The following is a 56559-nucleotide window of genomic DNA, read 5'->3' on the forward strand; positions in this document are numbered from 1 at the left end:
CGTTGTCGTGGACGCAATACCAGTGAGGGACCAGGAATTCTGGATCGACACACCACCGCCGGAGAGAGATTCCGAACTGGGCATTGGCCTAAGGGTAGCATGGCAAACGCCAATACACAGGGAAGCCGTAAGAAAAGCCCTAGAATCGGTGATGCAATGAACAGGGTCAAACTGAGGTTCGCGAACCTGGAGGTTAACTTCGTTGATAGGGAGCAAGCCATCAAGTGGATCGAGTACTGGGCGAGCAGGGGCATGGCACTTCCACACGTGATCTATGGGCCAGAGGGATGCGGCAAATCAGCATGGCTAAGGCAGGGAGCCGAACTACTCAGGGAATTAGGCTTCGACGTAATCTACGTGAATCCAATCGAGTCAGCATTCACGGTAGAACTAGGGATTGAGGACCTAAGAAACAAACTAATGAACCTAATACGCGAAGCCACCTCACAGACCACCTGGGGCAGGGTGATTTGGTCCATCATAGACATAGCCAGGTCACTAATTGAAGCCGGGACACGTAAGCTCGCGATTATCGTCGATGACGCATTCCAAGTAATCGGCATTGATAAAGCCGCAATATACGTGAAGGGACTACTCGGAATACTCGAACACCCACCCGCCAGTTACGACAAAATAATAGCCATCGCAGCCACAAGCGAGGGAGTCAGCCTAGGCGAGATCGGCAGACACTCATGGTCAGACACAGCGCCAATATGGAACATGAGCAAGGAGGGGTTCAGGCAACTCTACGAGCAATTACCAGAGCTCAAGCCAGACTTCGAAGAGATTTGGAGGCTGACTGGTGGGAACCCGAGGATGCTCGAGAGGCTCTACGAGAGTGGGTGGATGGTTGATAAAGTCATTAATGATCTCGTTAGGGAAAAGATGATAACGCCGAACTTCACCAGGAAGTGGTCGAACCACCTCAGGGAGGCTATTGAGGACCCAGACTACCTATGGTACAACGCACCGGAGGAATTGACCAATGAACTCATTGAGAAGAACCTCATAATATACTTCCTACCTGAGAGGGACCAAAGGTTTTGGGTCGACCAACCACCGCCAGAACAAGACCCAGAACTCGGAATAGGAAAACACGTCGCATGGCAAACACCAATCCACAGGGAAGCCATAAAAAGAGCACTGAAGGAAGAAAACTAACACAAATCACTCCTCCTAATCAACCAACCCTGCAAATACATGGCATTGAACCCTCCTAAAGCAAATCTTAATAGTATCAGTATCTTTGAACTTCTATTAGGGCTCACCGGTCAGGTTGAGGCATATACCTGAAATTATGTCTTTATCTACTAATATCCTCATAAAATAGTCTAATAAGTTAGCTAAATCAATAAATTGCTTCACGGCATCCTTTGCGATTGATTTAATATCTCCATATTATTCACGGCTTATGATTGCTAATACTTCTCGGAGTTGAAGACAAAGTCTCATGGTAAGGGTTTATATATTAGTTAGTAGCATATGTAGAGATTTATTTCATAGGATATTACCCTTCTATTTCAGGGTAAAAATTATTTGTTTATCGGCATTAACTCTCTTAGCATAAGGGCTTCGTGTTTTGCATAGCCTTATCAATTTGGCTTAGCTGGTAGGGGAGATACTACATTATTACGTTCTGAGGAGGAACGCTTAAAGTTCTAGGTAATTCTTTATATTGTGGGATATTACACGCCAATTGTACGTTGTCTCGATGTCCATCCTCGCGTTAATATCCAGCTTGTTCCTTAACTCCTTATCATTTATTAATTCAAGCATTGCCTGTGCCATTGCATTTATATCATCCAAGTTCACCATATACGCATTATACATATGCCTAAGCACGCCCAGTGCCCCTGGCGTTCTCTCCGCTATTATTGCCCCCCCACTAGCCATGTACTGAAACATCGTTGACCTCTCGGCAAGATAAACAGATGGAAATTTAGTAGCAGTCAATACCTTAATGTCCAATGCATGTAGCAATGATAGTCTAAGTGGGTCGTTGAACCTTGTCTGGTTAACATACACGTAGTTCTTAATACCGTACCTCCTAACTATCGGTATTATTGACCTCGATGTTTGAAGAACAAGAACTGCATCGCCCTTAACCTCTCTTTCTACTAATTTAAATGCACGTACTATCTTCTCCACGCCTATCCTCTCCTCACCATTTACATACCACATGCCACCACTATAACCAATGAGTATTTTCCCCTCGACATCCTTATATCTCTCGAAGAATATAGTAGTTGGCACCTTCATAGGGTCGAATTGATTTAAATCAATGCCGAAGGGTACGTACCTCACGTTGTTAATCCCGATCCTTTTGAGCAGTATGGCGATTGCCTTTGACCATGCCCATACTTGCTCTGCTTTTCTTAATACGTAGTAATCCAACGCATTCATACGTAGTCCCTGTGGACTACAACTCCATAGGTCCATTAAGTCAATGATTACCCTCTTACCAGCCCTTATGGCTGCGAGCGCACCCATCGTATTCAGTATTATTACGGTCCTTTCACTTATTTTTCTAAAGAATGGCATATATAGGGATTCTATTAGTAAGGCCGTTAATGAATCCACCCCATTTATTTGCGGACAATCATGAATCCTCGGTAACGCATAAATCATGTTTTTACTATTGATAGCACTAGCTCTGATTTTATTCAGTAAATGATCAATGATTGCTCTCGAATTATAAATCTTCAGTAAACTTCCTAATGCACGCTTAATAAATAACGGTCTTGGATACATATTTAAATCATAGCCCGTTATGTAGGCTGCTATTGCTTCATTACTTCTCATGGTCTTTTATCTTAGGCTTTATTTAAGGCCCTTTATTATTTTTTACCATCTTAACCTTAGTATGATCATTCTTCGAAACTAAAGTTTTTGATAGTTAATTTCGCATATTAGTTTCACCTAATGCACACATTATTGTCCCATGTCTTTTAAGCCCAACCTTCACTGCGATTTCATTATGCGCATAAGCCCTGCACTTGAAGCCCAATGCCTCAATGGTTTAATCAGTTGATCCGCCGTGTAATTCCTAAGGTACCCACTATACTCTATACCTTTAGGATGTAAGTATAAGTTTTCATTTTCTACTTATTGAAATTGGCTATTATGTAGCTTGAATATTCATTGATACGTTGGAGCTTTTTATGGGTTTCATGGCTATGCTGTAGCCTAGGTTCTTGAGCCTTGTCACTATTGGTTCTGACCCCTTGTGGTATTCAATGATTATTTGCCAAAGGCCCTCAGGGTCTCAGGCTCTGCTGAGTTAATCACCTCATACTCACAACCCTCACAATCCATCTTGAGGATACCGTTTGATACTCCATATTCCTTAACGAGCGTCCTTAGTGTAATGGTTCTAATCCTAACTGACTCGCTGGACTTGTGGGTCATTGGTCTGAAGAGGACGTAATCACGGATCTCTTGGGTTGGTGCATATGTGAATCCATCAGTGTCTGATACCGCCGCATTTAGTAATACGACTTTGTCCTCAAGCCCGTTGATTCTTACATTCATTAACGCCTTCTCGTAGAGTGATGGGTATGGTTCGAGGGCAATAACCCTCTCAGCACCCCTTAAAGCGAACAGTACCGCCGTGTCCCCAATCCCAGCACCAACATCAACAACCACACGGCCACTAACATCAACATCATCATAAGCACCACCAAGGAAATTCTCAAAAAGAATATCGTAAATGAACGAAATCGGGCTAGTAAGCCTGATGCTTTTATTCGAATATGAAAACTCTATAAAACTGGGAGGAATAACCGCTAAAGGAATATCCCTGTACCTAAGGTTAATGCGTGAATCAAGACAATGAACATCATTAATATTCCCATCATAATAACTATTAACTATGAATGAGTAGAGGTCAGGACTAAGCCCATGCACCAAGCCACCACACCTAACCATGACAAGACCACTGGCCAAACCATGCTTAATAAGCAAATACCTAACAGCAGCACCAAACCAATTCCCAAACAAACGCCTCGTAGATAATACTGCACGAAGAGACATTGGCTTAGTTAGACTTAATTAATTAAAAATATTTTCTGTCGACATATCCTTCCTGATTTAATAATGCATGTAGAATACCCAACCCTAATGACTTTAGGAGTTCCTAAAACCATCGTGGAATAGAACAATTAGACCCCAATACAGTAATTGGCCTAAGTAAATATGTGAGTGTATCTTTCTTTCTTTAAATAATATCGTTGAGTTTCTAGCAATATAGTAATACCTCCATGGTGGCTCATAGCTTACAGTCCTTCTTAGCAGCGGTATGTAAATTTCATTTCCTATTTTATGATCAATCAACTTACAGTTTAATTCAAGCGTTAGAAAACCCATTTTCTTAACCCTGAAGTATAGATCGAAATCTGCTTGGTCAAGGAAGAAGTCGGACCTACAGCATGTTCTTAATGCAATATCATGTCTAATTAAACTACCTGAAAATGCAATAGTGCGTGCATCATAAACCCTACAATCACCCCTCACTGATCCTAACCTTATTATGCCCACCTTATCCCTAATTTCTTTCGGTATTTTCTCGAGGATTTTTAGTGTAGTTCTTACGGCATTTCTCATTATGATTGTGTCGTCGTCTAGGAGTAGGAGCCAGTCTGGGTTATGCTTCTCGACTGCATAGTGAACACCCTTCATTAGTGCATAGGCTACTCCGCTATTGAATAGAAGCCTAATAACACTACAGTTAGGGACTTGACCGCACAACTTCATGATCTCATTAATGTTCCGCGATGCATTATCAACAATGACAACACCATCAACCTCACCAACAAGTGAATCAAGGACAAGCCCAAACCTAACCAAGTCCGGATCATGAGTAACAACCACAGCAACAACACTAGGCATAGTCCAAAATGCATTGATAAGAAGTCACAATTTTAAAATTGTCCTTATTAAGAAATCACGGTTTCGTTTAATAATTATATTAATGGATCATGGATAACACGAAATTTTTTATGAAAAATCAATAATTTGTATTAACGTTAGTAAAACTTATTTTTATTAAGGCGTTGCTGCATTGTATGGTTAGGGCTTCGGTTGTTTGGTTGAACTACAACAGCATGAAGTTCATCAACATTGCCTTAAAAAGCCTTGAGTCGTTCTTGAACCTCGACTTTGTCGATTATGAGTTGATTGTTGTTGATAATGCGTCGAGTGATGGTAGTTTCGAGGTGATTAAGAAATACGTCGAGGAGCATGGGAGGGGCGTTAGAGTCAAGGTAATCAGGAATGATAGGAACCTAGGCTACGCAGGAGGAATGAACACTGACTGAGAGCCAAAGACCTAGACGCCAATTATGTAGCCCTCACATTACAATAACTAATAAAACATTAAAAATTCTGTTTGATCCACGAAACTATTATACAGGGAACAATTCGGAATCGTTGTAAGTCTTGGTAAGTAATTGTTATTCATTACTAAGCGAATATGGTCTATTGTTTTTCCATCTAAAAATAATGCATTAATTTATTTACGGCCACTGTCTCGCTGTTACTTTAAGGTGTTTGGTTAGTAGCAATGTTTTTGAACTACAGGAATGGCTAACCATTAAGCAAACCTAAACTTACCTTAATCTTAATGGCGTATTACGTAATCTTAACACTTTCGACACCCCCTACTCACCACATAGGCACCCACATTACCAACCAAACCACGCCTAACCAAAGACCTCAAAAGCACCATGAACTTCGTATCATAAACAATAGCCGTCAAGGGCTTCCTCGCCTTAATTGCGAAGATGATTGCGTGATGCCTCATGGCAATGACACGATCAAAGTAATTAAATAGGCAGAGAACCTGCAATGGGCTCAATTCCTCAGTGATAATCCTCAACTCAGGGACGCGGGACTTGAGTAACCAGGCGATTATGATGTCGTCATCGAAGAATTTATCGGCGAAGCTACCAAAACCGAAGGGGATGAAGACGACCTTGGAGAGCCCGCCCTCAACCATGTACCTACGTATCAAACCAGCCATAAAATCAACAACAAACCCATTAGTCACACCATCAAGAGTCCTCAAATTAACACCAAGAACATCACCAACAACCAAGCCAAACCTCACAGCTCTACATTAGGTATGATGCGGAAACTAAGCCCTACCTCTGTAAATTAGCCATCCTTGTAGGTATATTACGTCGAATCTCTTTAGTGCGAAGCTCCTCAGTGTCTCCTACGGTGTCTCGACCAACAGCTCACCGACGAGGTTGGGACTTATGTTTAGGATTATTTCCTCACCGGTTAAGTCCTTGAATACCTTTACCAACTCATGCCGCGTTGGGGTTTCATTCCTTGTCACTAACATAATGTACGGCTGGAGCTACTTTATCACGCTTAACAAGCCAGTTAAAAACTAAATAATAGTCATTACTTAAGTCATGGACATTTAACTTAAAAAGTAACCCTCTTACCAATGCATTTAACGTATGAGGGTTCTCGTTGGTGTTCCTACGTTTAATAATTCGAGGTTTGGATATACTATTAGGCAGACTCTTGAGCCTTGGCTAACCAGTCGTTTAGGGATTTTCGTGTGATGATTGTTTATAAGCCGAGTCCTGGTGATAGGACTCTCGATGTTGTTGATGAATTCAGAGACAAGCTCGACATTGAGGTTAAGATCCAAAATGAGGGCTTCTTCGAGGAGGCTATGAACATGATATTCGAGGCATCCAGGGACTACGACATAACACTAACCACAGACGACGACGCAATACCAACAACGTCATGGATCCAAGAACACACAAACATGCACAAACAACATGAAAAAATAGGAATATTTCGAGGAATGATAAACAACGTATTCATAGATGAACGTCATTTACATATTATTTTACATATTACTATGCATATAATTGGTTATTACAAACCGCTCCTACCAGAACTCAGAAACTATGTAATTTTTATAAATGACTCAGGATTATTGGCATATAATAGTGGTCTCATTAAGGCGATTGCGAAGAGTAATGCAACAATGTACTATAATGTTGCTCGTGGTGTTAATATGAGTTTTAAATCGAGATTTATCGATGACTTTAAATTACCGGGTGCAACAATACGTGGCCTTCACAATGAACAGCTATTACTACTTCATTACCTTAATAATCATAAGTTCCACACGGCATGGTTTAAGGGTGGTGATGTTGTGCACATTGATCGTGAATCTATCTCAAGATCCAAGAATCTTAAATCACGATTTATGATCGACGTTGAGACTATGCTATTACCATACATGATTACTCAATACGGAGTCAAAATCAACCTCAACAAGTTAAAGAGGTACCATGAACTTATAAAAATATATTCAAGATTTAGAAAAACAATAGTGATAAGGGCATATGAGTCAGGATTAAGGCTCGCGATAGAGGCTATTGAGAACAATTACGAACCAAGGGAAGTAAGGAATAAACTAATTGAATTAAACAAAGAAGTAAATATAATAATATAGATGGTGAACCATTTTAATCTTGATGGTTTAATAATTAGCAGCCTTTAAAAATAGCCATATTTAACTAGCAACGCCTTAAATTAACGCAACAAGCAACTAAGCTAAATTTACTTCGTTGTAGTTATTTGGTTAAGTACTACGCATTTAAAGTATACCCCTGATATTCCTGTTGGGTTTAGGCCACGTATTTCAATGGAAAGCGCCGGTGTCGTTAAATTGAATTGTAATGGAACACCTATCCATTCATTGGGTTTAGGGAACATGCTGCAACTTACCGTTTTAGTAGTAAGTATCTGTGTTCCATAGTTGTTTGCTACATCAAGCGTTAATAACGTTCCATTACATGGCCTAGTGATCATTAGATACACCGTAGCCTTATATGAACCTGGCATAAGTATTAAATACGGACCAAACCAGAAGACGGGGCCGCTAGCATTAGGTGGCCAGTAATAGACTATTTCTCCATGCATGTCCTCAATACGTACAGGAGAGCCTGATATTAAGTAGAATGATGTTGCTGGTAATGTCATGTTTATGGGGACCTTTAGTATGGGTGGACCTGTATAGTTCTTCATAAATAGGTAAATGCCATCTATGTCAACTAATAGTCCATAGTTCTGGGTTAGGGCCTTAATCATGCCTTGTTGCGAGCCCCATATATCTCCGTTTGCCGTTATTAGTATGTATGTAACGTTTAATTTCTCCGTAAATGCACTATATGGAGCGTAATATGGTATTACATAGGCGTTGATATCGTTAGCGTAGTGAGGGAATAAGTTATTTATTGTCAATATACTTACGTTATTGGGTATTAAGTTTCTGATAATGTTTAGGTAATTTATAGCTCTTGAGTGAATACTAAAGATAAAGGTCCATAGATTTGAATTTACGAATGGACTTAATAAATTGAATAATGCAAAATACGATATGCTTATTATGAATGATGCCACTACAATACGTTTTTTTATGCTTAATCTTTGTAATGCCCATGATGTATGCTATGAATATTTGCGGCACAAAATACGTTGCATATTGATAGGGTATCTCGTAATAAGCCGAATAATTTGATAGTGATGAGAAAATAATGTATGGTAGAGCAGGGAGTGACCATATGGGCTCGAGTACCGATGCAAATAATGGTAATAAGTTTACCATGAAGTAACTGACCTTTATTTTATAATTTACTGCTAAAAAGTTAATCACAGCATAAACATGTTTCCTAATATAACCGAGTAAGCCCATAATAGGACCTTTATAGCCGGCGATTGCTGATGGAATATAAGTAACGCTTGACTTTGCTGGGTTAAATATACCGGTTATTTTTGGTGTTATCGTCAAGAAAATTAAAATCACTAAAATGTAAAGTATGGTATATGATACCTTGTATTTTATCGTTATCTCCTTATTCTTAATAATGCTGTATATTATAGGTATCAATAATGCTAAGGCTATTATTTGTGTGAATTCAATTATCATTAAAAATAATGCTAAAAATATAAGCGATTGTGTATATCTTTTCTGTATAAAATAGTATATGAGTAGAAAATATATTAATGGTATGAAAGCCTCTACGTGAAAATCGAAATATATTAAGCCACTTAGTCCTGGTGCCAATAAATATATTAATGCTACCATGAACGATACAAATCTATCTTTTGTTAAATTTATTGTAATGAAGTAAAGAGGTATTGTCGCTCCATATACTAGTACTGCCTGTATCGCTAGTAGTGTTAAGGCGTGCGGGCTCAAGTAATAAATTGGTACTAAGGTAAATAAAATTGGTGAGAAGTGGGTGCCTAAGAAGCTACCGCTAGGATTTATGTAAAGTTCAACAGTATAATATAGGGGTTTATGGTAATAGGCTGTGGTGTATAGGGCTTGCATGAAGATTCCTAGATCCCATGCTGTGGAATTGTACGTTAAATGTTTAATGTAAGACAATGTTGCTGACAATACTATGAATATGGCAGTTATTATCATTGTAGTTAGCAGAAAATGATCGTTCTTTGTCATCGTTATAATTTTTATTAATGCCCTTAGTAGGATAATGAGTAATCCTGATAAGTACAGTATTGATGATACGTACATTACCGAGTAATAAATAGAGCTTGTGAGAATGTTAATATAGCTTAAAATCCATAGTATATAGTATTGAATCATTAATAGCACTGAGATCCGAATTGCCCATTGCGAGTTTAATTCCTTAATAATGGGATTAATAACGCCCATTCTTTGCATTCAATTTATATGATGATTTTAAGCATTATGACCACGTACTATATTCATTAATTATTCGTTCTTTTAGTTTTTCTTGACTTTTGGTCTATGTCTTTCTTGCTTTTTAAGTATTTTTCTCCGTCGATTGATTTTCCAGGTATTTATTGCGTTGTGTAGTGTGGGCTTAGTATGTGCTCGGTCTTTGGTGTTATGCCCATTTTTGGTAGTAGCTTCCTGCTAGGTTCATTGTGTACCTCGAGTTGTAGACCATGAACGAGCCATCATACATCCTGTACAGCCTCGACAATACCAGAATAGGGTTTGGTTTTTCACGTTGCCGTGCTCGTCGATTATGAAGTCTATGAAGGATAGTCCGTGCATTATCACTGGGCCTTTGTTGTATGGTATGTAGTTTGGGTGGTTGTTTATGATTAGGTCGCAGTCCTCCACGTATTTGCCGATTGACTTCCTGAGTCTCACGTGGTTTATGTAGTTTGTGAGTAGTGAGTGTGGGTCGTAGGATGCCTTGAAGCCCACGTTGATGCGTCTCATTGGGTACTTCGGCTTAACTTTCACGTTTCCGACGACCACGAACTCAACGGAGTGACCGAGCTCCGTGAGTGCCTCGGCCATTTGCATGGCGTAGACCTGCCCGCCACCGAGTCTGGTGAATTCCTCGAGTATGCAGACCCTCATTACTGGTTTCCCTGGTTTGCTTCGGTTAATAAGTGTTGGGCTGTTCAGCTGCCCATTTTGTGGTTCATTGCATGCCTAACTCGGTCTTTAAAGCCTTGAGGGTGTTCTCGAGTTCGTCGTTCCACCTAATTCTTGGTTTTAGTTCCTCAACCTTCCTTGCTAATTCCTTTAGTAGTTCTGTCACGGCTATTGCCGCTTCCTCCCTATTCCTGTACTTACTCACGGCCAAGTCAGGGTCAGGGCCGTTATATTGGTAGTCATGTAGTTCTAGGGCTGTGCTTGTGGCGAAGTATATCCCTGAGTATCCGATGTCGTTAAGCATTTTGGATAGTGCCTTCATCTTGCTCGTCGGGATTCTGGGCACGGCTCTATCTGCGAGCCATCTCCTCTCTTCATCCGTTTTAGCTAATTGAACTAACCTATCAAGCTCAAGCCTAAGTAATGCGGCGAGCAGGGCTCTCCATGCCTGGAAGGCCTTACCGGCGGCGTTACGGACAAGGCCATTCCTTAAGAATTTAACTGTGAGGTATGCCTCGACTAAGGACTCAAGCAACCTAGCGCCAATGTAATCCTCCGTAGTAGGCTTAGGCAGGGGCCTCTCAAGGACCTCCGCATCCACGGTATAGCATTTGATTTATTCCTTAAATACATAATGTCACGCGGCAACACAGCCACCCAATTATGGTATGCCCATCCATTGGATAGGGTTATCCAGTCTTGTGCAACTCCTCCCTCAGCACTTTTAGTGCATTCTCGAGTTCATCACCCCATTTAATCTTTGGTTTTAACTCCTCGATCCTCCTGACTAACTCATTAATCAGTAATTTAATGTCTACTGCTGCCTCCTCCCTATCCCTATATTTGCTCACTGCCATGTCTGGGTCTGGGCCGTTGCGTTGGTAGTCATGGAGATTGAGCGCCGTATCTGTTGCGGGGGAGATTCCTGAGTACCCAATTTCCTCAAGCATTTGTGAGAGCCTGACCATCCTCGTGATTGGCACCCTTGGTACTGCCTTGCTCATGAGCCACTTCCTCTCCTCCTCACTCCTCACGACCTGCAGTAACTTATCAAACTCAAGCCTAAGCAGGGCGGTAAGCAATGCACGCCATGCTTGAAACGCCTTACCCGCGGCATTCCTAACCAGGCCCCTATCCAGGAACTCAATGGCCAATTGCGCCTCGACCAAAGTCTCAAGAAGCTTGGCGTTCACGTAATCCTCACTCGTTGGCTTGGGCAATGGTTTTTCAATTATTTCTGTACCCACAGTTTTAATGTGTGTTATTTCCCTTAAAAATACTTATTGTATCGTTACTGAGCAGGGGGACCTACCTGAGCACTTGGTTAGGTGCATCTTCGTGGTTTAGGGGTTAACGCCATCACTTTTGTTGTTGCCTTAGCTTTGGGTATATGAATACGGCCCTGGCTACCATTGCGTAGTACCTTAGTTTCCATGCGTATTCCAGGAGTTCCTTCCTGTTTGTTTCCATGCCCTCCTTCTCGATTAGGTCCGCTATTTGGAATAACTCCTCGATATCGGCCATCGTGTAGTCGTTTGGGTCCTTGTCGAGGAGCTGCTTAAGTCTCTCGTAGACCTTCCACGTGTAGTACTTCGTCCTTGGAATGGGCATTAAGGCCCTAACCAAGCCCCTAAGCGTCATAGCCTCGGTCTGCGTCAGCATGTTCTTACTCTCAAACGTGGCTATTAGGACGTCTGAGAATTGAACAAAGGCATTCTCAAGCCTTGCGAGCCTACCCTCAATACCGTCAACTCTCTCCTCCAACTTGCCGAGCCTATTCTCGAGCCTACTAATTCTGTTTTCAAGCTCACTAACCCTTTCCTCTAGCTTACTAAGTCTGTCCTCGATAGAATTAAATCTATTCTCCAACTCCGTAAACCTGAATTCGATCTCTGCGAACCTTCTACCTAGCCAATAGGCTAGGCTAGCCACTGAAGCGACCACGCTAATCACGGTGGTGATTATTGATACAATATCAACCAATGCCTACACCAGGTTAGAGGTGATTCTGGGAGGATTTATACCTAACGCCACCGCCATTGTAGTCTCTTTACCTGATGCGCGTGGTGATATTCCATGATTATTCGTATTCATGATTGAAAACCCTTAAAAGGTAGGCATTATGGCTTGTTGATTTAATGAGGATTTTGGTTTCTGGTGGTGCTGGTTTTATTGGGAGTAATTTTGTTTGGTATTTGCTTGGTTTGGGTCATGAGGTTCTTGTGTATGATGCGTTCACCTATGCTGGTCGTCTTGAGAATTTGCCGAGTACTGTGAGGATTGTTAGGGGCGATATAGTTGATAGGGATGGGTTGATTAGTGTTGTTAGGGATTTCCAGCCTGATGTTGTGGTTAACTTTGCCGCTGAGACTCACGTTGATAGGAGTATTAGGGATCCTGAACCCTTCATCAGGACTAATGTTTATGGTATCTTCACGCTCCTTGAGGTTACCAGGAGGTTTGATCTACGACTCATACACGTATCCACTGACGAGGTTTATGGTGATTTAGAAGGTAAGGAGCCTGCTAGTGAGGATGCCCCGCTTCGCCCGAGTAATCCGTACTCAGCCACTAAGGCTTCTGGTGATATGCTGATAATGGCTTACTGGAGGACTTACGGTATAAAAGCCTCCATAGTTAGGCCGTCGAATAACTACGGGCCAAGGCAACACCCGGAGAAGTTAATACCTAAGACGATAATTAGGGCTGTCAATAACCTGCCGGTTATTGTTCATGGTGATGGTTCTCAAAGGAGGGATTGGCTTTACGTGGAGGATACGTGCAGGGCCATATGGCTTGTCGCTGAGAGGGGTAGGCCCGGTGAGATCTATAACATACCTGGCTTTAATGAGAGGAGTGTGTTGGAGGTTGTTGAGAAGGTGCTGGAGCTCTTAAATAAGCCCAAGAGCCTAATACGCTTCGTAGGTGATAGGCCGGGTCAGGATAGGAGGTATTTAATGAGGGGTGATAGGATTTTGTCGCTTGGTTGGAGACCGATGGTTAATTGGGAGGATGGGTTGAGGATGACTATTAAGTGGTACCTGGAGAATGAGTGGTGGTGGAGACCGCTCATAAGTGATGAATACTTCGTTAAGGATACGCCTTGGCAATGACCTAGGCGCTTTCTATTGTATTTCCCTCACCAATCACAAGCCTTACTACCCCGCTTGAGAGCTTGACCACGGACTTAGGCCCAATTATGCTGTCAACGAGCCTAGCCCTACCAAGGTCCAGCGATGCCTCGCTCAGTACGAGTGACCTGCTTATACCGCCATTTATTACCACGCCTGACTCAATATCCACGTAGTGCTCGATCACTGTGTCCTTACCAATCACCGAGCCCCTACCAATGTAGGCTGGCCCGTGTACCCTGCCCTCGACAACAGCCCCGCGCTCTATCACGACCCTCCCATTTACCTCGCCCCTGACCTCACCCTCGATTCTTGGCTTGACTTCGTCGAGCATTAGGTAGAGTAGGTCGAGTATGTCCTGGGGTGTTCCCATGTCCTTCCACCAACTATTGGTCACTGAGTAGCCCACCTTCTTGCCGTTGTCTATGAACCACTGGATCAAGTCGGTTATCTCGTACTCACCCCTCGCCGACGGCTTAATCGTACTAAAGGCCCTCTCCACATCTTTCGAGTCCCTGAACATGTATATGCCGGTCATGACGAGGCTGTTGGGTGGTGGTTCCCTGGGCTTCTCGATTAGTTTCACTATCCTGCCGTCCTGGATTATGGCGTTGCCGAATCTGGTTGGGTCTTTATGTCTTGTTAGGACAACGTAAACGTCGTAATCGCCCTCCCTGAACTCGCGAATAAACCTGCCCAAGCCCTCGCCGAAGTAGTTATCGCCTAGGTGGACTATTAATTCTCCGTCTGCGCCATCCTCAATCGCCCTGTGTATCGCATGCGCAATGCCAAGTCTCTCCCTCTGCTCTGAATACCTAATGCTCACGCCAAGCTTGAGCCATCACCGAGCAACTGCCTGAATAGGAAGCCTAGGTGTCCGACGACCACGTAGATGTTGTTAATGCCGTTGCTCATTAGTCCCTCTATTATTCTTGTGACCAGGGGGTTTCCCATTATTGGTATTAGGGGCTTGGGCAGTGTGTATGTTAATGGCCTGAGCCTGGTGCCTTCGCCTGCCACGAGTATAATGCCGTTTATGTTCATCATGATCTTATTGGAAAATGGTTTTAAAGTATTTCATGGGGTTAGGTAATGTTGTTGATTATCCATAATACTTAAAATACGGTGGGTGATCATTCCGTGAATGGTTAAGGAGAATGCTGTTGTTGCTGTTGTGTTGAATTACTTGCCAACCGCGGTTAACTACGTATTGGCCGTTGCCTACATAATCGTTCTTACCAGGTACATACCACTGACTCAGTACGGATACTACAACGCGCTCTTCGCAATCATAAACTCAATTGGTGCCTTAATACCGATACCAGGTGTTACGAACGCCATTGCCAGGGAGGGGGCGATTGAGTATGCCAGGGGTGGTGATGCCAAGCCCTACTTTGCTGCCATGGTCTTTATGTCCCTGGTCATGGCGGTGATCTACGGCCTAATCATCGCATTGGCAACACCGATATACCTAAGCAATGGCATACCGGGTTGGCTCCTTGGCACTGTGTACATCTACATTGGCGCCGTATTCGCTCAGTCAGTGGCTGGTGCCCTCGGCCTATATCTGTGGTTGTTGGGTAGGGTTGCGTCTCAGGGCATGGGTTCAACGCTTAACATGCTCGTGATGAGGGTGTTCCAGGTCTTGCTCATTGTTGTTATGCGTAATGTCTATGCCCTGGCCCTCTCGGTACTCCTTGGCTCCCTGGCGCAGTTACTGTATTACCTAGGTATTGTTAGGGGTTTTGCGGATCCTCGGGCTGGGATTGACGTTGTTAGGGGTAGGGCTAGGTACCTACTTGAGTTTGGTTTTCAGTCATGGATACTTGGTTACATGGGTACGTTAAGTTTCAATTTACTTACTTACCTTGTCTACATATACCTTGGGCCTGGGTATACCGGCATCTATGGATTAGCCACCGCGATAGCGAGCGCGGTTACTGCGTTGGGCCCCGCGGTCTCCACAGTGATGAATAGTAGGATATCCCAGGGACTGGGTTCTGGGATTGACGTGGGTAGGACGTTCCGTGATTACGCAATACCATCCTTCATAGCTGCTGCGCTACTTGCCCAGTTAATAGTCCTTGCATTGCCAACCCTACCAATTATTGGCATAATCAACGGTGAGTATGTCGGGGTCATACCCTACGCCTCAGTACTCCTCGCTACACGCCACTCGCCGTGATAGTGAGCATCTACACGTCATACTACTGGGTCATTGGTAGGGGTTGGCACGCATTAATTGCAAACATCGCAGGGTTGGGCCTTGGTGTGCTGGCTTACATGATCTTTCACCAACTCGGCATATACATGGCAATAACCAGTAACTACCTAATCTATGCATTTGCATTACTGATTTATTGGCTTAACGAGAGGTGGAGTGTTAGAAGTATGAATGTCCTAGCCATCGGCTTATCCCTAGCCCTAACCATAATCTCCTCCTGCGCCCAACCAATCCAGGACCCACCAATCACCTGGCCACTAACGCAGTTGATCACCATAACTGCATTATTGATCATCCTCTACGTAATCAAGCCACTACCCAAATCCCTAGTTAATCAGGTACCGGGGTTCACGAAACGATTGATCGCACCCTTCACCAGGGTAGACGGCTAAGCAGTATTATTCCTAATAGAAAGGCAGCAAATGCTTACTGAGATCCTCCCTCAATTTGCAATAAGCTTTTATTTAAGTCCCGTGGAATTACTAATGATAATGTCTCTTCGTGATGAGTTCCTGAGGCTGTTGAAGGAGGATGAGGTTTTTAGGTATGCGGTGTTGGGTATTACTGATGTTCAAGCCGGCATTAGGCAATTGACCGATGCACTGGATAAGGTGCTAGAGGTCGTTAGGGGCTTGGCCGAGGCTGAGGCAAGGCATATGGATCTCACCGGGCAGGTATTCGAAATCACGAAGCAATTAGCCGAGGGGCAGAGGCAGGTTCTTGAGGTTGTTAAGGGCTTGGCTGAGGGTCAGGCTAGGCTTATGGATGCCGTTAGGCAGTTGGCCGAGAACCAGGTTAAGTTAATGGAGGGACAGGCGAGGCTAATGGACGCAATCAAGGAGTTAGCCGAGGGCCAGAGGGAGTTGGCTGAGAACCAGAGGGAGTTAATGAACATGACAAGGCAAGTCCTCGAAACAGTACAGAAACTCGCAGAAATCGAGGAGAGGCACTTGAAAATTACCGAGGAGTTGATGAAGGAGGTTGGAGCTCTTAGGAGGGATGTTAATGATATAAAGAGGACCTTGGATAAAATAATAATCTCAATTGAAGATGAAGCTAATGACGTTGTTCAGTACCTCCTTAAGCAGAGGGGCATTACCATCGATACTAAGCCGACACACTTTAATACGAGGTACGAATTCGATATTTATGGAACGAACGGGCAGGTGACCGTTGTTGGTGAGGCGAAGGTAAGGATTAGTGCGGACTTGGTTAGGAGGATTGCCGGTAGGATTGATAGGGTAATGAGGAAGTTACCCGATAGGTTTCCAGGTAGGGTTATCAAGGTCATATACTGCTTAAGGACGTTACCAGGGGCTGTGGAGGAGGCCAATAGGTTGGGCATATGGCTCATAGAATCAGGTAGGGAGAAAAGCCCATTCCCTACTTAATGAACTCGGATAATTTCTTCGGCACCTCCATGCCCCATTTCTCGAAGGCGTCCTTGATGCTTATTACCCTGCAGTCGCTTGTTCCATAAGTGGGGCTTAGCTTCTCGACACCGCGGCAGTAGTCTGGGTGTAGCCTTGGCAGGTTTTCCCAAACCCACCTTGCGTGATGGGGAACTTATCGACTAGGGTATCGAACATTAGCCATGCAATGAGCCTAATCTCGTGGAAGGCGCCGAGCCCAGTCCTGAGTGGGATGAAGTTTAGGAAGAATTCCCTGGCATTCATCTGGCCCATATCCTACTAGCCATGGCGTTCGGCAGCAAGTACCTGGCGTCCTCCGGTGCGAATCCCTCCCTAGCCCTCACGTATGTCTGGGACGCACTATCCAGGTAGTTAGACCATTGGCTTGCCAGGGCTGGCGGTAGTACGTAACGCAGCTGCCCCTTGGTGTAGTCCACGTAGCGCTGGCTCTCCTGCCAGTAACTCGCCACCCTATGCCTAATGACCTCATGCGTGAACGCCCTGGAACCCTCAATAAGCCAGCTAGCGCCCATGAACTCAAGCACGCTGTGGTGCCCGTCCCTGAGGAAGCTGGTTATCCTCCTAACCACGAGCTCCGGCTTCTCCCTAACCCTCCTCATGGCATCCTCAATTGCGTATGCCCTGTATACCACGTCTGTCATTGCCGCTATTAACTCCTCACTGCCCCAGGTAAGCACTAACTCAACCCTTGGCCTAATTATGTTAACCACACTTACTTTTACCTCCTGCACACTTATAAGCTGGTACTTAATTAAAGGTCAAAAGATGTAAATTAAGAGGTATATTAGGAAGTATTACTGTTGTTGGTAGAGCCAGCAGGCCACGAGTCTGTTACTGGTATTAATTAATTGAGGCTCCTTCTCCCTGCAAATGGGCATTACGTATGGGCATCTTGGGTGGAACCTACAGCCTGGTGGTGGGTTGACTAGGCTTGGCACCTCGCCGGTTGGTGGTTCAAGCTCCTTTCTACCTATTGTTGGTACGGACTTCATTAACAACTGCGTGTATGGGTGCATTGGCTTCTTAAACACCTCATCAACGTCGCCAGCCTCCACGACCTTGCCCGCGTACATTATGGCGACCCTATCCGATATGTAGTACGCCACCGCAATATTATGCGTTATGAATAGGTAGGTAAGTTTCAACTGCTCCTTAAGATCCATCAATAAATTAAGCACCTGGGCCTGCAGTGAGGCGTCCAGAGCTGAGGTCGGCTCATCAAGTACTATGAACCTGGGCCTCTTGATTATAGCCCTGGCAATGGCAACCCTCTGAACCTGCCCGCCACTCAATTCCCTAGGCCTCTTATTACCATGCTCCCTGTAGTTAAGCCCGACCATTTCCATGGCCTCCCTAACCTTATCCTCATCAAAGTGCCCCAGTGGTTCGGAGATTATTTCCTTAACGGTGAGCCTCGGGTTGAGTGAGCTGTATGGGTTTTGGAATACCATGGCTACCTGCTGCCTAACCCAGGGTATCTTATCCTCAGTAACCTTCTCACCCATGAAGTAGTACTCACCACCGTCAGGCTTCTCCAGGGTGACGAGCAATTTACCAAGCGTGGTCTTGCCCGAACCACTCTCGCCGATAAGCCCCAGGGTCTCGCCCTCCTCAATCTCAATACTGACGCTATCCACAGCCCTAACCCAGGCCGGCTTCTTACCAAACAACCTATCCAGTAAACCAATCTTGTAGGCTAGGTAGTACTTCCTTAGGTTTACGGTCTTAACTATTGGGGGCATGCCCATCACCCACCGTAGAGCCAACACCTAACTATCCTATTATTAACCCTTGTCAACTTGGGCTCCTGAACCTTGCAGATATCCTTAACGTATGGGCACCTCGGGTGGAACTTACAGCCACTTGGTAGGTCTAGGAATGATGGTGGGTTGCCAGGTATTGACTGCAGCTTCACCTTCCCGCTAACGAACTTGGATAAATCTGGCACTCCGGCTATTAGTCCTTGGGTGTATGGGTGCATGGGCTCCCTAATCACCGACTCTATGTCGCCATCTTCCATTATACGCCCTGCATATAGTACGACTAACCTAGTCGATATTACGTATGCGAGACTTATGTCATGCGTTATGAAGAGTATTGCCGTCTCCATCTCCTTACTCAACTGCTTAAATAGGTTGATTACCTGGGCCTGTATCGTGACGTCTAGGGCTGACGTCGGCTCATCAGCAATTAGTATCTTAGGCTTCAATATCAGCGACATTGCAAGTACAACCCTCTGGATTTGGCCACCGGAGAGTTGGTGTGGGTACCTGAGCATTATTATTTCTGGGTCTGGGAACCTCAGGTCCTTAAGGGCCTGTATTGCCATTTCATAAGCCCTATCCTCACTATACCTCTCCCCACCCCTCTCCATCCTAATCCTGGCGGCCTCCATGAGCTGATAACCAATGGTCTTGACAGGGTTTAGGCTTGTGAACGGGTTCTGCAGAACCATGAACACGGTGGTCCCCCTGTACTTCTCCATCTCCTTCTCACTAAGCTCAAGCAGGTTGACACCATCTACCATTATCTTACCCGAAACGAAGGCATTGCCTGGCAATACCCTGGCTATTGCCTGCCCAAGCGTCGACTTGCCTGAACCACTCTCACCGACTATGCCACTATCTCGCCCCTATCAATGTCGAGGTTTATATCATCCAATACATGTAGGTCTCCCATCACCGTCTTATAACCAACGTACAAATCTCTAATTGATAGGAGGACCATACCCACCACCTCAGTACACCGCCCTACCACCTATTATATCCTGCAACCTATCACCGAGCAATACGAAGCCGAGCGCGATTATTAATATCACCACACTTGGAAACACAGCCCACCACCAATACTTCGGGAATCCCCAGCTAACGCCGTCAGACGCCATCTCACCAAGTATTGGCAACCCTGGCTGTAGGCCGACGCCTATGAAGTTCAGTATTGCCGCGGCAAGTATCACATTGCCAAAGTCAAGCATTGCATAGGCTATTATTGGGTCAATCGTGTTAATGAATAGGTACTTAAAGAATAGCTTAAGCGGTGATACACCGTAGAGCTGGGCCGCGGCTATATAATCCATGGACTTAACCCTGAGGGTCTCAGCCCTAAAGAGCCTTGCGTATATCGGCCACCAAACAATTATGAAGGAGTAAATCATGCCCATGAAACTAGCCTTAAGCAGTACCGAAACCACTATGGCAAGTATTATGGCAGGAACCGAGAGGAATGCGTCGGTAATCCTCATGAGTATCTCATCCCACCAACCACCCAGGTAACCAGCACTAATGCCCAGCGCCGCCCCAATAAGTATTGCTGAGAGTACTACGAGGAATGCTGGGTAAGCGGCGCTGTAGGGTATTGAGTATAGTATCCTTGATAGTATGTCCTGACCCATGTAATTAGTACCCATTAAGTGAGCCCATGAAGCGGTTGAAAGGCGCCGGCGAGGTTTTGGGCGAATGGGTTATACGGCAGTAATAGCCAGCCAAGCCTCGGATCCCTTAGGTACGTGGCTAGTAACTCCAGTACTCCCTGAACTATTGACCAGATGATGAAGGCTGCAACGATGATGAGGCCCAGTAAGCCCGCTGGATCCCTGGATATTAACTTGACCCAGTACCAAACCGTGGCAGCGAATCCACCTGCAGCCCTCCTCTCTGTTACCTGCTCCGTCATGCTATCCTCACCCTCGGGTCAAGTATTCCATAGAGTATGTCCGCAATGAAGTTGGCAATAATCACAGATATTCCGACAAATAATGTTATGTCATAAACCATCAATGGGTCAACGCTTGTTATTGCCACTGTGGTTATGTAGCCCATACCGTGGTAATCAAATACATCCTCAGCAACATAAGCCCCAGTCCAGGACAATGCGAAGGTGAGGACCATTAATGTGACCAGTGGTATTAGGGCGTTTCTCAGGCCAACCCTATAAACCACAACCCTCCTCGAGAGCCCCTTAACATAGGCAAGCCTTACGTAATCGCTCTCGAGCACGTCAAGCATGGTGTTCCTGGCCATCCTCGTATAAACACCGAAGCTATAGAGGACCACGGCGAACATGGGGAGTATCATGTGAATGACGTAACTCTCCGCGTAAGCCCAATCATGCTCAATTAACGCATCAATCAATGGCCAACCAGTTACTGGCTTTGGCCTGGGCAGTAGTGGGTTTACGTAACCACTCGTTGGTAGGTGGGTCCAGGGGCCAAGCCATATGGCGAATATTAGCAGTAGGAGTAGGGCTATGAAGTATGGCGGTGAGGACCAGGTAAATATGTAGAAGGCTCTAATTATGTAATCAGCCCACTTATTCCTATTCGCCGATGCAATGGCTCCTAGGTAGGTCCCGAGGAGCACGGTTATTATTACTGCAGGTATCATGAAGGTCAGCGTTATTGGTAGGTAATGCATTATTATGTAGGCCTCGGGCTCCTTATATATTGGGTCATAACCAAGATTACCACTAAAGACGCCTATTAAGTAGTTGATGAATTGAACATAAAGCGGGGCATCAAGGTGGTACTCCTTGACAATCGTCTCAAGCTGAGCCATTGTTGGGTGCGGACCTGCATAAAGCCTGGCCAGTGCCAGTGGCGTTCCATAAATTGCGTGAACCAGAACAAACATTAGCAGGAGTAGGAGTAGTAATGTTATTATGGCATTAATTAACCTCCTTACCACGAATATTGCAAAATCACGACCAGCCATATAATCATCAAGATAATCGTTACTTTAAAAAGCTTACCCACAGGTACATAGTCCTAAAAATACCTAGAATTATATATTGACTAAAATAATTTATAAAAATAATAAAATATTTTTTTTAAATAAGTTAGAAATTATTTATACCTATGAACTTACCTGAACTGCCTTTGTTCCGTTACTGTATGTTATGACCGTTATCGTTATTGGCTTGTAATACATTGTGTTGTAATAGTACTGTCCATGTAACTATTACACCCTTTACATAGGGCTGTACTAGGAAGTATGGCACTGGGTCGGGTATCCACACGTACGGTGCCTGGTTATAGACTATCTCGTACACCTGCTTTGCTATTTGTATTTGTTCGGTTAGGTTTGTTGTGAATGCTGCCTCGTAAAGTAGGTTTGCGACGGTCGGATTGTTGTACCAGGCATAGTCACCAGTTGGTAACTCACCAGTCAGTATTGATATTGCTATCTGCATTATTGGGTCTGGCCAATCAGCGCACCAACCAACTTCGTAAATTAGCCTACCACTGATTGATGGCGAAGTCCAACTATCGAATTCTGAAGATGTCACGTAGCTGATGGCAGTCGGTATACCAATCTGGCTTAAGTCCTGGGACACTATCTCGAGCTGCTCCTCTAACTGCGGCGTCACTGGCGGTATGACATAGATCGGTATTGACGGTAGCTTCTGTCCATTTGGATTACCTATTACGGTGCCGTTTGGCAGTACCGTGTAGAAGTCACCCTCCCACCCGGACTCGTTGAGGTACTCAATGGCTAGGTTCGGGTTGTAGCTATAGAATGATAAGTTATCTGGATTGTATAGTGCTGGGTTGAGTGGTGTGAATGGGCCTAGGTATAGCTTGGCTAATGTCACGTTTAGTAGTGGTGAGTAGTAGGTGTATAGTAGGGCTGTGTAGTTAATTGCATGTTCAATGGCTAGTCTAAAGTCTGTTATGTTCGTGGGCCACCTCTGGGTGTTCATTGAGAACATCATTATGCACTCAGGAGTTAAGTCCCAGCTAATGTGCACAATACTTGTTGGTGGTAAGTACTGGTTATATGGCGACCAGGCACTATAGACCTGGCTTAGGAATGGTGAGCTTACGTAGGATAGTTGGGCTTGATTCTCAGCGAATAGTTCGACCCTATTGGTGTGTGATTCTGATATCTTCAGGTCTATGATCTTTATGTGACCGGGTTGGTCAAGCACGGGTAGTGAACCCGGTGGGTAATTATTGCCCCAGTAGTTCGGGTTAAGCGTTAGGACAATCTCAGTGAATTCGCCTGGTGTTCCTGTGACACTCTGTATCTCATAAGGACCAGTACCAGGCAACCCATACTGGCATAGGTAGCTGTTCGGTGAGTTGACCTGAACACCGCCGTGTGCGTCTACGTAGGCTGGTGGTACCATCGCGCCCCACCATGATGCAATGTCAAGTAGGAAGTACATGTATGGATGTATCAAGTTAATCTCAACCTCATACGGCCCCAATACCACTACGGCTTGGTTTGGGTATTCCATGAGTTTTACTATTGATTGGTTGTGTACGTTGAAGTTGCTTAGTACGTTGGCTAGGGCATTGGCGCACTCCTCCTCATAACCAGTCAGGTTAGTCTGCGGATTCGGAAACTGAAGACCAAAAATCTGCTCCATAGCACGACAAACACCCCAGGGAGTGGCATAACCCGTTTCGCTATAGACGCTCTCATGGAATAGTAATGAACCATAATTGCTCACTCCGGGTCCCTGGCCCATGATTATTGTTCTGTAGAGGCTGAACCAGACTACGGTTGCGTTGAATGGCTCACCATCAGTGAAGTATACGCCCTGCCTAAGCGTAAATATGTAATGCTTATAGTCAGGACTAACAGTCCAATTAGTGGCAAGCATAGGAACAACATGGAAGTAGTCACTACCATTCCATGTCACTAACTCCTGATAGACAACATTAAATATTGGTTGATCCATTGTCCAGAAGCCCGTGGCTGGGTCTAGGCAGTCTGGTGACGAAACATCCGTCAGGTCAATTAGTTCGTTTGGGTTTGGTGGTGCTAATGTTATTGTTTGGTTCGAGACTACCTTAGGCTTGACAGTAGATGATAAGTCACCGCGAGGTAACCACCAACTGCGACGACCACGACAACAACCACGATTATACCTATCAACGCTGCCTTTGATATCCCTCCCCCGTTAAGACCTAGGCATAAAGTAAGCCAATTTATATATTCTTAAAAGCTTTACTCACTGCTATTATACTATAAACATTATTTAGAGATAATTTAGATCATGAACCTATAAATATAAATGTATAAAAATTCATTTGAAATTAAATAAATTATTAGTAAGCCTTTACTAATCCTTTATTTTAATGACAAAAATTAATCGGCAGGTATTACTTCCTCTCATTTGCTAAGTTTTTCAATCTCCGCCTTAAACTCTTCATAGGCCCTCTTAACCTCCTCAACGCTTGCCTCATCCTCGAGTGTTGTTACGTCGCCCAGTGGTTGGCCTGTGACTACGGCCTTTACGAGCCTCCTCATTATCTTACCACTCCTGGTCTTTGGCAGTTTTGTTACGAAGAATATGTTGGATAGTGTGGCTATTGGGCCCACAAGCTCCCTAACCGTGTTGTTCAACTCAGCCTTCAACTGCTCAGATGGTTGGTAGCCCTGCCTCAACACGACATAGGCCACTGGGACCTCACCCTTCACTGGGTCCGGCACACCGACCACGGCCGCCTCCGCAACGGCTGGGTGTTGTATTAGGGCTGACTCGAGTTCGTAGGTGCCTAGCCTGTGGCCTGCGACCTTAATTACCTCGTCTGCTCTGCCTAGTATCCAGAAGTAGCCGTCCTCATCCTTAACCGCGTAGTCGCCCGCGTAGAATATGCCCGGGAACTTGCTCCAGTAAGTCTTCACATACCTGTCCGGGTCCTTCCAAATGGTCAGTAACATGCCTGGCCACGGCTTCTTAATCACTAGGTAACCCCTCTGTCCTGGCGGTACTGGGTTTCCATTGTCATCAATCACATCAGCATCAACGCCAGGTAGTGGTGGCCCGTTGGTGCCTGGCTTGAGTGGTACTAGTGCTAGGCCTGGTGCGTGGGATATCAATATGCCTCCTGTCTCCGTCATCCACCAAGTCGAGCCAAAGGGCACCTTCTCCCTACCGACCAGTCTCCACAGCCATCTCCAGGCCTCTGGGTTTATGGGCTCGCCAACCGAGTGTATTATCCTTATCGTGCTTAGGTCGTGCTTCTTAACCCACTCATCACCGAACCTCATTAGCGTCCTTATCCCTGTGGGGCTTGTGTAGAGTATTGTTGCTCCATACCTCTCAGCAATGGCCCACCAGCGGTCTGGGTTCGGGTAGTCCAGCGCTCCCTCGTACATGATCGTCGTCATACCCTCAAGAAGTGGCCCAAATACTATGTAGCTGTGCCCCGTGACCCAGCCAATGTCGGCTGTGCAGAAGTGTATGTCGTCCTCCCTCGCGTCGAAGACCCACTTCATTGTTGCGTGGAGTAGCACCATGTAGCCTCCCGTGTCGTGTACAATGCCCTTGGGCTTGCCCGTCGTTCCCGAGGTGTATAGTATGTACAGTGGGTGCTCACTCTCCACCGGCTCGGGCTCCACGTAGGCGTTCATCGGTACGTCACTCATAACCTCATGCCACCAGTAGTCTCTGCCCTTTACCATGTTCACGTCGTTAAGCCCAACCCTCCTGTAAACAATCACGTTCTTAACCGTGGGCGATTGCTCAAGGGCCTTATCCACAATGTCCTTAAGCCTAATGACCCTACCACGCCTGTAACCGCCGTCAGCCGTTATCACGAGCTTAGCCTCCGCATCATTAAGCCTATCCGCTAACGCCTGTGCCGTGAATCCGCTGAAGACTACCGTGAATATCACGCCGAGCCTTGCAGCCGCTAGCATCGCTATTGGGAGCTCGGGTATCATTGGTAGGTAAATGCCTATAGTATCGCCCTTCCTCAGGCCGAACTTATTCTTTAATACGTACGTGAGCCTATTAACCTCACGCCACAGGTCATAGTAAGTGAGCTTGCGAACCTCAAGCGGGTTACCACTCTGGTCAACCGGCTCGCCCTCCCAGATAATGGCAACCTTATTCTTACGCCCACCCCTGACATGCCTATCAAGGGCTAGGTACGAAGCATTTAACCTACCACCAACGAACCACTTATAGAATGGCGGCTGCGGATCCGCAACCAACACCCTGTCCCAGGGCTTAAACCACTCGAGCTCCCTGGCAATATTGGACCAGAAGGCCTCGATATCCCTGAGACTCTCCTGGTGAATCCTCCTATACTCCTCAGGATCAACAGCCCTCTCCTTACCGATTTCGGGAATTATCTTCTCCTTGAAGGGTAGAGCCCATGTTACTGACATACAGAGGATTACTTAAATATAGAGTTTTATAAGTTTTATCAATGTTATATTCACTTTTATTATTTGCAATTGTAGAAATATATAACGGCAGTATTCAGATATAATAACTATACTACGAACCCGCCGAAAAACTAGATAGACCTTCTACCGCTTAATATGTGCTCTACCTGTCGCTCAATGTAGTTTACTGTAAACCTTACGCTATTGAGCTTCTCATCAATCTCCTTAATCCTAGGCTTAATCTCCTCATTATAAACCCTCCAATCCCTAGGCTGAAGCATACGCACTATCTGCGTCGTCCTATACATCGCCACCACCTCCGTGGGCCTCAACTCCCAGGGCAGTCTCAACTCCTCAAGTCTCCTAACCCTAGCGTACTTAGCCTTACCCACTTCCACGGCGTGCACATGGTGCGCAAATAGGTGGAGTAGTGTGTTCATGTCCATCCTATAGTTAATGAGTATTATTGACTCCTCGGGAAAGTACTTACCAGTTATTGCCTGGCATTCCTGCCCCCTATCGATATACTCCACGCATTCGTTCGTCTGGTTCACTGTGGCTATCACCCTGGGCTTCTCAATATTCATCCTCTCGGACAAGCCCTCGAGTATTCCCTCAGCACTGCTCTCAATGTCCTCCAGGGGTTTTAGGACTGAATTCTCAATCTCCGCAATTACCTGGTTAATGAAGTCCCTACCAGCCGACATGAACCTATTAATTACTAATTCCGAGGCTTATAAATCCTCCTCAGGGTTATTACCCAATAAGCCGAGCTAACGCGCTCAATAGTTATGCAAAAAAAATGCACAGTACACTATACCTAAAGTAACACTTAATTCATTACAGTGATTTTGTGAGGGTTGGTGAGTTAACAGTTGATTTAAGGGGAATTGGCTGCCCATACGGTAGTACATTAGCCATACAGCACTTCCGCGATGCGCCTGTTGGTTCGGTAATAACATTCGTACTCGATGATGAGGAGTGCTACCTAACACTGAAGAGGTTATTCCCATTACTCGGTCAAAGAGTCGTGAGAGTCGAGGAGCAGAATAGGGTGTATAGGCTCTCGGTCCTTAAGGTGAGGTTCTTCTAAGCGGTAATGCATATTAACTTCGTACTAAGCCACAAAACGTGTCCTTTGATAAAGCTGGCTACCTAATTGGTAGGAACTTCGTATACCCTGATTACAGGCCCCAATTCCCCAGGCACTACGGCTATGCACTGAGACACTTAAAGGCCCAAGTACGGATTAGAACCAGTGACAAATCAATTGAAGCTTAGCCGAGTACAGCATTGAAGTACCGCCGAGTAGGGATTACATAGAGCTTGATGCAGCTGAGGTGAGGATTACCTCGGTCAGGGTTGATGGACAGGAAGCAAGGTATGAGTATGATGGAAAAACGCTCAGAGTATACGTTAGTCAGGGAGTTCATGTAGTCCAGGTCAGTTATGAGACCAAGCCAAGGAAGGGGCTTTACTTCGTACTACCTGATGAGCATTATAGGGATAGGGTGCCTATGGTCTGGACGCAGGGCGAGAGTGAGGATAATCACTACTGGTTACCAATGCCCGACTACCCAAACATTAAGTTCACCAGTGAATTATTAATAATAGTCCCGAAGAATTGGACCGCAGTCTCCAACGGAGTATTGGTGGAGACCAAGGACCTCGGTAATGAGGTGATGTGGCACTGGCGCTTGGATAAACCGCACTCAGCCTATCTAGTGGCCTTCGCAGCCGGTGAGTTTGAGGCTGTTAGGGAGGATTGCGATGGAGTGACCATTGAGCACTACGTGCCGAGGGGGTACGGTGATAAGGCCCGTTTCAGCTTCTACAGGACATGCGACATGATTAGGTTCTACAGTGAGTATACTGGCGTTAAGTACCCATGGCCGAACTATAAGCACGTAGCCGTCAGCGAGTTCATATATGGTGGCATGGAGAACACGACAGTGACCATAGTCACAGACACCACCCTACACGATGAACACGCCCACTGTCCAAGTTCTAAATTCCCATGTCCAGGTATGGAGACTTCACGTCAGATGGTTTAGTTGCTCATGAGCTTGCCCATCAGTGGTTTGGTGATTACGTCACGACTAAGGACTGGGCGAATATATGGCTTAATGAGGCCTTCGCCACGTACTTCGAGGCTCTCTACACCGAGCATGCCAAGGGCCGTGACGAGTTCCTATACGAGCTTTACCAAAACCTTAGGAGCTACCTCAATGAGTACGGTAATAGGTATGCTAGGCCCATAGTCATTAGGCTCTACAGGATCCCGAGGAGATGTTTGATAGGCACACGTATGAGAAGGGTAGCCTGGTCCTCCACACGCTCCGTAACCTACTCGGTGATGAAGTATTCAGGAGGGGCATTAACCTATACCTAACCAGGCATGCCCATGCAATGCCGATACGGAGGACTTTAGGAAGGCTCTTGAGGAGGTTTCAGGGCAACCACTCGATTGGTTCTTCATGCAGTTCGTATACTCGGCGGGTCACCCAGTGATTAAGTATTCCTGGAGCTACGATGCAGGTAATAAATTCATAAGATTAAGTATTAGCCAGGTCCAGGGTGACGACTCGTACCCAGTCTATAGACTACCCCTTGAATTTGAAATCAAGTACCCAGGTGGTAAGGCCGAGATATTCAGGTTTGAGTTAAATGAGAGGGAGGTCACGGTGTATATACCGGCTAGTGAGAGGCCTCAGTACATTTGTATAGACCCTCAGTTTAAGATCGGTGTTAAGGCTGTTAATGCGGATAAGGGTGTTGAGGAGGCCATTGCGGAGTTAGGTAGCGACAACCTGGTGTGTAGGCTTGAGGCTGTTGATGCGCTGGCGAGGGATGGTAGTGCCAGGGCCGTTGAGGGATTGAGCAAGGCGTTAACTGGCGACTCATTCTGGGGTGTTAGGGCCGAAGCGGCTAGGGCGCTTGGTAGGGTTGGCACGGAGGATGCGCTTAAGGCGCTCCTCAATGCGCTAAATAATGAGAGACACCCAAGGGTTAGGCAGGCCATTGTGGAGGCCCTTGGGAACTTTAGGAACAATGATAATGCGGCTAAGGCGCTCGTGTCAGTCCTGGAGAACTCCTCGGAGAGTTACTACGTTAGGTCTAGGGCTGCGCAGTCACTCGGTAAGTTGGGGATGCCGGACTACGGTAAGTACCTCATTAAGGCCCTCGACTACCCAAGCCATAACTACGTAATAACCCAAGGCGCGCTACAGGGACTCTCGGAGCTTGGGACCGACGAGACCGTGGACACACTCATTAAGTATACGGAGCTTGGTAAGCCCACGTTGGTTAGGGTTGCGGCCACGCAGTCTCTGGGTAAGTTCGTAAGCGTTAGGAGAGTTTACGATAGGGTTAGGGAATTGCTGAGGGATCCGTATTACAGGGTTAGGTACGCTGCCGTGGCTGCTGTTGAGAGCTCCCTGGATCCGAGGTTCCTGGACATACTCGATGAGTTAGCCAGTAAGGACTTGGATGGTAGGATTAGGCGCTATGCGAGGGATGTGGCCAGGAAGATCAGGGATCAGCTGCAGAGGGGCGTGGAGTATGCTAGGTTGAGGGAGGAGATCGAGAGGATCAGGGAGGAGCAGAGAAGGATAATGGATAGGTTAGGTAGGGTAGAGACGAAGTATGGTTAGTCAAGACTTCCCGTGAACATTAACATTCATGTTAATTAAATAACTTCATTTACCCTCATCCCATCACCTATCCCCTCTTCCCTTAACTAATTCATAGATCACTAACTCACTTAATGAATTACCCCAACACTTGACTTATTATAAAGGATAAACTCAACCTATGTCCAACAATACCTTTGAACAACATAACATCATATCATTTCCTTCCCCAAGTACTTGGTTTATAGGTTCTTTTCCTTAGCTCTATTGCCTTGTTTATGATGTGTTGGGCGAGTTCAGGGGCTATCACGTTCTTGAGACTTAGTACCCTGACTATTAACTCGCAGAACTTAGCGTTGGTGTTGAAGTCGCAGATGCTAACGTCGGTTTCGCGGTCACCGCCCCTACACCTAATCATTAGGTACGCGTGCCTACCCTTCCCATACACGGTTAGGTAACAACCACGCTGCCGCAAACCCCTAACCACACCATCAATCACAGGCCCATAAAGGCCATCCACGTAATTAACAACAGCACCCACCAACTCATCAACCGGCACAGCCAAGATGTAGCGAGCAACCCCATCAGCACTAGGCACTGCCTTGAGTATTCCGGAATCCGCAAACTCCTTTAGGTACCTATTGGGTACATTAACATCATACTCATCAAAGTCACGCCCAGGATTACCCCTAGCATAATCAATAATATTCATTAAGTACGATAACTTCCAAACCCTACCCTCAGCATCACTACCATCCAAGTCCCTAAGTAACTCATCAATACCCATCATCAACAACCCACTAACCACAACCACCACTAAAAACACTTCCATCGGGGAATATTAGGGGAATACAAACCATAAACCCAACAACCAAACCCAACCATTAACCTCCCTAGTTTCTCTTATTTTGTCCAATATTTTTATTTAAATGCCAATCGAGACGTACCTTAATGGAACATCACGAGAAATACTGCGTAATTACCATAACGAGGAAAAGGAGGGTGGGCGCCAGGCAGGGATGAGACCTGTGATGACGTATCCTAGCGCAGAGCCCTGAAGAGGCTTAGAACCGCTGAGGTGGACCTGCCTGGCGCCCACCCTCCTCCTTAATGTTTCGTGGCTCTTTAAAAGTCTATCCCTGATTTTAGGCGTTGGTTCTGTGGATTATAGTCATTAATTTGTTAATGCTGAGTGATGTCCGCATGATGAGTCCTTGGGCATGAAACTCGGTGAGTTAGCTCATTACCTTGGCTATGTAGGCTATGTAATTTCCTGACTTAGCCAACCTCTCAACAATGTCATAATTACTATAGAGGATCTCCTCAAACCTGGACCTCAACTTCTTCGGCACAACAATCTGCAGTAAACCGCCGGGTTTTAGGTGTTCTTTAGCCTCGATTATTAACCTCCTATTTATGTCGAGGCCTGCCGTTATTGGTGGGTTGGAGATTATCGTGTTGAATTTTTCACCCTCGACGGCGCTGTATAGGTCACTAACCCTAACCTCCGCATTACTCACCTTATTGATCTTTATGTTTATGGCGGCTAACTTAACCGCGAGTTTGTTTATGTCTACCATGACAACCCTACCCCTAGGCGCCAACTTAGCCGCCACAATGCCGAGAACCCCATAGCCACAGCCCATGTCTAGTATGTCCCAGTCATTCATAATGACCATGTTCTCAGCCAACAACCTAGTCCCAGCATCCACGTCCTCGCTCGAGAAAACGCCCGGCGCCAGTACGAAGGTTAGTGGAAATCCCCTAATTATGGTGCGTATCCTCCTGATCCTCATCTCCTTAAAGACGGGCTCCCTATCGTAGTAATGCATCAACTCTTCAAGCCCCTCCTAGGATGAAGTCCCTTTTATCCCTTATTATTTCCCAGGAAGAACGGTTTTTAAGCAAACATGGCTTGGCTGTGGTGATGAGGAAATCACTATTCATTGGTTACCTATTGATTTACGTATTCTCGGCATCACTTAATTACTTCTTTGTCAAGTTCGGCCTTAGGTACTCGACACCGTTGGGCTACATGGCCATTAGATATGCAATAGCCGGAGCCCTACTCGCCATAGCCGCGGCGTTAATTAGCGGGAAGTACTACGTGATATTGAATAAGGACCTCGCCCTCCTGAGCCTATTCTCTTCATTAAGCACGGCGCTCTGGGCCTATGGACTACTTTATATTGACCCGGGTTCATCAGCCATCTTTGGATATACAATGCCGTTATTCGCAATACCATTGTCCATCGTATTAATACATGAACAGCCAAGAACACTCAATGTCATTGGTGCAACCATAGGCTTTGTGGGCGTTATTATTTATGGCGTATCCTCAATAATGAGGGGCGTCTCCCTGATTGGTGCCTTGCTTACGGTGATTAACGCCATATTCTGGGCCCTATATAGTATATACTTCAAGAAGCTGGGTAATAATAATGGGCTTATTGTCGTATCCAACATGTTCATAGTGGGATCACTAATACTCGCAGTGATGGGATTATTAATTGATGGCCCTCAATCATTCACAAGCATTAAGTGGGTACCTGGGTTTATCGGTAATTTACTGGGCACCTCCGTGGTCGGCGGCGCTGTCCTATTCCTCGTCTGGTACCTACTCGTTAATTCCATAGGCGTTGCCAACTCAACACCATACATATTCACGGTACCCGCACTGACTCTCGTGCTTAATTACCTAATAATGGGTATTCAACCAACAATCCCCGAGATCATTGGCTCTGTAATCATGTTTATCGGTATATACCTCGCCTCGGCATAGCCGTGGCCCACGGGTATACTAAAATTTTTAAGTAATTGGCTTAAGCGTGTTCTTGCATGGTCACATTAACAAGGTCTAAACAACCGAGGAAGCAGAGGAAGGCGCTATTCAACGCACCACTCCATGTTAGGCATAGGCTAATGACTGCTAGGCTAAGTGAGGATCTCCAGAGGCAATACGGCGTTAAGAGACTGCCAGTTAGGAAGGGTGATACCGTTTTGATACTCAGGGGTGACTTCAAGGGCGTTAGGGGTAAGGTCGTTGAGGTTGATCTTAGGAAGATGAGGATCTACGTTGAGAATGCTACCCTGAAGAAGCCCAGTGGTGAGACTGTTTACTACCCAATACACCCGTCCAAGGTCATGATCGTCGAGCTTGACACAAGTGATAAGAGGAGGCTTGAGGCCATTGAGAGGGCTAGGAAGCAGCGTGAGGAGTACCTTAAGAGGCTTGAGGAGGCTAAGGAGGCTAAGGCCCTGAGGAAGCCCGAGGTAATAGTAGTTGGTCAGGGTGGTGGCGGTGAACAAAAGCAGTAGTAAGCCTTTAAATGGGGTTTTCCACGGTGATGTCTAATGCCCAGTAGGCACTTGAGACGTTACCAAGCGCCTGAGTGGTGGCCAATATCGACTAAGGAGGCCGTTTGGGTCGTTAGGCCAAGCCCTGGACCGCACCCACTGGCTAAGTCATTACCACTTGGATTGCTCGTGAGGGATGTCCTTAGGTACGCGAAGACTCTCAGGGAGGCTAGGTACGTGATTGGTAAGGGGTTGATAAAGGTTGATGGTAGGGTCAGGAGGGATTATAAGTACCCGGTCGGTCTCATGGACGTTGTCGAGATCGTGCCAACCAACGAGGTTTACCGGATAGTCCCACACCCAATTAAGTTCCTGTGGCCAGTACCCATAAGTCAGGAGGAGGCTAGGTATAAGCTTTGTAGAATTGAGAATAAGACAATGGTGAAGGGCGGCCAGATACAGCTTAATCTGCATGATGGCAGGAACATACAGCTACCCTATGAGGAGGGGAGTAAGTACGATACGCTCGACACGGTGCTCATAGACATAGTTGAGAACAAGATCGTGGACCACGTCAAGCTCGAACTAAACTCGTTGGGGCTTATCGTTGATGGTAAGAACGTGGGTTACCACGGCAAGATAACCGAGATAATACAGACCTACAGGAAGAGAGAGTCCATTGCGAAAATAATCACTAGTGATGGCAAGGAGGTCAGGACAATAATGAATTATCTATTCACGGTCGGCAGAGATAAACCTTTGATAAAGATAACGGAGGATCAATAACTAATTTCCTGTTCGGGTTCTCATAAGTCCTTGATTTAGAATCCGAAAATTAATAAGTATATTAGGGATTATGGAGACTAAACATGTATGGCGAACATGGACAAGTTATCGAAGTGTGTCGAACTACTTAGGTCAGAACCCTTAATGATTATTGGTAGTAATACTATGGGAGACTCATGTATTGAAATACCATTACCGACAAGAGACTTTGGATCTCACTTCTTAGATACTGGGCTTATGGGTAAGGCAATGGAGAGTATTGGGTTTTTCTTTAATGGAAAGGCAAAGGTTGTTTTCTCAGGTTCTACTGGGAGTATAAGATGCGTATTAACGGCCTATGGACTATACTCTCGACAATTTAAGAAAGCCCGTGTTATTGCTGTTTCCCCATTTCATAAATCCATTGTTGATTCCATGTTCTTAATACTCAATGGTAGAGAGGATATTAATATTAGGTATGTTGGACCAAGTGATGAAGATTATTTAATAGATTACGATATGCTAATCCAGCCAGGAATCTTTAGGATTAAGCATTATATCAATAACGATAACTATGATAATACATTAATTATAATTACATCACCTACCTATGGAGGTGTTTATATTAACGATGATTATGTAAATGCGATTAAGACACTTTTAGGAGATAATGCTCTTATCTTTATTGATAATGCGTGGGGCCTTGGGAAGCCAAATATTGAGATGTTCGATGTACTTGTTAGAAGTAGCCATAAGGTTGATGGTGGTCCACGCCCAATATCATTAATAATAAGCAGAAATGACGAGTTCTGGAATTACATAAGAATTGCATATTCAATGTTAGAATCAACATCACCATTAGTATGCTCATTATTTGAAACAGAACGTATTTATAGAATACATAAAAAAATGCGACCTCGCCGGTATTTTAAGAGAACTTGGAATTAGATTCATTGATTCGTTAAAAGATAATGGCCTTAAAGTCCTTGATCGCGTAAATAGAGAGGGATTTTTCATTGATCCAGTGCAAATAAATATCAATACTGGAAGTAAGAATGGTTATGATGTTCATAATATATTGCTACGGCACGGCATAATACCCGTAAGGGCCGGACCTAGGGCCATTGAGATATTAATTAGCATTGATTTGCTACGGAAATACTATGATAATCCGTATCTAATTAATGAGGTGAGTAATGTAATAGCAGGCGCAATTGATAATGCTGAACGCAGAGAAATTGAACCGGTATTTAATTATAACTATGATATTGAGGAGGATGTAACTGGTATTTTAAATAGACGAAAAATAAAATTTGTAGATATTAATGAATCCCTAGACGCCATAGCCGCTGCGCCGTTAGTCCCATACCCACCTGGTGTACCTGTGGTAATTCCAGGAGCAGTAATAACAAAAAAATGTTTTAGAATATATTAAGTCAATACGAACATTAGGAGGATACGTAATCAATGTTATTGATAATAAGATACCGATTTACGAATAATCATTGTTTAAATCATTAATTAGAGTATTGAATGATTGCTCCCCTATTTCGTGCTTTCGTAACGAAATACAACATGTCATATCCTTTTTTCTCAATGTCTTTTCTTACGTTAGATAAAACCTTCATTGCTTGCCGTTGTCCCTTGATAATACCATATGCTGTTGGGCCCCAACTACTTTGTCCTGCACCGTAGGCACCATGCCTTAAGAGGGATTTTATTACGAACTCGGTTTCGTCACAGCAATATATGCCACCCTGATATTTAGAGAAATATTGACCAACGAGTGCCTGTATTTTCGTTAATGCATTTCCAAATGTCTTAATATCATTCATGGTAATTGAGGGTATTAAATATAATAGTAGTAATTTGTATAATTCATATTTTAATTCCTTAGGGAGGGAGCTTGGCACATCCATTGCCTTTCTTTCTGCCAATTCATCAAGCCCAATCCTTTGCTTAGGTATGAACACTAGAAAGTACCAATCATTAGGCACTTTAACCCTAAATATTGGATAGGGTAAATCATTTATGCTCTTAGGAAGTTCTACGCGCGTACTATTAAGCGGTAAGCGTCTACCTGAATCAACTATAAAACCTCCTCGCTCAAATGATGCAATACCTATACCCGAATCTCTGCCTCTACCGAGTATTACTGCTAATTCCCTAATTTTAATCTGCTTATTCAGCAGTCTCATTATTGCGGCACCAATAGCTAAACTCATTTGCGTAGTAGAGCCTAAACCAACATGCCTAGGGATTGCCTCCGTAATATTTATTTTAAGTCCAGGTAGTTCCTTATTTACTGAATCACGTACTTTCTTAATGACATTATCAATTATATCATTCACCTCAATATCTGTTTTATTTACAATAATTAATTGAGAATCCTTCAATATACTCACTGTAATGCTTATCTTAGGTACTTCAATACTAACGCCTATGCTTCCATAAGCTATATTATCCTCTAAAAAAATTATAAAAACCGAGGTGCAGCCTCGCTGATGCTTCAACAACGACCTCCATAACTTTAATAATAAATCCTCACTTATTCACCTTTATATATTTAAGCTGTTTAAATAATGGTCTTTCCTGAACGTACTCCTTACCCAGCATCAACGCTGCCTCAGCCTTTGCAAGTTCCTCACCTAAATATAATGCATGAGATATTTCTGAGACCAAGCCTCTAGCCGCTATCTCATGTCTAACGACCTTAGCGCTTCTGCCCCTAATCAAAATTCTACCCTTTTTACCAATATATAATGCATTTATTAAGTGATTTTTATGATCAACATAAATCTTAAACAAGCCTAATGGATCAAACCTAAACTGCCTTTCCTCCCCAAATGCATTTATTACCTCATTATAGGGCTCATTAATTTCAATACCTGCCCTCCTCTTATCCTTTAGTACGAGCATCGATACTCCTAAATTCTTAGGCGGTGACTCCCTATACTTTGCTATGGCCGCCATTTGAGATGCCACCTTAAGCTCAAGTACGGATCCTCTGGCCTTTTGGCTCTTCTCAACCGTAAATACTATGCTCGCCCCCACCTCCTGCGCCAACATTGTCATTATGGCATTCACACCAATACTATCGGCATCAATGAGTTCGGTCACATTACCTATACCCATGAACAGTGGTACGTTGGGCATTACCTCCTTAAACCTGTAATAGGCGATTAACGATTTAAAGGTTGAGAAGGGTGGATCCAAAATGGCGTCAGCTATGACTTTCCTAAATCCCACATTTCTGGCTTTATTTACTGTTTCGACCAAATACTTAACCCTTGAATCAGGGTCTTGCGGAATTAAACCGGTATTGGGGTTTCTAGGAACGACCACTATAGCTACGTCTTTATCGATATTACTAACCTTGTCGATATTCATTAAGTCAATGTTTACTATCATATCTGCGCCCGCATTATCCGCAGCCCTAATCTCGCTGGGTATTGATGAGTCCACGGCAATTGGTACGTCAAAATTCTCCTTAAGTTTCCTCGTGAGCTCATAAACTATCAGGGTGAGGGTTAAGCGCCTCGAAGCCTATAGCCACTAAGTCAGCGCCTGATTCCACATAGTACTTAGCCCTTTCTAATACCTCATCAAGACTGAATAAATGCGCCTCAAAGACCTCCGCCATTACCCTAATGGGTGGTGGATTTAATGGTATTCTTACCTTATCCACGGATATACTGTTCGAATCATTTAGTGATGCCTCGATCTTTAGCAATATGTCCCTGGCCATGTTCTCTGCGGAGTTCTGCATTACCTCATCGGCAGGTACATCAGGTGATAATACCTCATCGAGTTTCCTTAGCTTTAGTATTTCCGTTAAGCCGTAGGCATCCAGCGTACCCTTCAATGCCTTTATCCCCACAGTTTCCTCAATAACTTTACCAGACCCCATTGTTAGACCCGGCAGTAATATATAGTCGTAATCGCCACTCCTCACCCTAGCCACATCCCTTAAGTACTTCGCCACGTACTCCGTGGTTAAAAACGCGGCTATCGATACGGGCATCGTCAAGATATCTACTGTGTGTTCGCTCTTTATTTCAGAAACGACCTTCTTTACGATTGGTTCAGCCAATCTCCCAGTTATTATAAGTATTTTTGCCATATTTAGTTGCTGCTGAACTTTATAATATAGACTTTTATAAGTAAATTTGTTTGCTATTTTTAATGAGTTTACGCATTGCGTGGGTTATTACTGGTGGAGGTTCTCACCTTAGGGAATTAACTGAAGAGATATTACGATTAAAGAGGATGTATGGTATAAAGGTAACGCTATTTTTAACGAAGTGGGGTTATGAAGTATCGAGGCTCTTTGGTGTTCTTCCTAAGTTAAAGGTAATTGCGCCAGGTAAATACTACGAGGAATTTCTCGTGGAGGATGATGGTGTATACTATATTGGGCGACTAAACCTGGGCAGGTATAAAGTGGTTATTATTGCACCAGCTACATCAAACACAATCGCTAAGATGGTTTGCGGCATTGCCGACTCCATAGCATCGACGGTTTTCGCACAAGCTCAAAAGAGTAATGTACCCGTGATAGTGATGCCAACAGATATGCCTGGTGAGGATGGCCTTATGGAGACAGAGATACCATGCTCAATAAATAGGGACGTGTGCATGGAGTACAATTGCAATGTTTGCATACCAATGGCTAAATGCCCAGTTAAGGCGATTGAGTTAGTTGATGGGTATCCCAGGATAAACTATAAGTCGTGCATTGGCTGCGAGGTCTGTAGTCGATCATGCCCATACAACGCAGTAACCTGCTGGGAGAAGGTTAAGCTATATCCAAGGGATCTCGATGTGGAAAATATAAATAAGTTATCAAAGATGAAAAACGTAATAGTAGTCTCAAAACCACAAGAAATAATATCAATACTGAAGGATTTGATAATGAACAATCAAGGAAAGTCTGAGACATAAAAATAAAGGCAAACTTACTCATAGATTTAATAAACCCTTATGATAGATTTAATGTGTAAAAGGGATGATACAAGAAATAGAAAGCTCCGTATAGTGGTGAAGCTTTATAGAAAGCCGTTCACTTATTGGTATCCAGGTACTGACGCAATAAGTAAGTTAATACGCGCATATGGTAAGGTAGCAGATAATGGAGATTTCTTAGTCATTAGTGAGAAGGCATTGGCCATAGCGTATGGATATGTATATGATGAAAGCTTAGTAAAGGCTGATGAAATTACGTATGCCTTAACGTTCATCCTTAATAAGTATGTGTGGGGGTATTTATTAAGTAGGTACATTGGCATAAAAACACGGCAATTATTACTAAGTACACCAATTAATGTTATGGCTAGGCATAAAAAGCTAGCGTTGAGGTATGGCGGATTTAAACATTTTATTAAGCCTGTATCTGAGGCAGGGATTGATGCAAAGAACCTACCATATCAATATGTTGCATTACCATTAAATGACGCCAATAAAATCGCGCAGAAGATTTATCAGGAGTTTTTATTACGTGGTAAGAGAATTAATGTTTTGATAATAGATACTGATCGTGCATTTAAACCTAAGCGATTAAGTGGTATTGTATTCTCCACACGGAAATCATTTATAAAAGGCATAATTGATTTGGGCGGGTTTGGCTATATGATCGGCAGGGCATTTCCAAGGCTCTTTAAGGTTTATCCCACACCCGTGGCTTACTACGGCGATCGTATAAGCCTTATTACCATTCTCAAAATCAGTAAAATAGCAAGAAAGATTATTGGCGAAGGATTTGGATTAAACGTGTATGACATGTTATCCAAGCTAAATAAGAAGAGCTTTGAGGAGGTGACATGGACTGATATGAGCAAGATAATGCATTATCCAGCAGTATTGATAAAGGTAATTAAGGTAATTAATCAATGCTGAGACATTTAATAATTAATGTCCACAATACTAACTTTACATTCAGGGTTATCTAGCGATAAGTAGGTCTCTCCTGACACATAACGCTCAACCCTACAGCTAGAGAGGAATAGCTCAGTATTTACTGGTATTTCGCTAAATCTCATTCTCTGGCTCTTAATTAGTACTGCACCACCGCTACCTAATGCCTCATAGATATATGGCATTATGATTGGAGACAGGGCTTGGGTGATCCTGACCTTACCTGTGTAATAACTAATGTATGAGATAGGCCTTATTTCAGTATTTTGCTTACAAGATACAACCCTAATACTATATACCAACTTATCCCTATACACGCCCTCAAGGACTACGCCTAAGTAGCTCATTCCTCGTGATTGGATCCGTACCGCTGAAATCCTTAGATTCAATATGGTGCTCGGTAATCCCATCTTCGCGTAAATCCTTAAGTACATCATAGATCCTAAGTCCCTCCCGTACATCCCTAATTATTAAGTCCAGATCTCTGGGCTTAATTGAGACTAGACTAGAAACTAAGTAACTACCTGTTAAGCCAACATCTTCTGAATTAAGGGCGCCTATCTCATTGAGGAATTCATTGATTATATTTGGTAGTGATGGCCATAACGACCTATTAAATGGATCTAAAATACTGTCAATAGCATATCGAGGGATTACGGGGACCTCCATCTTTAGGCCATCAATATATTTAACAAGCCCCAACCTCCTCGCAATATCTAAGCCGTGGATGGGATCTTTTACCTTACTACCATCCTTAAAGTAACGCGGATACGCTATAAATCCATTAATGGGGTGCTCACAACCCTTAACCATCCATAGGGTATCCCTATGTAGTAATACGTATCCCTCAATTACCTGGTCAAGCATTTTAAAACAATAAATTAAATACGCAGGTTTAAGCCTTACTTAAGAAATATGGACTTACCTATTTCATACGCAGCCCTAAAGTCAAAAATACCCTTAGGCTCACTCAACGCCTTCTTAATTAACTCAGCCTCTATATTATTCTTAAGCACACCAATCACCAACGCGCCAATCCCATATACACCAGGTATTATTTCCTTACCATCCATGTTAGGGTCAATACCTTCAACGCCATATGGCGGTATTGCATTCACGTCAGCAACTATCTTCACGTTCTTACCATAATTCTTAAGGATATTGAGGGGTAATAGTGTTACGCTGGGCGCCCTGTTGATAATACTATCGTTGAATCCTTAATGGCTTCACCAACCTGCTCAGGAGCCTTGGCCTCGACCCCCACTACCTTATTCACTTTCAATTCATTATTAATTAAAGAAGCAATCCTCTGCGCCTTAGAAAGCTCTCTAGACGTAACTATCACCTTAGACGCACCCTCCATTGCATAGAGCCAAGCGGCTGCAATACCCACGGGTCCCGTACCTGCCAGTACAGTTATTGTCTTGCCCTCAAAGGTGCCTAGACCGAGCTTCATTGATAATTGTAGAGTCTTTAGCACTGCAGCACTTGCTGTAGTGTATGAACCCCTTGGATCGACTATTACTGATAGCTCGAAGGGTGGGAACATCCTCTTCTTTATCCTATCGACTATTGCGTTTACGGTGTCCAGGTCCTTACCATTAACGAATATTTTCGTGAATTTAGCACCTTTTGGGCCCCTCGGGAACATGGCGTCTGAGACTATCTTATCAGCATCATCAGGAGTCACTTGCTCATACTTAAGCACAACGGCGTCAGGTATTAGGTCTATTACCATTAAAATGTCAAAGGGACTTGCATGCCTATCTGCGTCAAGGAATATAAAAATTGGTCTAAAGCTCTGACTTGACATGGTCTTATCAGCATATATTGATTTGAGTCCTTAATAAAAATTATCCTAATGAACGTTAATTAGACAATGTAGTAGGGCCTATTAACCACGCCCTTATGTAGCAACGTTGCTACGAGAATTCCATCAATACCGTAATTCTTTAAATCGAAAATTTCATCTAGGCTACCCAGTCCACCACCAACATATAGTTTACCACCATAATACTGCTTAACTAATTCAATGGTATGCTTATTTATCCCCTTCATCGTACCAACGAACTTTAAATTTATTATTAATAATTCATTGGGCGTTAAGCTGGTGAGTGCCGGTGCGATCTTCATTATATTAACTAGTGAATTTGCGAACTTAACGTTATTATACTCCATGTCGAGACTGGCAACTCTATTTTTAATCAGCAATAATTCATCTGGGTAAAGCAGATATTCGGTACCAATAACATGCCTTAACCTTTCGCTATCTTGTAATGAAATACCGGCCCTACCTACGTCAGCGTAGACCGTGAACCCCATCCCAATTGCGTGATTTATAACCCATTGATTACTACCCCTACCTATTATTGAGTCGAGATCTGCTATGTATATTGACCGAAATCCCATTTCACGAAACTTATCTAAGAAGCAGTCAGGGTCTGGCGTGTTGCACAGAGTGCTGTCTGTATACGGTCTGTATTTTTCACGTTCGCCAGCTATTGCATGCACAACAACTCCATTCATTATGTCTAAAACGGGAATTATCATAATTCTTACCTGATTCACGGCGCGTTGTCAATGCGCATTATTATTTAATAAGCATTCCTCTTAGACTAAGGCTAAGAGAACACGTAATGCGTAATTTCGAGAATTTTCTTCGCGGCTCATAACAGTATAATTATGTCAATAATTCTTGCCGTGTTTTTAAGATTCGAATTGAACTTTCGATTTACCCTAGAAAGGCATAATAAATAAATAAATGAAGTAACATGAGATAGCATGAAGCACTTAAATCTTAAAATCGACCTATAATTGCGCTTAATTACATATGGACAGTAAATACTTGGATAAGGCCAGTAAGTACTTCACGCCAAAGCTCACGGATAGGGAAAGGGCTGCGTTCGAGGCTGGTGTTGCCCTTGGAATGATATTACATCAATTTAGGGGAATACCCATTAAGTACACTGATGAGATTGAACATTTAAGGAAGGTCATTGAATATGCAGTAATGTCACAACCATTTAAGCATAGTGCCAGGGTGCAGGTAAATATTGATACGAGTAAGTTCAATATAAATGATCCATATAGCTACGTAACACTAGATCCCAGGTACTTGGATGTGGAGATTACCGTGGAGTATGGGAAGGCCTTTGTAAAGGCAAGAATTAGATATATTGATGAGATTAATTATACATTGGCATATATCGAGGATATTGGCGAAAAATAAATATTATCCAGGATTAATCTTTGAGTAATGAATACATGTCGAGAACTAAGAAAATTTGGTTTTTCTAAGGATACTTATGGTGAGACAATCACCATATTCTATGGAGATAACGATGACATAGTTAATGTAATGCCAATGGGGTTTAAACTATATGCAGATGGGGAATTCTGCGGATTAACTGGTAGGGTTTTCAAGGGATCCACGATGTATGACCTAGTCATTTATAAGGGTCTTAATGAAATAAGATGCAGTGTGTGCATTACGAAGGATCCGCGCGCATTCTATTACTCTATCTTCAATAAAAAGTACGTAATTAACTTACTTAAGAGGAGAGCCTTGAATTCTTGTGATGCTTACATTAATGGAACTATGGTAATTAGTGATGTAGGTGATGATAGTATTAAGGTAATTGTTAAGTTGCATAATGTTAATATCATTACGAGGAATCCAAGGGTGTTTGATAGGGCGTCGGCTGCAATAATTGAGGCGCTGGTTTGGTATACTAAGATCCCTTATGTACCATGTAATAAGATAAGGCAAATTTTGGATAGAGAGAGATTTTACTTAGAAACTGTTAGGAGAGCAAGTAGGAAAGGCATTTATAGGCATATGATTAACGACATATATGCTAGGGCAAAGGAACTTGCGAGTACTAGGTGTGGATCCAGGGACAAAGACCTTTGACATAGCGGTTATAGAAGATGGCGAGGTTAAGATCGAAAAGAGCATACCAACTGAGGAAATAGCAAAGGATCCTAATGTCCTTATTAACGCGATGGAGTCCTTCGATGTTGATTACGTGGTTGGACCATCGGGCTATGGCGTCCCACCAACAATGGGTAGTGACGTGATAGACCCTAGCGATTCGCCGTTGAGGTTCTCCTCTTAAGTACTGAGGATGATATTAAGCGTGGCGTAGCCGCAGGTGAGATTGGAATATGGGTTTATGATGCGCTCGCAAAGACGGTTGAGCACATAGTGAGGGCACTCGGTAATAAGACACTATTCCTGCCGGGCATTATTCACCTACCTACGGTGCCCTGGTACAGGAAGATTAATAAGGTTGACCTCGGAACCGTGGATAAACTAGCAGCATCCTTCGTGGCATTATATTCATATAGCCAGAGGGAGGGTATTGATTATGATAAGGTTAATGCCATAGTTGCCGAGTTAGGTTTTGGCTACAACGCGGCCATAGCTATTAGTAATGGTAAGATTGTGGATGGGGTTGGGGGTACGGTAGCCTCAATAGGCACGTTAACGTCAGGCGCATTGGACCTTGAGGTGGTGGCTCATGAGAGTTCCTGGGAGAGGTGGGATGTATTTCACGGTGGGATCTTCTATTACGGTAAGGTGTATGACATGCAGGAGTTGGTGAATGGTTATCAGAGGTCTGAGGAACCATACGCATCCTTACTTCTTGCCTTTGTTGAGGGTGTGGCTAAGGACATAATGAGGGCCAGAGTATCAACACCAAAGGCTAACGTAATTCTACTAACTGGTAGGCATAGTAAGTATGACTTAGTCGTAAAGTTATTGAAGGAGTACCTAAGGGATTTAGACGTAGAGCCCGCCGGCCTGTTAAAGGGTGCCGTTATTAGTAAGGAGCTAGTCAGGGCTATGCCGCAATTGGTGAGGGATTAATGGGCGGCACCTTTAGCGACTTAGTCAAGTATATGCAGATAGATAAGGCGTGTGGAACGGTTGCCGACTACGTAATTCACGAGAGGGCCAGCAGGTTTAGGGAGAGAGTTTTAAAGTCGTACTTAGAGACTGTTAGGAAACCAATACTATGTAAATGATGCAATCAATAAAAATTATTTAAGGGTATATAATACTTAAATTAAGACCAACGCCTATAATAATTGATGAGGAGTACGATATTACCCCACGTACAGTGCGACCAACCCGATATTCCAATTAAAATTGATAAGGTGTGTATTAAGGGGATTTATAGGAGGATCTGTCTCAACACTGATGATTCCTCCATTTGCTTAAATGCCAGGATCAATGCCTGCATAGATCTTCCCAAGAACCAGAAGGGTATTCACGTATCTAGGAACGTGGAAACAATATTGGAAACACTCAGCGAGACAAGATTTACTGGGTTTAAGAAATTGGAGGAAGCGCTCAGGAATATAACGCATATGCTCCTTAACAAGCATAATTATGCATACAGGGCCGAGGCGTCAATAAGTACGCTTTACCTGTATAAGTATGGTGATGAACGCATTAGTAATTATGTTGATGAAATACCCGTTACCCTAGTACTGAGAGATGTACTGCTGCGTGATGGGTATGAGGAGATTACCATAGGCGTTAAGATGATGGGAATGACCGTATGCCCCTGCGCCCAGCAGGTTTATGCCGCAATGGAAAACCTATCGCTTCCTAATGCGCCGTCCCACTCCCAGAGGGCCATGATATACTTAGGCGTTAAGGTGCACGGAGGTGATAGTGATGGCATTGATCTCAATAACATAATTAGGGCTGCATTAGACTCCTTCTCAGCTCCTGTGTTAAACTTCCTAAAGAGGGATAGCGAGTATAGACTTGTTAAGAAGGCCTTTGAGAACCCCAGGTTCGTCGAGGACGTAACTAGGCACGCAATATACAACGTCTATAAAATACTTAGGGATAATCTTAAGGATGATGATGAGGTATTCGTGAAGGTCATTAGTTACGAGAGCATACACCCATTCAACCTTTACTCATACTCAGCATATAAGGTTAAGGAGTTGCGAGAACTTGACCACCTAAGTAATGGAATTAATAATAATTCTAGTGATATAATTAATAAGAATTGTTAAGTTATAAATTTGTTATTTATAAAATATCACTTTACTTCTATTCTTCCTAATTACCCTATTTATCAGGGTTTCTGCTATTTGAAGCTTCGTCCTCTTTATCTCGTCATCCCTCTTAACCATCTTATGTGGGTTGAAGCCGTATATCCTAATTTCCCGGGCACCCATGTAATACGCCAGATAAACTGCGCGGTCGCCATCCGTAAATCCTGGAATCAATAGTGAACATCCACGTGGCCATACTTGCACTGTTGGTAATAATTGCTTAGCCATTGAGGCGTACCTTGGGTAATAACTAATGTTATCGCCATGCGCATGCCCCAGTATTAATGCGTCATACTTAACTAATTCATCCGGCTTAAAATCGAAGTCTGTAACGATAATGTCGGGGCTTAAACCCCAATTATGAAGTAACTCCACGGAGTAGCCCTCAACGGCTATAAGTAAGCCATCATTCAGCGGCTTGGTTTCCGCAGGTGGCATTACTATGTTTACCACATCCCAATCATACTCCTTTAAATCCCTATCATAATTACAGTACTTAGGCGCTATTTCAGCCGCTACGTGATCGCCGTTGAAATTTAATTGCGGAAGCAATGCGGTATAGTAACTCCTCACTAACACCCATTCCAATGGATCGAAAACGATTCCTCCACGCATAACGTTAAATAGGCCGTGGTCAATCCAATATATCCCTTTCTGGGCACATACGTATTCCTGGTAATAACATGGTAGTAATTCTTTTTAACATCACATCTTGTACTAGTTTGTCGACCTTTAATGAGTATGCTTAAGATTGGTGATGTAATTGTTGAAGACACATTCGCTGAGGCATTCCCCATGTATGCTACACGCATTTTAATAACAGCCATTAACCGTAGGTGGGCATTAATAGCGGCTAGCGTGGCTACGGGCTTTGGAACATCAATAATAGGTAGTCCTGGCGAGGCAGGTATTGAGGGTTTAGTCTCTCCAAAGGCAACACCTGATGGTAGGCCTGGCGCCCTTATTCAGATATACCACACCGACCTAGCAAGCCTGAAATTAGTTACTATACAGAGAGTTGGTCAGTGTGTATTAACGGCACCGACCACGGCGGCCTTTGATGCCCTTGAGAATAGCCGTAGGAAGATGGCAGTTGGTAGGGCATTGGCGAAGTTCGGTGACGGCTTCGAGAGGCAGGGCATCATGTATAATAGGAAGGTGTGGAGAATACCCGTGATGGAGGGCGAATTCATCGTTGAGGATTCCTTCGGCATTAAGAAGGCTGTAGGTGGTGGTAACATATTGATAATAGCGAGGAATCAACAGGCAGGGTTAGAAGCAGCGGAAAAAGCCGTTAAAGCTATAAGGAAGTACGCTAGAGGTGTCATTACGCCATTCCCTGGTGGGATCGTGAGGTCCGGATCAAAGGTTGGCTCACTTAAATATCCTAAATTAAGGGCAACAACAAATCATCTTTACTGCCCAACACTAAGGTCGGTGGTTAAGGACACACGATTACCACCTGATGCTAATTCCGTGTATGAAATAGTCATTGATGGTCTCACAAAGGATGCGGTATTGTTGGCCATGGGCCTCGCAATAAAGGCGGCTGCATCAGTGCCTGGCGTTATTAAGATTGATGCCGGTAACTATGGTGGAAAGTTAGGGCCATATCTACTATATTTAAAGGAGGCCCTAGAGGTGGCTAAGGATTATGATGTTAAGGTTTAAGGTGACTCGATAATGCAGGAATTCATACTAAATACCGAGAGAAAAACTAGTCAGGCAATGTACATGGAGGGATATGGCAAGTTCTCGCCGGAATATTTACGTATAGTGAGCACGGCAGAAATGAATCTCGAGGATGCTAAGGTGCTTGGAATAAGGGATAGAGTGAAGCTAATGTCTAGGGATGGAGTGAGCGTGATAGTTAATGTAAAGGTCACGGATGGGATTCCCCGTGGTACTATATTCCTACCACCAGGCCCCTGGGCTAATGTATTAATTACAGAGGGTACAGACGCTATTGGAGTTCCATCATTTAGGAACGAAAAAAATATTTGTTGATACAACGACAGAACCCGTCACATCGCTTGAGGAAATACTCAGGATACTTAGTGCAAAAGTACTGCAAATACCGCATGGTACCGATATACCCCTCAAGAGTGGTGAGAAGAGAATTATTGAGAACGTTGCATGTCCGATCTGTGCTGAGCTCTGTGACTATCTAAAAATTGAGATTACTGGTAATAGGATCGTGCGTAATATCGGTGGTTGCGCTAAGTCGGTATCTAAATTCCTCAATTATCATAAAGATAGGATATTAAAACCATACATTAGGATTAATGATAAGCTTGTTGAAGTTAGCCTAGAGGAGGCCCTTGATAAAGCTGCTGATATACTCGTTAATGCCAAGTACCCATTAATTTACGGCCTCTCGATTACAAGCGTCAAAACGGATGAATACGCAATACAGTTAGCCGAATTATTGAGAGGTGCCGTTGATAATCCAAGTACATTCTGCCATGGGCCAACGTCATTAGCCGTGCAAGAAGTCGGAGGCGTATTCACGACATTTAGTGATGTAATAAACTTAGCAGACCTAGTAATATTTTGGGGTTCCGATCCCATTAATTCCCACGTTAATCATTTATCAAGGAATATTGTGCCGAAGGGTAGGTTTATTGGTGGTAGGAAAGATAGAAAGATAGTAGTTATTGATATAAGGAGGACGGAATTAGCTAACATGGCAGACTTATTCATACAAGTGAAACCTGGCAGGGACGTAGAATTAATAACCGCACTTAGGATGGCATTGCATGATTTAGATATTGAGGTAGATAATGTGGCTGGGGTTCCACGTGACATGGTTTACAAGTTAGCTGACATGATGGCTTCAGCTAAGTACGGAGTCATAATGTATGGCTTGGGGATAACCGAGAACGGAGTAAAGCATAGAAGCGTTGAGGAGCTAATGAAGCTAGTCCAGGACTTAAATGAGTATACGAAATTTGCTGTGATGCCAATGAGAGGTCACTACAACGTTGTTGGGTCCAATGAGGCTTCACTTTGGTTAACGGGATATCCATATGCCGTGGACTTCGCTAGGGGATTCTCAAGGATGTACGTGGGTGTCACTACCGCGATGGACTTATTAATTAATGGCGATGTTGATGCCGCGTTAATAGTTGGTCACGACCCCGTGGCAAGTTTTCCGAGAAAGGCCGTACAGCACTTGTCTAGGATACCGGTGATAGTCATTGATCCAAAATGGTCCTTAACCACGGCATTTGCCGACGTAATAATACCAAGTGGTATGACCGGAATTGAATGTGAGGGATCAGCCTATAGGATGGATAAGATACCAATTAGGATGAAGAAGATACTTGACCCTCCACCTGGCGTTCTCTGTGATTATGAAATATTAAAGTTACTTATAGATAGAGTGATTAATAAGAAGGTTGGTAAAGCATGACGCAAATCCTGATTAAGAATGGGTATGTCTTTGACCCGCTTAATGGCATTAAGGGAGAGGTAACGGACATAGCCATTAAGGATGGGAAAATCGTGGACCCAAGAGAGTTAAATCCGGAGGAGGGGATAACCGTAATAAATGCCAGCGGTAAGGTCGTAATGCCTGGAGGCATCGATATTCATAGTCACATCGCAGGTCCCAAGATAAATATTGGGAGAATGATGAGACCCGAGGATCATTATACCACGAATAAGCCTGGCGTATTCCCATACATAAGGGCTGAGACTGGGCTATCAACACCGAACGTGTTTAGGATTGGCTATGAATATGCGATAATGGGCTACACATTAGTTGCTGAGCCTGCTACGCCGCCCGTTATGACGCGCCATACTCATCATGAGTTAAATGCCATACCTATAATCGATAAGATGGCGTACGTAGTTGTAGACTCAAATTGGATGCTCCTCGACTTAATAACGAATAATGACCCCAAATTGCTTGCTGCGTATCTATCATGGATTTTAAAGGCAACTAAATCCTACGCCCTTAAGCTTGTTGATCCAGGCTCTGACTTTGCATGGTTACTTCAGGGTAGGGGACTTGATATTTCTGATGAATTACCTGTGTATAACTTTACACCAGCGGACATTATTAAGAGTATTGCCGAGGCGGCCCAGGTGCTGAATTTACCGCATAAGCTGCATGTTCACTGTAATAGACTGGGATTTCCAGGTAATTATGCTACCACGCTTAGAACCATGGAATTAGCATTGAACATTCACAGGGTGAGTGAGGGATTAGCGCTGCATGTTACGCATGTGCAATTCACCGGCTATAAGGGCGATTCCTGGTCGACATTGGAAAGCGGTGGTGAGGAGATAGCTAAGGAGTTGAATAGTAATCCATACGTATCGCTCGATCTGGGGCAGGCCATACCTGACCGTGCAGTAACCACGATGACCGCTGACGCGACATTTCAATTCGTGCTTTACCACATAATGAAGAATAAGTGGTATAGCTCAGACATAGAGTCCGATGGCGCATCGGGTATTGTACCGTATAAGTACAAGAAGAAGAACTATGTAAACACTGTGCAATGGGTAATCGGGCTGGAGGTAGCATTATTGGCTAGGGATATATCACGCGTATTCATAGCCACTGATCACCCGAATGCGGGTTTGTTCACGGATTATCCATTAATATTTGCGTGGCTGATGAGCAAGAAGGCCAGGAAGATACCATGAAAAAGCTTAATCAAAGGGCGCTTAAGAGGAGCGCGTTACCAGCTATAGACCGTGAGCTTACGCTATATGACATTGTGTTTATGACTAGGGCATCACCAGCTAAGTTACTTGGTCTGGAGAAAACGAAGGGTCATTTAGGCATTGGTGCTGATGCTGATGTGGCTATTTATGACATAGACCCAACACGCATAGACCTAAGTAAGGAGTATGATAAGGTTATTAGGGCATTTAGAAGGGCATGGCTTGTAATTAAGGATGGCGAGATAGTAGTTAGAAATGGTGAAATAATCAACCCATTAGTTAATGGTAGCACTTACTACATAAATCCGGAGGTCCCTGAGCCCCTGGAGAAGGACCTATATAGGTTCATTCATGATAAGATAAAGCAGTACTATTCCATAACGTATGAATCCTTCATAATAGATGAGAATGAATTACTCAGGCCTAAAGCCGTGAATATACGCACATTATTGAGGTGATGAGGATGACCGTAACTTATCACCTAAGGCTTAAGGATAAACCGTCAGTGCTCGTGGATGCGAGAAGCATAACACCGGATTCCTTCGCTGGTAAGCAATTAAATGGCATACTCTCACTGAGGATTCTTGAGGGCGGTAGGCAGATCACTCTGCAGGACTTATTCGATGTTGATGGACCAAGCGAGGCCCCTAAGGATCCGGGGGAGATTGCTATAGTGATTGATGGAAGCATAAATAAGATATCCTTCGTAGGCTATAAAATGAGTAAGGGTAGTATTACAATAAATGGTGATGCAGGGCACTTTATTGGGTATAGAATGAGGGGTGGTAGTATAGTTGTTCATGGTAATGTGAGGAATTACCTAGGCGCCAAGATGAGGGATGGATCAATAGAGGTCTTCGGTAATGCGGAGCATTGGATTGGCGCTAAGTTACTCGGGGAGAAGCCAGGTAAGGGCATGAAGGGAGGGACAATAATAATACACGGCAATGCAGGTTCAGAAATAGGTAGTGGAATGAAGAGCGGTACGATAATAATCGATGGAGACGCTGGGAATAGCGTTGGCAACCATATGGTTGGTGGTACAATAATAATTAAGGGCAATTGCGGGCTATACCCAGGCCTGGAGATGAGTAGTGGTAGGATCGTAATTAACGGCTCTGTTGAGGCCTTATTACCCAGCTTCTACGTGGACTCACTCATACAACCGCTAAAGGTTAAGGGTATCACGTTTAATAAGTCGTTCATGAGCTTCATAGGCGATGCGTTGGTTGGCGGTCATGGATTACTTCAGGTATCATATGAGGATAATAAGGAGCTGCTTGAGGAGTTTAGGAAGTTGCTTGAGTGATCATTATGGGGCTTTCCATGAATAGGCTTGCCGTGGACATAGTTAAGGACCTAATAGACCATGAGAGGGAGTATAATGTATCAACATTAAAAATCAATGGCGCAACAATTGTGGACACGGGGCTTAAGGTGCCTGGTGGAATTAACGCTGGACTTGCGGTATCGAGAATAACCATGGGCGGCTTGGCCTCAGTTAGCCTAGTGGTGTATGATGTAGATGGTGTTACCGTACCTGCGATGTCGGTATTTACGGATCACCCAGTGGAGGCGTGCATTCTATCGCAGCTAGCCGGTTGGAGGGTTCAGGTTAAGGACTTCCTTGCCAATGGCTCAGGGCCTGCCCGCGCACTTGCTAAGAAGCCAAAGAAGATGTATGAGGTCTATGGATATGATGAAACATCCGATGAGGCCGTGCTCGTCCTCGAAACAGATAAGTATCCAACGGATGAGGTTGTGGACTATATCGCAAAGGAGACTGGCGTGAAAAAAAGATTCCATTTACCTAGTCCTCGTTTCACCAGCGTCAATGGCTGGCTCAATACAGGTTAGTGCGAGGATTGTTGAAACCGGCCTCTACAAGTTGGATACGCTTAAGTTTGATTTAAGGTCTGTAATGAATGGATTTGGACTAAGCCCAATAGCACCGCTCCATAAGGATCCGTTAATAATGGCTGGGAGAACAAATGACATGCTACTTTATGGCGGTATTACGTACTTCACCGTTGACGTTGATAATGATGATTTGGTAAAGGATGTAGTAAATAAGGCGCCGAGTTCCTCATCTAAGGATTACGGCAAATCATTTACAGATCTCGTAATGCAGTATGGTTGGGACTTCCTTTATAAGGTCGACCCATCAATATTCGCACCAGCTGTTATTACAATAAATAGCATTAAGACAGGCAGGACATACACGGCAGGCCGCATCAATAAGGATATCCTTAAGAAGGCGCTTGGTCTTTCATGATCTACATTACCGCCTAATAGCATTCACTATGTACTTTGCTATTTCAAGCGCTATGTCCTTATCAGGATACACCGATTGTAAGCCCCTCCAATCAGGTTGGCTATTGACCTCAAAGACCACGGGCCTACCATTAACCACGGCTATGTCAACGCCCGCAATATCGCAGTGCAGGGTGCTCGCCGCCTTTAGCGCCACCTTCTCGACCTCGGGATCCAACTTATCAATTCTAATGGGTGCCCCGCCCTGTGCAATATTTGTTTTCCAAGCACCGGGTGGTGCCCTTCTATACATTGCTGCAAGCACTTGATTGCCGAGTACGAAGACCCTAATATCGACACCACCATGGCGAATAAACTCCTGTAGGTACGCTACGTGCCTATGGTAAGTAAGTGACCTAACTAATTCCCACAGAATATCTCTTTCTCTCTTTCTTACCATTGCACTACCATGTCCGCGGGACCCGAACATTGGCTTTATAACAACGGCGTCAGAATTTAACATATCTAGACTCCTCATGGCTAAGCTAGATCGTTCAGTGACAATAGTGGTTGGCACTGGAACGCCATTCATGCTTAATGTGTATAATGACCTAAACTTATCACTACACTTCTCTATGGCCTCAGGCCTATTGAAAACACGCACACCATTCTCCTGCAATGCGTATAGAAGGTCTATCCTGAGCAGTGCTTGATCTAGGCTTGCACGTCCTATAGGCCTCACAACAACTGCGGCGAGCTCCCTGACAATGTTTATGCCCCTCACAAAGAGCTTAACCTCATTACCCACATACGCAACAATGTCATTAAATCTAAAGGATATAACCTCCTGACCCAATTTCTCAAGGGATTTAATAAGCCTTGATGTCGCAAAGCTCTGGGGGTTTCGGGTTATTACGCCGATCTTCATGCCATTAATGGCTTCATGGCGAATAAATAAAAATCTATCCTAACTCAATCGTGGGTGATCAAAAGTGAACGAAGGCATTGAATACTTTTATATGGCATAATGTGGCAGAAAAGTAGTGAATAGGGGATTTAGGGATAGGGACTTCCTAGAGACTAATGAGGGCATGATCTTCTGCGTAGTTGGTAATGTTCATCCTAAGGGTCGAGTCCTCGCATACCTAAAGTATGTAATGAGTAATTCGGCGTCAGGCACGATATGGAGCAGGCAGGGCGTGGCTTATCAAAGGATGATACCAATATACAGCGCAATAGAGGTTAAGAGAGCAAGCGAGTACTTGAGGAAGAGGTATCCTGAGTATATCGTTCATGATAGGTATAAGAACATTGAATTTACGGAAATACCCATCGACAGAATAAGGACACATTATAAGCCTGAGGAGAGGCTGAAGGAGATAATTAACGAAGGACCTAAGGACCAACTTGAGGAGCTAGTCATCGATTTAGTTAATGAGCTCTCCAACGAATCTGGAGTACCAATAGATAGCTTTGGCGTGACGGGCTCAATACTACTAAAGATACATAATCCCAGGTTCTCCGACATAGACCTCGTAGTGTACGGCTCATCAAATGCCCAGCCAATAAAGGAGGCACTGCTTAGGCTTTATGATGATGAGAGGTCCGGCTTTTCAAGGCTAAGCGGTGACGCATTGACTAAGTGGGTTAATGAGGTTGTTACTGCCCACCCATTCACGGCTGACGAGACCAGGGTACTACTCACTAGGTATAGGTGGAATAAGGGAATCTACAGAGGTAGGCCATTCTCAATACACCCGGTTAAGGTTGAGAGTGAGGTAACCGAGGAATGGGAGCAGAGGGTTCATAAACCGCTTTGTCTCGCAACGATAAGGGCTCGAGTCATTGATTCCAGGGACTCCTACTTCATGCCTGCCGTATACCAGGTGAGGGATGTCTATATCCTGGATGGTTGTAAGCCCCAGGTTGAGGTGAAGCAGGTTGTTAGTTATGAAAGTCTCTACATGGACATTGCCCAGGAAGGTGATGAAATACTCGTGCATGGTAAAATCGAGGAGGTTCACGACCTTAAGACCGGCGATGTATACGCACAGGTTGTTGTTGGCACATACGAAGCCCAGGGTAAGGATTTTATTAAACCATTGAAGATGCTCAATAATGGCAGGCATTAAATTAATAATGAATTTAAGGCGAAGACTTGGCCTTTACGCCCTTTATCTATCGAGTGGTTTAGCCCTCGAGGCAGCCGCATATCCAAAGCCTGGTAATGTGCATAGGCTACATGACTTTACTGATATAAGGTTCGAGGACTTCCTAGTGGCATCTAGCGTATCGCAAATGCACTTGCTAAGAGGGCTACGTAGGGGCATGCTCCTGGCTAAGGGGATTAGGTTAGTTAATGTTTACGGCGATTTAATAAGGGATGTGGTTATCGAGTCAATGCGTATAAGCGGTGGTGGAAATACAAACCTTGGATCGAGTCTCCTCCTTGCGCCACTATCAATAGCCCTAGGTTACCTAAGGGTTAATAATTACGAAGTCGAGTTAAATAACCTACTAATTACAGCACGGGATCTCCTAAGGAGATACTCAACGATGAATGATGCAATAAATTACTACAAAGCCGTTAGGGCCGCAGCGCCAAGCTACATAAAAGCAACGGACTATACTGGAGAAATGCCCAATGTATGGGACCCAGAATTCATTAATAAGATTAAAGGCAGAGGAATAACCCTATGGGACGTCCTATCATACTCATCAAGGTACGACCTAAACTCTAACGAAATCGTTCAAGGATACCCAAGGAGCCTAGAATTGACATTATATTTACTCAGTAGATTAAGGATTCATGGAGAGTGGAATAGAGCTGTCGTAGAGACGTATATTTACCAATTATCGAGAGAGGATGATCCAGTAATTGCACGTAAGTATGGTAGTGAGACCGCCGCGTATGTACGAAATGAGGCGCGTAAATTAATTCAATGCATAGATGATTGGGTGATGTGCGAGAAGGAAGTCGTGAGGTTTGATGAGAAGTTGTACGAAGCAAGGTAAATCCTGGATCAACCGCCGATTTAATTATTATTGCTATATCGCTCTATTCCCTTTGGAAACAAAAGCGCCTTATAAGGCCTATGCAATGATTCTAACGTACCAAAAGGATTTATCCCGCCTATGAGGGGGTTTATTGATATGAAAGTACTCATTACGGAGTATGTCTTGAGTACGTACTATGGCGATAATTCCATTATTGACTTAATGCCCGAGGCAATTGCCATGGTTAGGTCTCTGGTCAGATCATTAATTGTTAGTAGGGCTTATGTGGGTGTGACTATTAGTCCCTTTATTAGTTCCTCATTATTACCCATTAATGGTAATGTCATTAGGGTTGATCCTCATGATTACTTCAACGAGGTTAAGCGCGTGAGTGGTGATTTTGATTACGTAATTGCGATAGCGCCTCCCAGGGAATTAATTAAGGTAGTTGATGTTATTGATGATGGCAAATTACTTCAACCGCCCAAGAACCTAATTAAGCTCTTCTCGAATAAATACGATGCAATTAAGGAATTAAGTAAGTGTGGATTTAGGGTTCCCAAAACTGAATTGATAACCTCCAATGATGTGAATAACCATGTTCAGCAATT

66 protein-coding genes and 5 pseudogenes (1 of these 71 only partly in view) are annotated in these 56559 nt (G+C 44.0%); 38 read left to right on the top strand and 33 right to left on the bottom strand.

Annotated elements, in window-relative coordinates; all coding sequences use genetic code 11:
• Positions 1-160, top strand: a pseudogene (locus JCM14467_RS18070) (ATP-binding protein); the annotation flags it as partial.
• Positions 157-1161 carry an ATP-binding protein gene (locus tag JCM14467_RS10795; RefSeq protein WP_054850132.1) on the top strand — a complete coding sequence of 335 codons (1005 nt, stop codon included), beginning with the start codon at positions 157-159 and terminating at the stop codon, positions 1159-1161. The pseudogene JCM14467_RS18070 and the gene JCM14467_RS10795, both read left to right, overlap by 4 nt.
• 489 nt (positions 1162-1650) lie before the next feature.
• On the opposite strand, the gene JCM14467_RS10800 is transcribed toward JCM14467_RS10795, so the two are convergent.
• From JCM14467_RS10800 to JCM14467_RS10810, 3 genes are all read right to left on the bottom strand, one after another.
• A complete protein-coding gene (locus JCM14467_RS10800) occupies positions 1651-2802 on the bottom strand; it encodes a glycosyltransferase family 4 protein (RefSeq protein WP_054850133.1) in 1152 nt (383 codons plus the stop codon).
• Between the two features lie 438 nt (positions 2803-3240).
• On the bottom strand, positions 3241-4032 hold the full coding sequence (locus JCM14467_RS10805) for an FkbM family methyltransferase (RefSeq protein WP_252901416.1): 792 nt from the start codon (positions 4030-4032) through the stop codon (positions 3241-3243).
• Between the two features lie 93 nt (positions 4033-4125).
• Positions 4126-4887 (bottom strand): glycosyltransferase, encoded by a 762-nt coding sequence (locus JCM14467_RS10810; protein ID WP_054850135.1) that lies wholly within the window; start codon positions 4885-4887, stop codon positions 4126-4128.
• A 176-nt stretch (positions 4888-5063) separates the two neighbouring features.
• Between JCM14467_RS10810 and JCM14467_RS10815 the strand changes: the two genes are divergently transcribed.
• Positions 5064-5315 carry a glycosyltransferase family 2 protein gene (locus JCM14467_RS10815; protein ID WP_054850136.1) on the top strand — a complete coding sequence of 84 codons (252 nt, stop codon included), beginning with the start codon at positions 5064-5066 and terminating at the stop codon, positions 5313-5315.
• 323 nt (positions 5316-5638) lie between these two features.
• Here the strand turns inward: JCM14467_RS10815 and JCM14467_RS10820 are convergent, their stop codons facing one another.
• Together JCM14467_RS10820 and JCM14467_RS19530 are read right to left on the bottom strand one after the other, a co-directional pair.
• Positions 5639-6106 (bottom strand): polysaccharide pyruvyl transferase family protein, encoded by a 468-nt coding sequence (locus JCM14467_RS10820; RefSeq protein ID WP_054850137.1) that lies wholly within the window; start codon positions 6104-6106, stop codon positions 5639-5641.
• Between the two features lie 108 nt (positions 6107-6214).
• A complete protein-coding gene (locus JCM14467_RS19530; protein ID WP_256359251.1) occupies positions 6215-6340 on the bottom strand; it encodes a hypothetical protein in 126 nt (41 codons plus the stop codon).
• A 234-nt stretch (positions 6341-6574) separates the two neighbouring features.
• Between JCM14467_RS19530 and JCM14467_RS10825 the strand changes: the two genes are divergently transcribed.
• Positions 6575-7486 (top strand): glycosyltransferase family 2 protein, encoded by a 912-nt coding sequence (locus JCM14467_RS10825; RefSeq protein WP_252901417.1) that lies wholly within the window; start codon positions 6575-6577, stop codon positions 7484-7486.
• 107 nt (positions 7487-7593) lie between these two features.
• Here JCM14467_RS10825 and JCM14467_RS20120 read toward each other — a convergent pair whose 3' ends face one another.
• The 6 genes from JCM14467_RS20120 to JCM14467_RS10855 all read right to left on the bottom strand — a co-directional run bounded on the left by JCM14467_RS20120 (position 7594) and on the right by JCM14467_RS10855 (position 12400).
• A complete protein-coding gene (locus tag JCM14467_RS20120) occupies positions 7594-8436 on the bottom strand; it encodes a DUF2079 domain-containing protein (protein ID WP_342765529.1) in 843 nt (280 codons plus the stop codon).
• Positions 8345-9499: a DUF2079 domain-containing protein gene (locus tag JCM14467_RS20125; protein WP_342765530.1), complete on the bottom strand. Its 1155-nt coding sequence runs from the start codon at positions 9497-9499 to the stop codon at positions 8345-8347. Before JCM14467_RS20125 ends, JCM14467_RS20120 begins: the two co-directional genes overlap by 92 nt.
• A gap of 447 nt (positions 9500-9946) precedes the next feature.
• Entirely contained in the window at positions 9947-10399 is a 453-nt protein-coding gene (locus JCM14467_RS10840; protein ID WP_054850141.1) for a glycosyltransferase family 4 protein, read from the bottom strand.
• Positions 10400-10463: 64 nt separating this feature from the next.
• A complete protein-coding gene (locus JCM14467_RS10845; RefSeq protein ID WP_054850142.1) occupies positions 10464-11018 on the bottom strand; it encodes a PaREP1 family protein in 555 nt (184 codons plus the stop codon).
• Positions 11019-11106: 88 nt separating this feature from the next.
• Entirely contained in the window at positions 11107-11664 is a 558-nt protein-coding gene (locus tag JCM14467_RS10850) for a PaREP1 family protein (RefSeq protein ID WP_054850143.1), read from the bottom strand.
• A 112-nt stretch (positions 11665-11776) separates the two neighbouring features.
• Positions 11777-12400, bottom strand: coding sequence for a hypothetical protein (locus JCM14467_RS10855; RefSeq protein WP_054850144.1), 624 nt, complete (start codon positions 12398-12400; stop codon positions 11777-11779).
• A gap of 155 nt (positions 12401-12555) precedes the next feature.
• Here JCM14467_RS10855 and rfbB point away from each other — a divergent pair, with 155 nt between their 5' ends.
• A complete protein-coding gene (rfbB, locus tag JCM14467_RS10860; protein ID WP_054850145.1) occupies positions 12556-13530 on the top strand; it encodes a dTDP-glucose 4,6-dehydratase in 975 nt (324 codons plus the stop codon).
• Position 13531: 1 nt separating this feature from the next.
• Here the strand turns inward: rfbB and JCM14467_RS10865 are convergent.
• A pseudogene (locus JCM14467_RS10865) lies at positions 13532-14595 on the bottom strand (glucose-1-phosphate thymidylyltransferase).
• A 97-nt stretch (positions 14596-14692) separates the two neighbouring features.
• Here JCM14467_RS10865 and JCM14467_RS10870 point away from each other — a divergent pair.
• The 3 genes from JCM14467_RS10870 to JCM14467_RS10880 all read left to right on the top strand — a co-directional run bounded on the left by JCM14467_RS10870 (position 14693) and on the right by JCM14467_RS10880 (position 17163).
• Positions 14693-15733, top strand: a complete 1041-nt coding sequence (locus JCM14467_RS10870; RefSeq protein ID WP_054850146.1) for an oligosaccharide flippase family protein — start codon at positions 14693-14695, stop codon at positions 15731-15733.
• Positions 15730-16164: a hypothetical protein gene (locus JCM14467_RS10875; RefSeq protein WP_054850147.1), complete on the top strand. Its 435-nt coding sequence runs from the start codon at positions 15730-15732 to the stop codon at positions 16162-16164. Before JCM14467_RS10870 ends, JCM14467_RS10875 begins: the two co-directional genes overlap by 4 nt.
• Positions 16165-16263: 99 nt before the next feature.
• Positions 16264-17163: a hypothetical protein gene (locus JCM14467_RS10880; protein WP_252901420.1), complete on the top strand. Its 900-nt coding sequence runs from the start codon at positions 16264-16266 to the stop codon at positions 17161-17163.
• Positions 17164-17259: 96 nt separating this feature from the next.
• On the opposite strand, the gene JCM14467_RS18085 is transcribed toward JCM14467_RS10880, so the two are convergent.
• The 9 genes and pseudogenes from JCM14467_RS18085 to JCM14467_RS10920 all read right to left on the bottom strand — a co-directional run bounded on the left by JCM14467_RS18085 (position 17260) and on the right by JCM14467_RS10920 (position 27037).
• A complete protein-coding gene (locus JCM14467_RS18085) occupies positions 17260-17457 on the bottom strand; it encodes an FAD-dependent thymidylate synthase (protein WP_252901421.1) in 198 nt (65 codons plus the stop codon).
• Complete coding sequence (locus tag JCM14467_RS18090; protein ID WP_252901422.1) at positions 17445-17915, bottom strand: FAD-dependent thymidylate synthase; 471 nt, start codon at positions 17913-17915, stop codon at positions 17445-17447. The genes JCM14467_RS18085 and JCM14467_RS18090 overlap by 13 nt, the downstream gene beginning before the upstream one ends.
• A gap of 84 nt (positions 17916-17999) precedes the next feature.
• Positions 18000-18953: an oligopeptide/dipeptide ABC transporter ATP-binding protein gene (locus JCM14467_RS10890; RefSeq protein WP_054850208.1), complete on the bottom strand. Its 954-nt coding sequence runs from the start codon at positions 18951-18953 to the stop codon at positions 18000-18002.
• A pseudogene (locus JCM14467_RS10895) lies at positions 18953-19932 on the bottom strand (ABC transporter ATP-binding protein). The gene JCM14467_RS10890 and the pseudogene JCM14467_RS10895 overlap by 1 nt, the downstream one beginning before the upstream one ends.
• A 10-nt stretch (positions 19933-19942) precedes the next feature.
• Positions 19943-20877 (bottom strand): annotated as a pseudogene (locus tag JCM14467_RS10900) (ABC transporter permease).
• Entirely contained in the window at positions 20874-21914 is a 1041-nt protein-coding gene (locus JCM14467_RS10905) for an ABC transporter permease (RefSeq protein WP_054850149.1), read from the bottom strand. The pseudogene JCM14467_RS10900 and the gene JCM14467_RS10905 overlap by 4 nt, the downstream one beginning before the upstream one ends.
• A 172-nt stretch (positions 21915-22086) precedes the next feature.
• A complete protein-coding gene (locus JCM14467_RS10910; protein WP_054850150.1) occupies positions 22087-23889 on the bottom strand; it encodes an ABC transporter substrate-binding protein in 1803 nt (600 codons plus the stop codon).
• 434 nt (positions 23890-24323) lie between these two features.
• Positions 24324-26330 (bottom strand): acetate--CoA ligase, encoded by a 2007-nt coding sequence (gene acs / locus JCM14467_RS10915; protein ID WP_054850151.1) that lies wholly within the window; start codon positions 26328-26330, stop codon positions 24324-24326.
• A gap of 131 nt (positions 26331-26461) precedes the next feature.
• Complete coding sequence (locus JCM14467_RS10920) at positions 26462-27037, bottom strand: hypothetical protein (protein ID WP_054850152.1); 576 nt, start codon at positions 27035-27037, stop codon at positions 26462-26464.
• A 146-nt stretch (positions 27038-27183) separates the two neighbouring features.
• Between JCM14467_RS10920 and JCM14467_RS10925 the strand changes: the two genes are divergently transcribed.
• The 6 genes from JCM14467_RS10925 to JCM14467_RS20150 are packed head-to-tail and all read left to right on the top strand — an operon-like array spanning position 27184 to position 29983.
• Positions 27184-27423, top strand: coding sequence for a sulfurtransferase TusA family protein (locus JCM14467_RS10925; RefSeq protein ID WP_054850153.1), 240 nt, complete (start codon positions 27184-27186; stop codon positions 27421-27423).
• 38 nt (positions 27424-27461) lie between these two features.
• The gene (locus JCM14467_RS20130) at positions 27462-27611 is read left to right on the top strand and encodes a hypothetical protein (protein ID WP_342765531.1); all 150 of its coding nucleotides are present in this window, start codon (positions 27462-27464) and stop codon (positions 27609-27611) included.
• Positions 27612-27670: 59 nt separating this feature from the next.
• The gene (locus JCM14467_RS20135; RefSeq protein WP_342765532.1) at positions 27671-28384 is read left to right on the top strand and encodes a M1 family metallopeptidase; all 714 of its coding nucleotides are present in this window, start codon (positions 27671-27673) and stop codon (positions 28382-28384) included.
• Positions 28348-28722, top strand: a complete 375-nt coding sequence (locus tag JCM14467_RS20140) for a M1 family aminopeptidase (RefSeq protein ID WP_342765533.1) — start codon at positions 28348-28350, stop codon at positions 28720-28722. Before JCM14467_RS20135 ends, JCM14467_RS20140 begins: the two co-directional genes overlap by 37 nt.
• Entirely contained in the window at positions 28620-28841 is a 222-nt protein-coding gene (locus JCM14467_RS20145; protein ID WP_342765534.1) for a M1 family aminopeptidase, read from the top strand. The genes JCM14467_RS20140 and JCM14467_RS20145 overlap by 103 nt, the downstream gene beginning before the upstream one ends.
• A complete protein-coding gene (locus JCM14467_RS20150; protein ID WP_342765535.1) occupies positions 28808-29983 on the top strand; it encodes a HEAT repeat domain-containing protein in 1176 nt (391 codons plus the stop codon). The genes JCM14467_RS20145 and JCM14467_RS20150 overlap by 34 nt, the downstream gene beginning before the upstream one ends.
• A gap of 196 nt (positions 29984-30179) precedes the next feature.
• On the opposite strand, the gene JCM14467_RS10935 is transcribed toward JCM14467_RS20150, so the two are convergent.
• Together JCM14467_RS10935 and JCM14467_RS10940 are read right to left on the bottom strand one after the other, a co-directional pair.
• A complete protein-coding gene (locus JCM14467_RS10935) occupies positions 30180-30776 on the bottom strand; it encodes a hypothetical protein (RefSeq protein ID WP_252901427.1) in 597 nt (198 codons plus the stop codon).
• Between the two features lie 421 nt (positions 30777-31197).
• Positions 31198-31794 (bottom strand): class I SAM-dependent methyltransferase, encoded by a 597-nt coding sequence (locus tag JCM14467_RS10940; protein ID WP_054850155.1) that lies wholly within the window; start codon positions 31792-31794, stop codon positions 31198-31200.
• A gap of 95 nt (positions 31795-31889) precedes the next feature.
• Between JCM14467_RS10940 and JCM14467_RS10945 the strand changes: the two genes are divergently transcribed.
• The 5 genes and pseudogenes from JCM14467_RS10945 to JCM14467_RS10965 all read left to right on the top strand — a co-directional run bounded on the left by JCM14467_RS10945 (position 31890) and on the right by JCM14467_RS10965 (position 35459).
• Complete coding sequence (locus tag JCM14467_RS10945) at positions 31890-32744, top strand: DMT family transporter (RefSeq protein ID WP_054850156.1); 855 nt, start codon at positions 31890-31892, stop codon at positions 32742-32744.
• Positions 32745-32800: 56 nt separating this feature from the next.
• Positions 32801-33169, top strand: a pseudogene (gene rplX, locus JCM14467_RS10950) (50S ribosomal protein L24); the annotation flags it as partial.
• Positions 33170-33316: 147 nt separating this feature from the next.
• Positions 33317-34045, top strand: a complete 729-nt coding sequence (locus JCM14467_RS10955) for a 30S ribosomal protein S4e (RefSeq protein WP_054850158.1) — start codon at positions 33317-33319, stop codon at positions 34043-34045.
• Between the two features lie 144 nt (positions 34046-34189).
• On the top strand, positions 34190-34972 hold the full coding sequence (locus tag JCM14467_RS10960) for a hypothetical protein (protein WP_252901428.1): 783 nt from the start codon (positions 34190-34192) through the stop codon (positions 34970-34972).
• Positions 34899-35459 (top strand): hypothetical protein, encoded by a 561-nt coding sequence (locus JCM14467_RS10965; protein ID WP_252901429.1) that lies wholly within the window; start codon positions 34899-34901, stop codon positions 35457-35459. Before JCM14467_RS10960 ends, JCM14467_RS10965 begins: the two co-directional genes overlap by 74 nt.
• Before the next feature lie 82 nt (positions 35460-35541).
• On the opposite strand, the gene JCM14467_RS10970 is transcribed toward JCM14467_RS10965, so the two are convergent.
• Genes JCM14467_RS10970 through JCM14467_RS10980 form a run of 3 tightly spaced genes read right to left on the bottom strand, consistent with a single transcriptional unit; the run spans position 35542 to position 38147 of the window.
• A complete protein-coding gene (locus tag JCM14467_RS10970) occupies positions 35542-36540 on the bottom strand; it encodes a beta-ribofuranosylaminobenzene 5'-phosphate synthase family protein (protein WP_252901430.1) in 999 nt (332 codons plus the stop codon).
• A 28-nt stretch (positions 36541-36568) separates the two neighbouring features.
• On the bottom strand, positions 36569-37546 hold the full coding sequence (locus JCM14467_RS10975) for a dihydropteroate synthase-like protein (RefSeq protein WP_342765538.1): 978 nt from the start codon (positions 37544-37546) through the stop codon (positions 36569-36571).
• The gene (locus JCM14467_RS10980; RefSeq protein WP_054850163.1) at positions 37533-38147 is read right to left on the bottom strand and encodes a DUF6513 domain-containing protein; all 615 of its coding nucleotides are present in this window, start codon (positions 38145-38147) and stop codon (positions 37533-37535) included. The genes JCM14467_RS10975 and JCM14467_RS10980 overlap by 14 nt, the downstream gene beginning before the upstream one ends.
• A gap of 62 nt (positions 38148-38209) precedes the next feature.
• Here JCM14467_RS10980 and JCM14467_RS10985 point away from each other — a divergent pair, with 62 nt between their 5' ends.
• Both JCM14467_RS10985 and JCM14467_RS10990 read left to right on the top strand, forming a co-directional pair.
• Positions 38210-38968: a flavoprotein gene (locus JCM14467_RS10985; protein ID WP_054850164.1), complete on the top strand. Its 759-nt coding sequence runs from the start codon at positions 38210-38212 to the stop codon at positions 38966-38968.
• Between the two features lie 51 nt (positions 38969-39019).
• Entirely contained in the window at positions 39020-39919 is a 900-nt protein-coding gene (locus tag JCM14467_RS10990; protein ID WP_054850165.1) for a coenzyme F420-0:L-glutamate ligase, read from the top strand.
• A 5-nt stretch (positions 39920-39924) separates the two neighbouring features.
• Here the strand turns inward: JCM14467_RS10990 and JCM14467_RS10995 are convergent, their stop codons facing one another.
• The 5 genes from JCM14467_RS10995 to JCM14467_RS11015 are packed head-to-tail and all read right to left on the bottom strand — an operon-like array spanning position 39925 to position 42505.
• A complete protein-coding gene (locus JCM14467_RS10995; protein ID WP_054850166.1) occupies positions 39925-40284 on the bottom strand; it encodes a hypothetical protein in 360 nt (119 codons plus the stop codon).
• Positions 40259-40804 (bottom strand): hypothetical protein, encoded by a 546-nt coding sequence (locus JCM14467_RS11000; protein ID WP_054850167.1) that lies wholly within the window; start codon positions 40802-40804, stop codon positions 40259-40261. The genes JCM14467_RS10995 and JCM14467_RS11000 overlap by 26 nt, the downstream gene beginning before the upstream one ends.
• A gap of 35 nt (positions 40805-40839) precedes the next feature.
• Positions 40840-41073: a hypothetical protein gene (locus JCM14467_RS11005; RefSeq protein WP_054850168.1), complete on the bottom strand. Its 234-nt coding sequence runs from the start codon at positions 41071-41073 to the stop codon at positions 40840-40842.
• A gap of 41 nt (positions 41074-41114) precedes the next feature.
• On the bottom strand, positions 41115-41750 hold the full coding sequence (locus JCM14467_RS11010) for a methylene-tetrahydromethanopterin dehydrogenase N-terminal domain-containing protein (protein WP_054850169.1): 636 nt from the start codon (positions 41748-41750) through the stop codon (positions 41115-41117).
• Positions 41751-41809: 59 nt separating this feature from the next.
• The gene (locus JCM14467_RS11015) at positions 41810-42505 is read right to left on the bottom strand and encodes a HisA/HisF-related TIM barrel protein (RefSeq protein WP_252901431.1); all 696 of its coding nucleotides are present in this window, start codon (positions 42503-42505) and stop codon (positions 41810-41812) included.
• Positions 42506-42767: 262 nt separating this feature from the next.
• Here JCM14467_RS11015 and JCM14467_RS11020 point away from each other — a divergent pair, with 262 nt between their 5' ends.
• From JCM14467_RS11020 to JCM14467_RS11040, 6 genes are all read left to right on the top strand, one after another.
• Positions 42768-43166, top strand: a complete 399-nt coding sequence (locus tag JCM14467_RS11020; protein WP_054850171.1) for a dihydroneopterin aldolase family protein — start codon at positions 42768-42770, stop codon at positions 43164-43166.
• A gap of 135 nt (positions 43167-43301) precedes the next feature.
• Positions 43302-43850 carry a DUF447 domain-containing protein gene (locus tag JCM14467_RS11025; protein WP_252901432.1) on the top strand — a complete coding sequence of 183 codons (549 nt, stop codon included), beginning with the start codon at positions 43302-43304 and terminating at the stop codon, positions 43848-43850.
• Complete coding sequence (locus JCM14467_RS11030; protein WP_252901433.1) at positions 43810-44055, top strand: DUF1464 family protein; 246 nt, start codon at positions 43810-43812, stop codon at positions 44053-44055. Before JCM14467_RS11025 ends, JCM14467_RS11030 begins: the two co-directional genes overlap by 41 nt.
• Positions 44056-44096: 41 nt before the next feature.
• Positions 44097-44810, top strand: coding sequence for a DUF1464 family protein (locus tag JCM14467_RS11035; protein WP_252901457.1), 714 nt, complete (start codon positions 44097-44099; stop codon positions 44808-44810).
• Entirely contained in the window at positions 44810-44968 is a 159-nt protein-coding gene (locus tag JCM14467_RS18100; protein WP_252901434.1) for a hypothetical protein, read from the top strand. The genes JCM14467_RS11035 and JCM14467_RS18100 overlap by 1 nt, the downstream gene beginning before the upstream one ends.
• A 66-nt stretch (positions 44969-45034) precedes the next feature.
• Complete coding sequence (locus tag JCM14467_RS11040; RefSeq protein WP_054850175.1) at positions 45035-45976, top strand: GTP cyclohydrolase, FolE2/MptA family; 942 nt, start codon at positions 45035-45037, stop codon at positions 45974-45976.
• Positions 45977-45988: 12 nt separating this feature from the next.
• On the opposite strand, the gene JCM14467_RS11045 is transcribed toward JCM14467_RS11040, so the two are convergent.
• Positions 45989-46591 (bottom strand): hypothetical protein, encoded by a 603-nt coding sequence (locus JCM14467_RS11045; protein WP_252901435.1) that lies wholly within the window; start codon positions 46589-46591, stop codon positions 45989-45991.
• A gap of 162 nt (positions 46592-46753) precedes the next feature.
• Between JCM14467_RS11045 and fhcD the strand changes: the two genes are divergently transcribed.
• From fhcD to JCM14467_RS11085, 8 genes are read left to right on the top strand one after another with little or no spacing between them, the layout of a single operon-like run.
• Positions 46754-47689, top strand: coding sequence for a formylmethanofuran--tetrahydromethanopterin N-formyltransferase (gene fhcD / locus JCM14467_RS11050; RefSeq protein WP_252901436.1), 936 nt, complete (start codon positions 46754-46756; stop codon positions 47687-47689).
• 12 nt (positions 47690-47701) lie between these two features.
• Entirely contained in the window at positions 47702-48025 is a 324-nt protein-coding gene (locus tag JCM14467_RS11055; protein WP_054850178.1) for a molybdopterin dinucleotide binding domain-containing protein, read from the top strand.
• Positions 47985-49433: a formylmethanofuran dehydrogenase subunit B gene (locus JCM14467_RS11060; protein WP_054850179.1), complete on the top strand. Its 1449-nt coding sequence runs from the start codon at positions 47985-47987 to the stop codon at positions 49431-49433. Before JCM14467_RS11055 ends, JCM14467_RS11060 begins: the two co-directional genes overlap by 41 nt.
• The gene (locus JCM14467_RS11065) at positions 49430-50677 is read left to right on the top strand and encodes a formylmethanofuran dehydrogenase subunit A (RefSeq protein WP_054850180.1); all 1248 of its coding nucleotides are present in this window, start codon (positions 49430-49432) and stop codon (positions 50675-50677) included. Before JCM14467_RS11060 ends, JCM14467_RS11065 begins: the two co-directional genes overlap by 4 nt.
• Positions 50674-51156, top strand: coding sequence for an amidohydrolase family protein (locus JCM14467_RS11070; RefSeq protein ID WP_252901437.1), 483 nt, complete (start codon positions 50674-50676; stop codon positions 51154-51156). Before JCM14467_RS11065 ends, JCM14467_RS11070 begins: the two co-directional genes overlap by 4 nt.
• Entirely contained in the window at positions 51156-52007 is an 852-nt protein-coding gene (locus JCM14467_RS11075) for a formylmethanofuran dehydrogenase subunit C (RefSeq protein ID WP_252901438.1), read from the top strand. Before JCM14467_RS11070 ends, JCM14467_RS11075 begins: the two co-directional genes overlap by 1 nt.
• 5 nt (positions 52008-52012) lie before the next feature.
• Complete coding sequence (locus JCM14467_RS11080; RefSeq protein ID WP_252901458.1) at positions 52013-52555, top strand: methenyltetrahydromethanopterin cyclohydrolase; 543 nt, start codon at positions 52013-52015, stop codon at positions 52553-52555.
• Positions 52533-52973, top strand: coding sequence for a methenyltetrahydromethanopterin cyclohydrolase (locus JCM14467_RS11085; RefSeq protein WP_054850184.1), 441 nt, complete (start codon positions 52533-52535; stop codon positions 52971-52973). Before JCM14467_RS11080 ends, JCM14467_RS11085 begins: the two co-directional genes overlap by 23 nt.
• 6 nt (positions 52974-52979) lie before the next feature.
• Here JCM14467_RS11085 and JCM14467_RS11090 read toward each other — a convergent pair whose 3' ends face one another.
• Complete coding sequence (locus JCM14467_RS11090; RefSeq protein ID WP_054850185.1) at positions 52980-53879, bottom strand: RimK family alpha-L-glutamate ligase; 900 nt, start codon at positions 53877-53879, stop codon at positions 52980-52982.
• A 115-nt stretch (positions 53880-53994) separates the two neighbouring features.
• Between JCM14467_RS11090 and JCM14467_RS11095 the strand changes: the two genes are divergently transcribed.
• The 3 genes from JCM14467_RS11095 to JCM14467_RS11105 form a co-directional block, all read left to right on the top strand.
• Positions 53995-55083 (top strand): hypothetical protein, encoded by a 1089-nt coding sequence (locus JCM14467_RS11095; RefSeq protein ID WP_054850186.1) that lies wholly within the window; start codon positions 53995-53997, stop codon positions 55081-55083.
• Positions 55070-55966: a triphosphoribosyl-dephospho-CoA synthase gene (locus tag JCM14467_RS11100; protein ID WP_054850187.1), complete on the top strand. Its 897-nt coding sequence runs from the start codon at positions 55070-55072 to the stop codon at positions 55964-55966. Before JCM14467_RS11095 ends, JCM14467_RS11100 begins: the two co-directional genes overlap by 14 nt.
• Positions 55967-56104: 138 nt before the next feature.
• Positions 56105-56559: the 5' portion of an ATP-grasp domain-containing protein gene (locus tag JCM14467_RS11105; RefSeq protein WP_054850188.1), read on the top strand. 622 nt of this gene lie beyond the right edge of the window; the window shows 455 of its 1077 coding nt (coding positions 1-455); it begins with the start codon at positions 56105-56107; its stop codon lies off the right edge, out of view.

This window comes from Vulcanisaeta sp. JCM 14467, assembly GCF_001316245.1.
In the GTDB taxonomy this organism is placed as follows: Archaea; Thermoproteota; Thermoprotei; order Thermoproteales; family Thermocladiaceae; genus Vulcanisaeta.

Bases quoted from the DNA above. Each gene is read 5' to 3' on its own strand.
- JCM14467_RS10795 (WP_054850132.1), top strand. From the start codon at position 157: ATGAACAGGGTCAAACTGAGGTTCGCGAACCTGGAGGTTAACTTCGTT.
- JCM14467_RS10800 (WP_054850133.1), bottom strand. From the start codon at position 2,802: ATGAGAAGTAATGAAGCAATAGCAGCCTACATAACGGGCTATGATTTA.
- JCM14467_RS10805 (WP_252901416.1), bottom strand. From the start codon at position 4,032: ATGTCTCTTCGTGCAGTATTATCTACGAGGCGTTTGTTTGGGAATTGG.
- JCM14467_RS10810 (WP_054850135.1), bottom strand. From the start codon at position 4,887: ATGCCTAGTGTTGTTGCTGTGGTTGTTACTCATGATCCGGACTTGGTT.
- JCM14467_RS10815 (WP_054850136.1), top strand. From the start codon at position 5,064: ATGGTTAGGGCTTCGGTTGTTTGGTTGAACTACAACAGCATGAAGTTC.
- JCM14467_RS10825 (WP_252901417.1), top strand. From the start codon at position 6,575: ATGATTGTTTATAAGCCGAGTCCTGGTGATAGGACTCTCGATGTTGTT.
- JCM14467_RS20125 (WP_342765530.1), bottom strand. From the start codon at position 9,499: ATGACAAAGAACGATCATTTTCTGCTAACTACAATGATAATAACTGCC.
- JCM14467_RS10840 (WP_054850141.1), bottom strand. From the start codon at position 10,399: ATGAGGGTCTGCATACTCGAGGAATTCACCAGACTCGGTGGCGGGCAG.
- rfbB (WP_054850145.1), top strand. From the start codon at position 12,556: ATGAGGATTTTGGTTTCTGGTGGTGCTGGTTTTATTGGGAGTAATTTT.
- JCM14467_RS10870 (WP_054850146.1), top strand. From the start codon at position 14,693: ATGGTTAAGGAGAATGCTGTTGTTGCTGTTGTGTTGAATTACTTGCCA.
- JCM14467_RS10880 (WP_252901420.1), top strand. From the start codon at position 16,264: ATGTCTCTTCGTGATGAGTTCCTGAGGCTGTTGAAGGAGGATGAGGTT.
- JCM14467_RS18085 (WP_252901421.1), bottom strand. From the start codon at position 17,457: ATGGGCCAGATGAATGCCAGGGAATTCTTCCTAAACTTCATCCCACTC.
- JCM14467_RS10890 (WP_054850208.1), bottom strand. From the start codon at position 18,953: ATGGGCATGCCCCCAATAGTTAAGACCGTAAACCTAAGGAAGTACTAC.
- JCM14467_RS10905 (WP_054850149.1), bottom strand. From the start codon at position 21,914: ATGGCTGGTCGTGATTTTGCAATATTCGTGGTAAGGAGGTTAATTAAT.
- JCM14467_RS10910 (WP_054850150.1), bottom strand. From the start codon at position 23,889: ATGGATCAACCAATATTTAATGTTGTCTATCAGGAGTTAGTGACATGG.
- acs (WP_054850151.1), bottom strand. From the start codon at position 26,330: ATGTCAGTAACATGGGCTCTACCCTTCAAGGAGAAGATAATTCCCGAA.
- JCM14467_RS10920 (WP_054850152.1), bottom strand. From the start codon at position 27,037: ATGTCGGCTGGTAGGGACTTCATTAACCAGGTAATTGCGGAGATTGAG.
- JCM14467_RS20140 (WP_342765533.1), top strand. From the start codon at position 28,348: ATGTCCAGGTATGGAGACTTCACGTCAGATGGTTTAGTTGCTCATGAG.
- JCM14467_RS20145 (WP_342765534.1), top strand. From the start codon at position 28,620: ATGTTTGATAGGCACACGTATGAGAAGGGTAGCCTGGTCCTCCACACG.
- JCM14467_RS20150 (WP_342765535.1), top strand. From the start codon at position 28,808: ATGCAGTTCGTATACTCGGCGGGTCACCCAGTGATTAAGTATTCCTGG.
- JCM14467_RS10940 (WP_054850155.1), bottom strand. From the start codon at position 31,794: ATGCATTACTACGATAGGGAGCCCGTCTTTAAGGAGATGAGGATCAGG.
- JCM14467_RS10945 (WP_054850156.1), top strand. From the start codon at position 31,890: ATGAGGAAATCACTATTCATTGGTTACCTATTGATTTACGTATTCTCG.
- JCM14467_RS10955 (WP_054850158.1), top strand. From the start codon at position 33,317: ATGCCCAGTAGGCACTTGAGACGTTACCAAGCGCCTGAGTGGTGGCCA.
- JCM14467_RS10960 (WP_252901428.1), top strand. From the start codon at position 34,190: ATGATTATTGGTAGTAATACTATGGGAGACTCATGTATTGAAATACCA.
- JCM14467_RS10980 (WP_054850163.1), bottom strand. From the start codon at position 38,147: ATGGCAAAAATACTTATAATAACTGGGAGATTGGCTGAACCAATCGTA.
- JCM14467_RS10985 (WP_054850164.1), top strand. From the start codon at position 38,210: ATGAGTTTACGCATTGCGTGGGTTATTACTGGTGGAGGTTCTCACCTT.
- JCM14467_RS10990 (WP_054850165.1), top strand. From the start codon at position 39,020: ATGTGTAAAAGGGATGATACAAGAAATAGAAAGCTCCGTATAGTGGTG.
- JCM14467_RS10995 (WP_054850166.1), bottom strand. From the start codon at position 40,284: ATGAGCTACTTAGGCGTAGTCCTTGAGGGCGTGTATAGGGATAAGTTG.
- JCM14467_RS11000 (WP_054850167.1), bottom strand. From the start codon at position 40,804: ATGCTTGACCAGGTAATTGAGGGATACGTATTACTACATAGGGATACC.
- JCM14467_RS11010 (WP_054850169.1), bottom strand. From the start codon at position 41,750: ATGTCAAGTCAGAGCTTTAGACCAATTTTTATATTCCTTGACGCAGAT.
- JCM14467_RS11020 (WP_054850171.1), top strand. From the start codon at position 42,768: ATGGACAGTAAATACTTGGATAAGGCCAGTAAGTACTTCACGCCAAAG.
- JCM14467_RS11025 (WP_252901432.1), top strand. From the start codon at position 43,302: ATGGGGTTTAAACTATATGCAGATGGGGAATTCTGCGGATTAACTGGT.
- JCM14467_RS18100 (WP_252901434.1), top strand. From the start codon at position 44,810: ATGGGCGGCACCTTTAGCGACTTAGTCAAGTATATGCAGATAGATAAG.
- JCM14467_RS11040 (WP_054850175.1), top strand. From the start codon at position 45,035: ATGAGGAGTACGATATTACCCCACGTACAGTGCGACCAACCCGATATT.
- fhcD (WP_252901436.1), top strand. From the start codon at position 46,754: ATGAGTATGCTTAAGATTGGTGATGTAATTGTTGAAGACACATTCGCT.
- JCM14467_RS11055 (WP_054850178.1), top strand. From the start codon at position 47,702: ATGCAGGAATTCATACTAAATACCGAGAGAAAAACTAGTCAGGCAATG.
- JCM14467_RS11065 (WP_054850180.1), top strand. From the start codon at position 49,430: ATGACGCAAATCCTGATTAAGAATGGGTATGTCTTTGACCCGCTTAAT.
- JCM14467_RS11070 (WP_252901437.1), top strand. From the start codon at position 50,674: ATGAAAAAGCTTAATCAAAGGGCGCTTAAGAGGAGCGCGTTACCAGCT.
- JCM14467_RS11075 (WP_252901438.1), top strand. From the start codon at position 51,156: ATGAGGATGACCGTAACTTATCACCTAAGGCTTAAGGATAAACCGTCA.
- JCM14467_RS11080 (WP_252901458.1), top strand. From the start codon at position 52,013: ATGGGGCTTTCCATGAATAGGCTTGCCGTGGACATAGTTAAGGACCTA.
- JCM14467_RS11085 (WP_054850184.1), top strand. From the start codon at position 52,533: ATGGCTGGCTCAATACAGGTTAGTGCGAGGATTGTTGAAACCGGCCTC.
- JCM14467_RS11090 (WP_054850185.1), bottom strand. From the start codon at position 53,879: ATGAAGATCGGCGTAATAACCCGAAACCCCCAGAGCTTTGCGACATCA.
- JCM14467_RS11100 (WP_054850187.1), top strand. From the start codon at position 55,070: ATGGCAGGCATTAAATTAATAATGAATTTAAGGCGAAGACTTGGCCTT.